Origin of the sequence: Pseudomonas helvetica, from assembly GCF_039908645.1 — a bacterium.
Lineage (GTDB): Bacteria > Pseudomonadota > Gammaproteobacteria > Pseudomonadales > Pseudomonadaceae > Aquipseudomonas > Aquipseudomonas helvetica.
Genome location: NZ_CP150917.1, coordinates 463062 through 520732 on the forward strand (window position 1 = coordinate 463062; position 57671 = coordinate 520732).

Annotated in this window: 44 protein-coding genes and 1 pseudogene (2 of these 45 cut by a window edge); 12 read left to right on the plus strand and 33 right to left on the minus strand. The window is 58.5% G+C overall.

The features are described from left to right. The 9 genes from AABM55_RS02065 to AABM55_RS02105 all read right to left on the minus strand — a co-directional run. Window positions 1–1218 carry the 5' portion of an aromatic amino acid ammonia-lyase gene (locus tag AABM55_RS02065; protein WP_347928692.1) on the minus strand. It extends 327 nt beyond the left edge of the window, so 1218 of the gene's 1545 nt are visible here — the first part of the coding sequence; the start codon lies at window positions 1216–1218; its stop codon lies off the left edge, out of view. Continuing rightward, window positions 1199–2146: a glycosyl transferase gene (locus AABM55_RS02070; protein ID WP_054595262.1), complete on the minus strand. Its 948-nt coding sequence runs from the start codon at window positions 2144–2146 to the stop codon at window positions 1199–1201. The genes AABM55_RS02065 and AABM55_RS02070 overlap by 20 nt, the downstream gene beginning before the upstream one ends. Further along, complete coding sequence (locus tag AABM55_RS02075; RefSeq protein WP_054595263.1) at window positions 2143–2877, minus strand: glycosyltransferase family 2 protein; 735 nt, start codon at window positions 2875–2877, stop codon at window positions 2143–2145. Before AABM55_RS02075 ends, AABM55_RS02070 begins: the two co-directional genes overlap by 4 nt. 179 nt (window positions 2878–3056) lie before the next feature. Next, entirely contained in the window at window positions 3057–4736 is a 1680-nt protein-coding gene (locus AABM55_RS02080; RefSeq protein ID WP_347928693.1) for an AMP-binding protein, read from the minus strand. Continuing rightward, window positions 4733–5278 (minus strand): hypothetical protein, encoded by a 546-nt coding sequence (locus AABM55_RS02085; RefSeq protein WP_054595265.1) that lies wholly within the window; start codon window positions 5276–5278, stop codon window positions 4733–4735. The genes AABM55_RS02080 and AABM55_RS02085 overlap by 4 nt, the downstream gene beginning before the upstream one ends. Continuing rightward, window positions 5275–5529 (minus strand): acyl carrier protein, encoded by a 255-nt coding sequence (locus AABM55_RS02090; RefSeq protein ID WP_216742922.1) that lies wholly within the window; start codon window positions 5527–5529, stop codon window positions 5275–5277. Before AABM55_RS02090 ends, AABM55_RS02085 begins: the two co-directional genes overlap by 4 nt. A 9-nt stretch (window positions 5530–5538) precedes the next feature. Further along, a complete protein-coding gene (locus tag AABM55_RS02095) occupies window positions 5539–5799 on the minus strand; it encodes a phosphopantetheine-binding protein (protein WP_054595267.1) in 261 nt (86 codons plus the stop codon). Beyond that, entirely contained in the window at window positions 5780–6589 is an 810-nt protein-coding gene (locus AABM55_RS02100; RefSeq protein WP_054595268.1) for a 1-acyl-sn-glycerol-3-phosphate acyltransferase, read from the minus strand. The genes AABM55_RS02095 and AABM55_RS02100 overlap by 20 nt, the downstream gene beginning before the upstream one ends. Next, window positions 6565–7284 carry a beta-ketoacyl synthase chain length factor gene (locus AABM55_RS02105; RefSeq protein ID WP_054595269.1) on the minus strand — a complete coding sequence of 240 codons (720 nt, stop codon included), beginning with the start codon at window positions 7282–7284 and terminating at the stop codon, window positions 6565–6567. Before AABM55_RS02105 ends, AABM55_RS02100 begins: the two co-directional genes overlap by 25 nt. Window positions 7285–7643: 359 nt before the next feature. On the opposite strand from AABM55_RS02105, the gene AABM55_RS02110 reads away from it, so the two are divergent. After that, window positions 7644–8414: a ParA family protein gene (locus AABM55_RS02110; RefSeq protein WP_054595270.1), complete on the plus strand. Its 771-nt coding sequence runs from the start codon at window positions 7644–7646 to the stop codon at window positions 8412–8414. 190 nt (window positions 8415–8604) lie between these two features. Here AABM55_RS02110 and trxC read toward each other — a convergent pair whose 3' ends face one another. The 3 genes from trxC to AABM55_RS02125 all read right to left on the minus strand — a co-directional run bounded on the left by trxC (window position 8605) and on the right by AABM55_RS02125 (window position 9679). Then, on the minus strand, window positions 8605–9039 hold the full coding sequence (gene trxC, locus AABM55_RS02115; protein WP_347928694.1) for a thioredoxin TrxC: 435 nt from the start codon (window positions 9037–9039) through the stop codon (window positions 8605–8607). 113 nt (window positions 9040–9152) lie between these two features. Beyond that, the gene (locus AABM55_RS02120; RefSeq protein WP_347930110.1) at window positions 9153–9305 is read right to left on the minus strand and encodes a hypothetical protein; all 153 of its coding nucleotides are present in this window, start codon (window positions 9303–9305) and stop codon (window positions 9153–9155) included. Between the two features lie 47 nt (window positions 9306–9352). Continuing rightward, the gene (locus AABM55_RS02125) at window positions 9353–9679 is read right to left on the minus strand and encodes a DUF6124 family protein (RefSeq protein WP_347928695.1); all 327 of its coding nucleotides are present in this window, start codon (window positions 9677–9679) and stop codon (window positions 9353–9355) included. A 273-nt stretch (window positions 9680–9952) separates the two neighbouring features. Here AABM55_RS02125 and AABM55_RS02130 point away from each other — a divergent pair, with 273 nt between their 5' ends. After that, on the plus strand, window positions 9953–11203 hold the full coding sequence (locus AABM55_RS02130) for an IS256 family transposase (protein ID WP_347927428.1): 1251 nt from the start codon (window positions 9953–9955) through the stop codon (window positions 11201–11203). An 84-nt stretch (window positions 11204–11287) separates the two neighbouring features. Here the strand turns inward: AABM55_RS02130 and AABM55_RS02135 are convergent, their stop codons facing one another. The 8 genes from AABM55_RS02135 to AABM55_RS02170 form a co-directional block, all read right to left on the minus strand. Continuing rightward, the gene (locus AABM55_RS02135) at window positions 11288–12052 is read right to left on the minus strand and encodes a hypothetical protein (protein WP_347928696.1); all 765 of its coding nucleotides are present in this window, start codon (window positions 12050–12052) and stop codon (window positions 11288–11290) included. 387 nt (window positions 12053–12439) lie between these two features. Further along, entirely contained in the window at window positions 12440–13078 is a 639-nt protein-coding gene (locus AABM55_RS02140; RefSeq protein ID WP_347928697.1) for a hypothetical protein, read from the minus strand. Between the two features lie 128 nt (window positions 13079–13206). Continuing rightward, a complete protein-coding gene (locus tag AABM55_RS02145) occupies window positions 13207–13677 on the minus strand; it encodes a hypothetical protein (RefSeq protein ID WP_347928698.1) in 471 nt (156 codons plus the stop codon). Between the two features lie 292 nt (window positions 13678–13969). Further along, window positions 13970–17428, minus strand: coding sequence for a T6SS effector BTH_I2691 family protein (locus tag AABM55_RS02150; protein ID WP_347928699.1), 3459 nt, complete (start codon window positions 17426–17428; stop codon window positions 13970–13972). After that, the gene (locus AABM55_RS02155; protein WP_347928700.1) at window positions 17428–18306 is read right to left on the minus strand and encodes a DUF4123 domain-containing protein; all 879 of its coding nucleotides are present in this window, start codon (window positions 18304–18306) and stop codon (window positions 17428–17430) included. The genes AABM55_RS02150 and AABM55_RS02155 overlap by 1 nt, the downstream gene beginning before the upstream one ends. Beyond that, a complete protein-coding gene (tssI, locus tag AABM55_RS02160; protein ID WP_347928701.1) occupies window positions 18303–20357 on the minus strand; it encodes a type VI secretion system tip protein TssI/VgrG in 2055 nt (684 codons plus the stop codon). The genes AABM55_RS02155 and tssI overlap by 4 nt, the downstream gene beginning before the upstream one ends. Window positions 20358–20490: 133 nt before the next feature. Beyond that, on the minus strand, window positions 20491–21009 hold the full coding sequence (locus AABM55_RS02165; RefSeq protein ID WP_054595278.1) for an Hcp family type VI secretion system effector: 519 nt from the start codon (window positions 21007–21009) through the stop codon (window positions 20491–20493). Window positions 21010–21362: 353 nt separating this feature from the next. Beyond that, window positions 21363–21881, minus strand: coding sequence for an Hcp family type VI secretion system effector (locus AABM55_RS02170; protein WP_054595279.1), 519 nt, complete (start codon window positions 21879–21881; stop codon window positions 21363–21365). A gap of 123 nt (window positions 21882–22004) precedes the next feature. Here AABM55_RS02170 and AABM55_RS02175 point away from each other — a divergent pair, with 123 nt between their 5' ends. Continuing rightward, on the plus strand, window positions 22005–22178 hold the full coding sequence (locus AABM55_RS02175; RefSeq protein WP_347928702.1) for a hypothetical protein: 174 nt from the start codon (window positions 22005–22007) through the stop codon (window positions 22176–22178). Window positions 22179–22231: 53 nt separating this feature from the next. On the opposite strand, the pseudogene AABM55_RS02180 reads toward AABM55_RS02175, so the two are convergent. The 7 genes and pseudogenes from AABM55_RS02180 to AABM55_RS02210 all read right to left on the minus strand — a co-directional run. Beyond that, window positions 22232–22447, minus strand: a pseudogene (locus AABM55_RS02180) (hypothetical protein); the annotation flags it as partial. A 31-nt stretch (window positions 22448–22478) separates the two neighbouring features. Further along, on the minus strand, window positions 22479–23117 hold the full coding sequence (locus AABM55_RS02185) for a hypothetical protein (RefSeq protein WP_146039820.1): 639 nt from the start codon (window positions 23115–23117) through the stop codon (window positions 22479–22481). 335 nt (window positions 23118–23452) lie between these two features. Then, window positions 23453–23812, minus strand: a complete 360-nt coding sequence (locus AABM55_RS02190; RefSeq protein WP_103317200.1) for a hypothetical protein — start codon at window positions 23810–23812, stop codon at window positions 23453–23455. 61 nt (window positions 23813–23873) lie between these two features. After that, window positions 23874–25337 (minus strand): protein adenylyltransferase SelO, encoded by a 1464-nt coding sequence (gene selO / locus AABM55_RS02195; protein WP_347928703.1) that lies wholly within the window; start codon window positions 25335–25337, stop codon window positions 23874–23876. Window positions 25338–25395: 58 nt separating this feature from the next. Beyond that, on the minus strand, window positions 25396–28743 hold the full coding sequence (gene mscK, locus AABM55_RS02200; protein ID WP_347928704.1) for a mechanosensitive channel MscK: 3348 nt from the start codon (window positions 28741–28743) through the stop codon (window positions 25396–25398). A 34-nt stretch (window positions 28744–28777) separates the two neighbouring features. Continuing rightward, on the minus strand, window positions 28778–30520 hold the full coding sequence (locus AABM55_RS02205; protein WP_103317206.1) for a potassium/proton antiporter: 1743 nt from the start codon (window positions 30518–30520) through the stop codon (window positions 28778–28780). 289 nt (window positions 30521–30809) lie between these two features. After that, a complete protein-coding gene (locus AABM55_RS02210) occupies window positions 30810–32435 on the minus strand; it encodes a methyl-accepting chemotaxis protein (RefSeq protein WP_054595285.1) in 1626 nt (541 codons plus the stop codon). A 274-nt stretch (window positions 32436–32709) separates the two neighbouring features. Between AABM55_RS02210 and AABM55_RS02215 the strand changes: the two genes are divergently transcribed. The 3 genes from AABM55_RS02215 (at window position 32710) to AABM55_RS02225 (ending at window position 35276) form a co-directional block, all read left to right on the plus strand. Further along, complete coding sequence (locus tag AABM55_RS02215; protein WP_019691434.1) at window positions 32710–32940, plus strand: hypothetical protein; 231 nt, start codon at window positions 32710–32712, stop codon at window positions 32938–32940. Beyond that, on the plus strand, window positions 32937–33239 hold the full coding sequence (locus AABM55_RS02220) for a cell division protein ZapA (RefSeq protein ID WP_054595286.1): 303 nt from the start codon (window positions 32937–32939) through the stop codon (window positions 33237–33239). The genes AABM55_RS02215 and AABM55_RS02220 overlap by 4 nt, the downstream gene beginning before the upstream one ends. 99 nt (window positions 33240–33338) lie before the next feature. Continuing rightward, the gene (locus tag AABM55_RS02225; RefSeq protein ID WP_347928705.1) at window positions 33339–35276 is read left to right on the plus strand and encodes a methyl-accepting chemotaxis protein; all 1938 of its coding nucleotides are present in this window, start codon (window positions 33339–33341) and stop codon (window positions 35274–35276) included. Between the two features lie 57 nt (window positions 35277–35333). Here AABM55_RS02225 and AABM55_RS02230 read toward each other — a convergent pair whose 3' ends face one another. From AABM55_RS02230 to putA, 3 genes are all read right to left on the minus strand, one after another. After that, window positions 35334–36056, minus strand: coding sequence for a hypothetical protein (locus AABM55_RS02230; protein ID WP_347928706.1), 723 nt, complete (start codon window positions 36054–36056; stop codon window positions 35334–35336). A 175-nt stretch (window positions 36057–36231) separates the two neighbouring features. Next, window positions 36232–38034: an acyl-CoA dehydrogenase gene (locus AABM55_RS02235; protein WP_347928707.1), complete on the minus strand. Its 1803-nt coding sequence runs from the start codon at window positions 38032–38034 to the stop codon at window positions 36232–36234. Between the two features lie 133 nt (window positions 38035–38167). After that, window positions 38168–42121: a trifunctional transcriptional regulator/proline dehydrogenase/L-glutamate gamma-semialdehyde dehydrogenase gene (putA, locus tag AABM55_RS02240; RefSeq protein WP_347928708.1), complete on the minus strand. Its 3954-nt coding sequence runs from the start codon at window positions 42119–42121 to the stop codon at window positions 38168–38170. A 460-nt stretch (window positions 42122–42581) separates the two neighbouring features. Here putA and putP point away from each other — a divergent pair, with 460 nt between their 5' ends. The 6 genes from putP (at window position 42582) to AABM55_RS02270 (ending at window position 53456) form a co-directional block, all read left to right on the plus strand. After that, the gene (putP, locus tag AABM55_RS02245) at window positions 42582–44066 is read left to right on the plus strand and encodes a sodium/proline symporter PutP (protein WP_103320384.1); all 1485 of its coding nucleotides are present in this window, start codon (window positions 42582–42584) and stop codon (window positions 44064–44066) included. A 418-nt stretch (window positions 44067–44484) separates the two neighbouring features. Continuing rightward, window positions 44485–46497: a type VI secretion system tip protein VgrG gene (locus AABM55_RS02250; RefSeq protein ID WP_347928709.1), complete on the plus strand. Its 2013-nt coding sequence runs from the start codon at window positions 44485–44487 to the stop codon at window positions 46495–46497. Then, the gene (locus AABM55_RS02255; RefSeq protein WP_103320379.1) at window positions 46487–47224 is read left to right on the plus strand and encodes a DUF4123 domain-containing protein; all 738 of its coding nucleotides are present in this window, start codon (window positions 46487–46489) and stop codon (window positions 47222–47224) included. Before AABM55_RS02250 ends, AABM55_RS02255 begins: the two co-directional genes overlap by 11 nt. Beyond that, window positions 47224–52008: an RHS repeat-associated core domain-containing protein gene (locus AABM55_RS02260; protein WP_347928710.1), complete on the plus strand. Its 4785-nt coding sequence runs from the start codon at window positions 47224–47226 to the stop codon at window positions 52006–52008. The genes AABM55_RS02255 and AABM55_RS02260 overlap by 1 nt, the downstream gene beginning before the upstream one ends. 2 nt (window positions 52009–52010) lie before the next feature. Continuing rightward, window positions 52011–52367, plus strand: a complete 357-nt coding sequence (locus tag AABM55_RS02265) for a hypothetical protein (protein ID WP_054595294.1) — start codon at window positions 52011–52013, stop codon at window positions 52365–52367. A 252-nt stretch (window positions 52368–52619) separates the two neighbouring features. After that, window positions 52620–53456: a 23S rRNA (adenine(2030)-N(6))-methyltransferase RlmJ gene (locus tag AABM55_RS02270; RefSeq protein ID WP_054595295.1), complete on the plus strand. Its 837-nt coding sequence runs from the start codon at window positions 52620–52622 to the stop codon at window positions 53454–53456. Window positions 53457–53608: 152 nt separating this feature from the next. On the opposite strand, the gene msrA is transcribed toward AABM55_RS02270, so the two are convergent. The 3 genes from msrA to AABM55_RS02285 form a co-directional block, all read right to left on the minus strand. After that, on the minus strand, window positions 53609–54256 hold the full coding sequence (msrA, locus tag AABM55_RS02275) for a peptide-methionine (S)-S-oxide reductase MsrA (protein ID WP_054595296.1): 648 nt from the start codon (window positions 54254–54256) through the stop codon (window positions 53609–53611). A 77-nt stretch (window positions 54257–54333) separates the two neighbouring features. Next, the gene (locus tag AABM55_RS02280) at window positions 54334–57027 is read right to left on the minus strand and encodes a GGDEF and EAL domain-containing protein (RefSeq protein WP_054595297.1); all 2694 of its coding nucleotides are present in this window, start codon (window positions 57025–57027) and stop codon (window positions 54334–54336) included. Between the two features lie 234 nt (window positions 57028–57261). Beyond that, window positions 57262–57671, minus strand: the final stretch of a protein-coding gene (locus tag AABM55_RS02285) for an alkaline phosphatase D family protein (protein ID WP_347928711.1). Its footprint extends 985 nt past the window's final position; only the last 410 of its 1395 coding nucleotides appear in the window; its start codon lies off the right edge, out of view; its stop codon occupies window positions 57262–57264.

The window sequence follows — 57671 nt, forward strand, 5'->3', positions numbered from 1 at the left end:
TTTCAACGCTTCGGCGGTCCAGGCGCTGGTGCCGATCTGCACCGCTTTAAAGCCGTGGTTGAGCATCGCGCGCTCGGCGCTGGCGCCCGACAGGTTGCTCGGCAAACCGTGGTTGTAGCGTTCGTCCACCAGCAGCGCGAGCTGACGGTCGAGCAGGTCGGCAACGTTGGCGACGAGGTTTTTCAGGCTGTCCATGGCGAAGGCAATGTGCCCGCCGTAGAAGTGCCCGCCGTGCAGCACGCGTTCGGCTTCGGCGTCGATGATCGGGTTGTCGTTGGCGCTGTTGAGTTCGATCTCGATGAACGAACGCAGCCAGTTCAGGCTGTCGGCCAACACGCCGAGCACATGCGGCGCGCAACGCAGCGAATAGCGGTCTTGCAGACGATGCAGCGGCGCGGTCGGGGCGTCGATTGCCAGATCCTTGCGCAACCACGCGGCCACTTGCATCTGGCCCGGGTGCGGCTTGGTGGCGAACAGGCGCTCGTCGAAGTGCTCCGGGTTACCTTGCAGGGCAACCACGTTCAGCGCAGTGATGCGCGTCGCCAGTTGCAGCAGGTAGTCGGCACGGGCGTAAGCCAGGCAGGCGAGGCCGGTCATTACCGCCGTGCCGTTCATCAGCGCCAGCGCTTCCTTGGGCCGCAGCACCAGCGGCTCCCAGCCGAGTTCGCGATGGACGTCGGCAGCCTGCCGGCGCTCGCCCTTGAACAGCACTTCGCGCTCGCCGGACAAGGTCGCGGCGACGTATGACAGCGGTGTCAAATCGCCGCTGGCACCCACCGAACCCTCTTCCGGGATCAGCGGCAGAATGTCGTGTTCGAGGAAGGCGTGCAGGCGCTCCAGCAGCTCGATGCGAACCCCGGACACGCCGTGGCACAGCGACTGCAAACGCGCCGCAAGCACCGCGCGGGTCGCCTGGGCGTCGAGCAGTTTACCCAGGCCGCAACCGTGAAAGGTGTACAGATGACGCGGCAGCGCTTCGACATGATGCAGCGGCACCGCGACCACGCAGGAATCGCCGTAACCGGTGGTCACGCCGTAGATCACGCCTTCCTTGTCCAGCAACGAATCGAGAAACCGCGCGCCCTTGGCGATGCGTTCACGGTATTCGCTGTCGTTTTGCAGTTGCACGGGCGCCTGACGGTTGGCCAGGGCCAGCACGTCTTCGATGCGCAAAGGGAGTTCGCCGAAGGTTACCGGCTCAAGCAGATGCGTCGTCATCGGTCTTCCAGAATGGGTAAAAGTTGAACCATTGTTGGGGCGCTTCAAGGCAGCACTGGCCGAGGCGTTCGGCATAGCGCGTGGCCCAGTGGTGAATCACTTGCTCGCGGTCGCTGCGCTTCCATACCACCGCATCGGTGAAGGGCTCGATGATCAGTCGATAGTCACCGGCTGGTTTCTTCAGGCACATCAGAAAATTGACCGGGCACTTCAACAGGCCGGCCAGCAGCCACGGACCTTGGGGGAACGCGGCCGGATGACCGAGGAAGTCCACCGTCACGCTGCGTCCGCCGTGCAGCGGTACGCGGTCGCCGGCAATCGCCAGCCACTCGCCGCGTTCCAGGCGCTGGCTCAGTTGCAGCATGATCACCGGGTCCAGTTCGCTGACCTGGATCAGCCGCAGATTGGTCGCGCCGGCTTCGCCCAGCAGGCGATTGAAACGCTCGGCGTGCTTGGTGTGCACCAGCACGTTCATGGTGACCCTTTCACCGAGTTCGGCGAGGGCTCGGCAGACTTCGAGATTGCCCAGGTGAGCGCCCACCAGCATCTGCCCGCGTGAGCCGCGCAATTGATTGCGCAACAGCGCCGGGTCGATGATTTCGATCTGTTCGATGCTCAACTTGCCGTTCCACACGTCGAGCTTGTCGAGCATGGAGTCGGCGAAGGCCATGAACTGGCCAAACACCCGCCAATGAGACGGGCGCAATTCGCTGCGGCCGCTCCAGTCGGCCAGGTGCTGCTGGTATTGCCAGGCGCTGTGGCGGGCGCTGCGACCGAACAGGAAAAAGTACAAGACGATGCCGTACAGCAGCGGGCTCAACAGCCGACGCCCGAGCACTTTTGCGCAGAGTGCGGTGAATTTCATCAGCCAGAAACTGCCGCGTTCCTTGTGATCGGCCCAGTGCTCGTTGTCTGCATTGATGCTCATGTTCGCCACCGTCGCCAAAGAATGACCGGCGCCCGTAACAGCATGCCGAAGAACAGGCGGGTGTGCATGCTCGTAATCAGCACATTGTCGCGAAACAGACGAAAATGCGAGACGCCATCCAGGGGGTAGTGAACCTTGGTGTGCAGCCAGCGCATCGGCAGATTGCGCCAGGCCAGGCGCACGATGATGTCAGTGTCGAAGTCCATGCGATTGCCGATCTTCACCGAATTGATCAGCGCCAGCGTCGGCGGCAACGGGTAGAGGCGAAAACCGCACATGGAGTCGCGAATCTGCAACGAAAGGGTGTTGATCCAGACCATCACGTGCGTCAGGTAGCGGGCATACAAACGGCCCTTCGGCACACTGGCGTCGTACAGCGGGTAGCCGCAGATCAGTGCGTCGGGATGGGCGCGTGACTGCTCGATGAAGGTCCGAACGTCACTCAAGTCGTGCTGACCATCGGCGTCCACCTGCAAGGCGTGACTGAAGCCCAGGCGCGAAGCTTCGCGAAACCCGCTCATGACCGCGCCGCCCTTGCCCTGATTGACGGCGAGTTTGATCAGGAAAACCTGGTCGCGCCGGGCCAGTTGCTCCAGTACCGCGGCACAGGCCGGACTGCTGGCGTCATCCACCAGAATGCACGGCAGATGGTTGGCGAGCAGCGCGTCGACCACGTTGGTGACGGCGGCTTCGTGGTTGTAGACCGGGATCACGGCGCAGGGGTTATGCATGTGTTGTCCCTTGCTCGGATTCATTGTGGCGAGGGAGCTTGCTCCCGTTCGAGTGCGAAGCGCTCGCAATCAATCCTGCGGACGAAACCTGGCAGGCCGCATTGGAGGGTTTTGGGGCTGTTGCGCCCGAGCGCGGACCGACCCGCGGGAGCAAGCTCCCTCGCCACAGATGCATAACTTTAGACATCTGCGGCCTCCAGTAAAATTCGTCCACTGGAGCAGGTAGCCGTCTCATTGCGATAGGCGAAATACAATTTGCTGCGCAATGGGTCGAAGCGCAGATGCAGCTGGATTTCATCGCCGGGGCGCACCAGTTGCTGGAACTTCAGCACTTCCATGCCGGCAAACTTTATCGGCAGCTCCATCAGCTGCCGACCCAGGTTCAGCGCCCATTCGACTTGCACCACGCCCGGCAATACAGGCGTTTGCGGGAAGTGGCCGCTGAAGTAGGCAAGGTCCGGCGGCACCGCCAGTTGCAGGCTCCACTCGCCATCGGCTTCGACCTGTTCCAATACATGCGGCGCCTTTGGACGGGGCGCCAGCAGCAGGGCTTCAACGTCGGCTTGCGGCAGTTTGCCCTGGGCGTTCAGCGGCAGTTGACGCAACAAGCGCCAGCGGCGCGGCAGGGCCAGGGTTTCGCAATGTTGACTCAAGTGCTGACGCAGTTCCTGGGTCAGGGTACGCCGGCCTTGGTTGCGCAACGCGTGCAGACCCTGTTCGCTCAGCACCAGCAAGGCTCCCAGCGAGGCCCGGTTCTCCTGAACCACGCCGAGGCGCGCTTCGGCGACCCAGTCGTGAGCCATCAGCGCCTGTTCCAGCATCGGCAGCGAGATACGTTTTTCTTCCAGCTTGACGATCCGGTCCAGCCGTCCAAGCAGTTCGAAACGACCGTCGGCGGCGATGTGCGCGGCGTCGGCGGTATGTTCAACGTGGTCGACCGGCAAGTACGGCGAGGCGATGAGCAGGGCCCCGTCACTGTCCTGACTCAGCACGACATCGGCAAAGGGTTGCCAGAGATCGTCGCCCTGACGCCAGGCAATGCCACCGGTTTCCGAGCTGCCGAGAATCTCCGTCGGCCATTGTTGCAGGCGTGCGTGCAAGCGTTGCGCCGCCTCGGCCGGCAACGCGCCACCGGAAGAAAACACTCGGCGGACTGCGCTCAAGGCCGGCCAATCGAGGTTGTCGCCCATGCGCTTGAGCAGCGCCGGGCTGGCAACCCAGGCGAAGGCTGGATGTTCGCGACTGGTGCGCTGCAGGTCTTCCGGGAACGCCAATTGCCGGCGTACGAACGGACGCCCGGCGCACAGCGGCCACAGCACCCGAAACAGCAATCCATAGATGTGCTGGGTGCCGACGCTGCCGATGATGCAGGCGTTGCCCAGGTCCGCGCCCCACAAGTGCTCCAGCGCCTGAACTTCATTGGCCAGTTGCCGCAGGGTTTTCTCGATGCGCTTGGGTTCGCCGCTGGAGCCGGATGTGCACAGGCTCAGGTGGCAGTGATCGAGATCCAGTTCGGCGGCAGCCAGCGGCGCCTGCTGGAAGTCAGTCAGCTGTGCGTCGTCTGCCAGATCGGTCAGCCACAGATCGACCGCCGTCGACCAGCGCAGACGGGTTTGGGGTTGCAGATCGGCAGGCAGCAGCACGCTGACCCCGGCACGCCAGGCGCCGAGCAGGGCAATCGCCAGTTGCGCAGCATCTTCCAGGTGCACGGCAATACGCGTCACACCTTGTGCTTGCAGGCCAGCGGCGAGGCGCAGGGCCTGCTCGCACAGGTCGGCGTGATTGAGCGCCGGATCCGCCGTGACGGCGCGCGCAGGTAGTGCCTTGAGCAACAGTTGCTCAAGTTTTATCCAATTCATGGGTGGCCTCGTACCCGTTGTCGTATGAGCCATTCAATGGCAAACAGCAAACCCATTAACCCGTAGGAGATCAGGCCGGTGTACAACATCCACCAACTCAGCGGCGCCCAAAGGGTCAGGGCGGCGGCGAGCAAACCGTTACAGAGGAAAAACACGCTCCAGGCGATCGTCACCTGGCGGGTATAAACAATGGCCTTGTCCGGCAGATGCGGTTCGCGCAAACGCGCCAGCCGCTCGATCATCGGTTGCCCGAACTTCAGGCTCAGGCCAAACAACGCCAGCATGAAACCGCTCATCAGCACCGGGTACCAGCGCAGCAACACAGGGCTGTCGAACAGCGCCAGCAGCAGGCAAAAAGCAATGGCAACCACCGCCATCCAGACGCTGCCGGGGCGTCGCTCGCCCAGCAGCGCACGGGCCAGCCACAATCCGCCCAGCAACAGACCGAACTGCCACGGGGCAAAATGTTCCATGCCGAAATACACCGCAAAGGGGTACAGCAGGCCCGCCAGCAGCAGGCCGAGGCCGATCAGTCGGCTCATGCGGCCGGTTGAACCAGACGGTAGACCGCCTCGACCACGTCGCTGACGGTACGTACCGACTTGAACTCTTCGGCGGCAATTTTCTTGCCGGTCTGGCGTTTGATGTGATCGATCAGGTCGACGGCATCAATGCTGTCGATTTCCAGGTCCTGATACAGGTTGGCGTCCAGGGTCACGCGTTCGGGTTCCAGCTCAAAGAGTTCGACCAGGGCATCACGCAGGGTGTTGAAGATGTCGTCACGAGTTTGCATGGTCCGGTCTCAAGCTGCCTGTTTTGCAGTGACGAACGCCGCAAGGCTCGCCACGTTGGTGAAGTGACCACGGGTGTCATTGGCATCGGCGTCGATTTTGATGCCGTACTTTTTCTGGATCGCCAGGCCGAGCTCCAGCGCGTCGACCGAGTCCAGGCCCAGGCCTTCGCCGAATAGCGTCTGCTCGTCGCCGATGTCCTGCACGCCGATGTCTTCGAGGCCAAGGGCGTCAATGATCAACAGTTTTATCTCAAGCTTCAGATCGCTCATCTTCGGCGAGCTCCTTAATAAAGTAATGGTGAAAATAATCGTTGAGCTTGCGCGAGGCCTGAGGTGCAGGGCCCAGCGCTGCGAAGGCCTGTGGGTCTATATCGGCCCCGACACGGAAACTGAAGTGCACGCGACGTTTGGGGATCCGATACCAAGGCTCGGCCTTGGTCAGGGTCGTGGGGCTGACCTTGATGACCACCGGGGTGACGATTCTCGCACCGCGCAGGGCGATTGCTGCCGCGCCCCGATGAAAGGCCGGCGGTTGGCCGGGTTGGGTGCGGGTGCCTTCGGGAAAGATGATCAGGGTCTGGTCGCTTTTCAGCGCGTCGGCAGCAGCGTCGAGCATGTCCATGCTGCCGTCGTTGCTGATGTACCCGGTGCGGCGTAGCGGGCCGCGAGTGAAAGGATTTTCCCAGAGGCTTTTCTTGACCACGCAGTTGGCATGGGGCACCAGGCCGATCAGGAACACGACATCGATCAACGAGGGATGATTGGCAATGATCATCTGTCCCGGACGGCCGAGTTTTTCCGCACCCTGGATGTCGTAGGTCAGCACGCCTGTGCGGGCCATGAACCGGACAAAGGAGCGGAATATCCGGCTGACAATATGCCGCGTTCGTTGTCGATGGGCCTGGGCATCGCCCGGCAGGCAGCCGAGCACCGGGAGAATCACCAGCCGCAGGCACAGCCCGCCCAACCCGAAGAGGGTGAAACTCAAGGCAGTGGCCAGCAGGCGCCAGTAATAGGCGTCGCGGTTTTTATCGGTTACTGGTTGCGTTGCCAGGTCCATACACGATTTTTCCAGGCATGTTGGCAGGTGGTCTGCTGGCCGAGCAGGGTACTCAACAGATTCAGCGCATGGGGCCAATGGGGTTTGGACAACGTATCCGAGGTGCTGTTCAGAGACAGCTGCCACTGATTTCCGGGTGTGATCAACAGGCCGACCGCATACGGGAACGGCACATCGTCGATCCAGGTCGAGTAGGCTTGCGGCGGTTGCTCTTCGGTAATCACCAGCAATACCGCCGGCGCGCCTTCCTCAAGCAACGCGGCGGCCTCTAGCATGCCGTGTTCAAGGCCATCGCCGGCCGCCGCGAGGGCGGTCATCTCGCTGGTTTCGCCGCGCATGATCGACCACAGGCCGATGACGGCGTTGTGCACCGACAGACTGAACTGAGTCGGCGACAGCGGCTGATCGGCGGCCAGGTCGTTGAGAATCTCGAAGGTGCGCGGAGTTTCGCCGTGACGAGAAATGAAGACCAACGGTAGCTGTTCGTGACCCTCGGCCAACGGCCAGCCGACACTAAAGGCCATCCGCGCCAGACGGCTGAGTCGCCGACGCTGCATGGCCGGCAAAAACGATACGTCGGGGGCGGCATCGCTGTTCTCGAGCACGACCGGTTGTCGGCTCCAGGCTTGCCAATCGTCCACGCTTTCGAGCCCAGGGGCCCAAGCGCGCCATTGGGCGATATTGAATTTGATCACTGAAAATTCATCCCGCCCCTGCGGGCTTCCTTGACGCGGTGAGTCGATTGACCGGCGACTGACCCGGCATGACGCTACCGCCGAGTGGCGCGCATTATCCCGGTGCGGCGGGCTTTCAGCAAATACTGGCCCCATTTTGTTCGGTGTGCCATGCCGTTTATCCGCGAAAAAGCTGTCGTTTTGCCATTATTCGGTTTTTTACAGACGTGTCTGTCAGTTGATTCATCACTCAAAGGGCGAAGTCGGTCGTTTTTTTGCCGAGATTGCAGCTGACCGTGCAGTCTGACTGCCAACGAGGTAGCGAAGCTGCGGTGTCGACAACTACACTCGGTCATTCTTTGATACACGGAGGTTTTGACATGCGGCGTGTGGTGTTCAATCAGAAAGGTGGCGTGGGCAAATCCAGTATTGCCTGCAATCTGGCGGCGGTCAGCGCCAGCGAAGGCTATCGCACGCTGCTGGTGGATCTCGATGCCCAGGCCAACTCCACTCAGTACCTGACGGGTTTGACCGGCAACGACATCCCGATGGGCATCGCCGACTTCTTCAAGCAGACCCTGTCGTCCGGGCCGTTTTCGAAGAAAAACCAGGTCGATATCTACGAAACCCCGTTCGACAACTTGCACGTGGTCACTGCCACGGCCGAGTTGGCTGACCTGCAGCCCAAGCTTGAGGCAAAACACAAGATCAACAAGCTGCGCAAACTGCTCGACGAACTGGCCGAAGACTACGACCGGATCTACCTCGACACCCCGCCAGCGTTGAACTTCTACGCGGTGTCTGCGTTGATCGCCGCCGATCGCGTGCTGATTCCCTTCGACTGCGACAGCTTCTCCCGTCAGGCGCTGTACGGCCTGCTGGCGGAAATCGAAGAGTTGAAGGAAGACCACAACGAAGAGCTGCAAGTCGAAGGCATCGTGGTCAACCAGTTCCAGGCCCGCGCGAGCCTGCCGCAGCAGATGCTCGACGAACTGATCGCCGAAGGCCTGCCGGTGCTACCGGTGTACCTGGGCAGCTCGGTGCGCATGCGCGAATCCCACCAGGCCAACATGCCACTGATCCACCTCGACCCCCGGCACAAACTGACCCAGCAGTTCGTCGAACTGCACAACCTGCTGGAAAACACCTGACAGCCGCCCACTGAACACGGTCCCCTGTGGCGAGGGAACTTGCTCCCGTTGGGCCGCGAAGCGGCCCTAAAATCTGACATTGCGGTTTGTCTATTAAGTCTCAATCGTCGACGTTACGACTGCTTCGCAGCCGAGCGGGGTCAAGCCCCCTCGCCACAAAGTTCTGAGCTGAGCCTTCTACTTCAGGTCATCAAACTCCCTGACTACGCAACCAGCTCATCAACTGCGGCAGCGGAAACGCCCCGCTCTGACGCGCCACTTCCCGGCCGTTCTTGAACAGAATCAAACTCGGAATCGAACGAATCCCCAACTGCGCCGACAACTGCTGATTCGCCTCGCTGTCGAGCTTGGCCAACCGACACTTGCCCGCCAACTGCCCCGCCGCCTGCTCGAACACCGGCGCAAACGACTTGCACGGCCCACACCAATCCGCCCACACATCCACCAGCAACGGCAGATCACCCTTGATCTGACTGGTGTAATCGCCTTGCGTCAGCTCGAAGGGTTTGTTCAGCAGGACCTCGGCTTTGCAGCGCCCGCACTTGGGATGATCGCCCAGGCGCTCGGCGGGGATGCGGTTGAGGCCGTTGCAATGGGGGCAGGGGATCAACAGGGGTTCAGACATGAAAGGGCTCCTGAAAGTGGGCAATGCAACCAATCTGGAGCCGAGGCCGTGGATTATCAAGGTGTGCAGGCGAGTGCAAAAAAATGGGCGACCCCAAGGTCGCCCGATGACGTTCAGCATGTCGCAGCCATCGCCAGGGCGAATGTTTCCAGCAGTTGGGTGGCGCTGCGGATGCGGAAGGCCACTGTTTCGCGCAGCACGTCGAGCGGGGCTTCGGTGTCGATCAGCGGGGAAGGGACGTTGCAGTCCAGGCCGGTGATAGGCATCTATCGAGACTTGGGGAACTCTCCATTCGATAAAACAGCGCGGCCCGTCAATGGACGGCGGACGGATTGAGCCGGCTGCCCGCCGAATCGGGCAGGTCGAGGTTCTCCAGCGCTCTGTTCACCAGCAACTCGCCCAACACGATCATCTGTTGAATGCCCAGCGCCACGTTGCGGTGCGCGCCTTCAAGCTCAAAGGCCAGGTCGGTGGTCATCGCGTTCAGCGAGGCCAGGATTTCGCTGGTGTGGATTAGCAGGGTTTCGGTGTCGATGTTGGGGGTAACGGTGAAGATGGGGCTGGGACGTTGGGTCGGGTTTGGGCTGTCGAGGGGATCGGTGACGGTGAGGCTGAGTGGTTTGAGGGCGATCTTTTTCATGGTGAAGCTCCCTGAGCTATGGAGCCGCATAGCGGCATTTGCATGCCTTGATACTGTTCAGTCTGTCAAAACTGGCCGCTGAGTTTGTGGCGACTTGTGAAGACTATCCGCGTGGTCGATTTGGGACAAGTTCATCCAAGGCGCTACAGCGTGCGGGAAATGTCCTAGGACGGTTTCTTTTTGGGGGGTGTCCCGAAAATAAATCCGTGGCCCTTTCTTGTGGGGGTGTCAGAAATTTTGTGTTCGGGCATAACATGAGCAAGAGGTGCATGTATGCCAACCAAAAAGAAACCTGCGTTGCGAGAGCTGCCGAAAATCCCGAAAGAGCTGCTCGAGCAATTCACCGATGGACCGATGACCGCTGAAGCCATCGAGGACGCGTCTGCGGCGTTCAAGAAGGCTTTGATCGAGCGAGCCCTGAGTGCTGAGCTCGGGCATCACTTGGGCTATCCGCCGGGCGCGCAGCGTCCAGAGGATGAAACCAATCAGCGCAACGGCAAAAGCGGCAAGACGGTTCTAACCGGCGACGGCCCGCTCCGACTGGATATTCCTCGCGACCGGGACGGCAGTTTTTCCCCTATCCTGATTCCCAAACACGAGCGCCGCTACACCGGGTTCGATGACAAGATCATCGCCATGTATGCCCGTGGAATGACTGTCAGAGAGATCCGTGCGTTTCTTTCAGAGCAGTACGGTACTGACGTTTCTCCCGACTTCATCAGCTCGGTAACCGACGAGGTCATGGCAGAGATCGGTGCATGGCAACAGCGGCCTTTGGAGCCGATGTACCCGGTGATTTTTTTCGATGCTCTACGGGTCAAAATCCGCGAAGAGGGGCTGGTTCGCAACAAGGCGATCTACTTGGCCCTAGGTGTTTTGCCTGACGGAACACGCGATATTCTCGGCATTTGGATAGAAAATACCGAGGGCGCCAAATTCTGGATGAAGGTGTTCAACGACCTCAAGACACGCGGCGTCGAAGACGTGTTGATTGCTGTGACCGATGGCCTTAAAGGCATGCCAGAAGCGCTCAACGCCGTATTTCCAGACACGACACTGCAAACATGCGTTGTCCATCTGATCCGCAACAGTCTTGATTACGCAGCCTGGGATAAACGCCGCGAACTGGCCAAGGCGCTCAAACCGATCTATCAGGCAGTCACCGCCGAAGCGGCTGAGCAGGCGCTGGATGCGTTTGAAAACGGGCCATGGGGCAAGCAGTATCCGACGGTAGTGGCGGCTTGGCGCCGCGCTTGGGATCGTGTGATTCCATTTTTCGTGTTCCCGCCGGCGATCCGAAAAGTGATCTACACGACTAACGCCATTGAGAGCATCAACGCTCAGCTGCGCAAGATCATCAAGACCCGCGGCCACTTCCCGACCGACGATGCGGCAACGAAACTGATCTGGCTTGGGCTACGCAATATCACCGCAAACTGGGGCTCAGCGGCACATGACTGGAAAAGCGCGATGAATCAATTTGCGATTCTGTACGGAGATCGATTTATCAGGCCGACCTGGTAAAAGCACGGCCTGCCTGACGGCAGGCCGTTACCGGCCCGCACACAAAATATCTGACAGTCCCTTTCTTGTCCCTGATGAGTGAATCTAAAAACTCATGTCAGCTTCAATGTTCTCTTCATAAGTAGAGAGCAATTTCATAATGCTTTCGTTGCCGGAATATTTCTCTTTCAACTGCTTCAGTTTTTGGTCTGTGCCCTTGCAGTATTTATTGATATCGCTGATGACACGGTTGAGGTTGCCTGGGTCGGCGGGGTCCGGCTCAGGGATGTCGCCGCGTAGAGAGTCACAGTTATCTCTACTTTCGATGTAGCTGGATACGTCGGTCGGTACGGAGCGGTGCTTTTCCGTTTCGCAAGAATTAGAATTTGGCTCTATGCCGTATCCAAGGTTTAAGTATAAGTGACCGTTCAATATTCCATTTTTTCTTGAGAAAAGATGGATGCCTTCTTGGCTTAAACAGGTGCTGATTATTGTACGTTGACCCTTAACCTCAACCGCTGTGGCGCCATTTTCATTTGCGTTTTTGCCAGCTACAGCTATGCCGATAAAAGGTTCTTTATATTGAATGTCGAGCCCGTAGACGTGCATGTTGGACTCGTTGAGCAGGTCGGTTACATCGCCCGGTTGCCGTTTTTCTCCATTTGACTTTGTTAACTTGCAGCAAGCAGCGGTTCCGTTGGTTTTAGGGAACTGGACTGAAATGGCTTCGCCGATTGCAATTTTCTGAGTGGTATATAAATAGGTCTTCCTGTCCGGATCATTTTTAATGAATCCAAACCCGATATTTTGGGCAGGTGCTGATGTTGAAAAAATGCTTAAAATGATGAGTAGAACGTGTTTAATGTCCATCTGGTGACCAATGTGGTGGGTCGGAAAAAGTTTTTAACTCCATAATGTAGCACCTATGGGGTTTAAGTCGCTTAAGTTTTTAATAAAAATAGAGGGGCCAGAAGCATCTATGATTGTTTTTCACGGAAAAAGTGGGGGGCGGATTTATTTTAATTGGATTTATTTTAGTTGGGTGTCCCGAAAATAAATCCGTGGCGCCCCTTTCTTGGGGTGATTTGCGCGAGGCGGTTGGCGGTAGCAAAAGTGGTTGTATGCACCGCACATACCAAACGTTAGTCAGTGCTAAGTGGTACATTAACTTTGGCTTTGGTAAACGGTACGCTCGGAGACAAATAAGGTTTTATGAGTTTGGCTATGTTTTCTTTTTGCTTGCGCTTGCAAAAAACATTAAGGCTCCAGTTGGTTATATAGTCTTTCACCCTCTAGGGTGATGCTGTATTTTAAATCGACTACTTCTCTATTGGTAGCAATGGCGAGCTGTGTGAGTTCTGCCCACTTGAATGCATAGTGATGGTATTCAGTTTGCATTTCCTGGTAGCTTTTTGAGTTCGCCATCGAGAGATACATCAATCCCATCCCTCCCGGGCCTATCAGCGCGCCGATCAGGAATGCCGGATCAATGGTCGCCAGGAAGATAAAAATAATCGCCGTTATACCGGCAAACCATTTTAGAAACGTCAATGCCCATTTGGGGAAATCTTTCCACTTGCAATACTCCACTCCGGACTGAGTAAAGCGATAGGCGAAATTCATTCGCTGGTGGGTCATGCCCGAAATCGTAAATGACATGAGTACATAAAAAAATACGCACGACAAGGTCCGCCAAGGTTGATTCAGGTCGTGGTATGCGGAATACAAAAACATAGAAAGGCCAAATAACACTAAGGACATAAATGCAAACATGCAATTAGCTACAAGCGTATTGTAATTGCGCGCCCGAATCGTCCATCCCAACAGTTCTGGTTCGCCGGCATACTTCCATTGGAGTTGCGGCGGCAGCTCAAGTGCTTTGTCAAAATTGAACATCGTAGGGCTCATTGATTCATTCAGTTAGGGACGGCCTGCTTCAAGGTCAGAAAAGCAGAAAAGGGGATTATTTGCGCGAGGCGGTTGGCGGTAACAAAAGCTGTTGTATGCACCGCACATACCAAACGCTAGTCAGTGCTAAGTGGTACATTGACTTTGGCTTTGATAAACGGTGCACTCGGAGATAAATAAGGTTTGATGAGTTTGGCTACGTTTTCTTTTTGCTTGCGCTTGCAAAAAATATTCTGACTCCAAGTTACAATTCCGTTGTCATACATGGTGTACTTTAAGTCCACAACATCTCTATTGGTTGCAATGGCCAGCTGTGTGAAATCCTTCCATTCGTATGTCAGATGATGGTATTGGGTCTGCATTTTTTGGTAGCTCCTCGAGTTCGCCATCGAGAGATACATCAAGCCTATTCCGCCCGGACCTATCAGTGCACCAATCAGGAATGCTGGATCAATGGTTGCCAGGAAGACGAAAATAATCGCCGTAATCCCGGCAAGCCACTTCAAAAACGTCAATGCCCATTTAGGGAAATCTTTCCACTCGCAGCACTCCACTCCGGATTGAGTAAAGCGATAGGCGAAATTCATTCGCTGGTGGGTCATGGAGAAAGTTGTAAATAACATGAGCGTGTAAAAAAAACGCAAGACAGTGTGCGCCAAGGTTGACTCATGCCCTCATATACCGAGTACATGATGAATGAGCCTCCCAGTATTAGTGCGGCCATAAATGTAAACATGCAATTAGCCACAAACGTATTGTAATTGCGTGCCCGAATCGTCCACCCCAACAACTCTGATTCGGCGGCATACTTCCATTGGAGCTGCGGCGGCAGCTCAAGTACTTTGTCAAAATTGAACATCGTAGGGCTCATTGATTCATTCAGTTAGGGACGGCCAGCTTCAATAGCTGGGTGCTTTTTTTGGCCAGTACGATGTCGTCCTTTAGCTCACCGCTAAAGGCATTGTTGGCTCGGTCAGCTTCACTCGCAGCCCACTCAAGCGCCAATCGAAACATATAGCCGCGTCCGTCAGTGCGCTGAAGCACCCCGGCCGGATACTTGACCTCCAATTCAAGGATCGGACTGTCTGTCGAGGTGTCGATCCACACTTGCCAAAGACGGTGCTGCTCGGTGCTGGTGTAACTGAAGTCAGCCGGGCTGGTTTTACTGCCGGCGCCGTTGGGCAACTGTCCGAGCAGCTTCGGATCTACCCAGTTACCGTTGAGAAACTGGTCGTAAAAGCTGCTTTTTGTGGTTTGCAGTTCATCTTTAGAAAAATAGTTCTTTTCGATCATCGCCGGTTGCAAGGTCACTTCTTTGCCCGCCAACCCGTTAGGTACTTGGACCTGCACCCAGAAGCCCAAGCATTTTCTCGGGGTACTACCGCCGCCGTAATGCAGGGCTCTGCCCACGACGCTCGGTCGTTGCAGGGTCTCCAGCAGGGCCTGCATCTGTTTTGTATGGCCCTCATCACCTAGCCATTCAGGTGTTGCCCCGCGTCCCCAGCTGCAACGGTACAGCCATAGACGCAGTCCCTCGCGCTTGTAGCGGTTGGCGGCCATGGTGATCATCAAATAGGCGATTCCGAGGACTGCCACAATGATCGTCACCGGAGTGGACATCACCCAGGCAAAGCTAAACCAACGGCCGAGGACTGCGCCAACTAGTTGGGCCGTGGCAACAAAAGACATCCCGAAAACCACACCAAACTTCATCCACAGCAGCGTTTTTTCTTCCTCACTGGTGGCGCCGCCGGCGTCTTGGGAAATCTGCCAAGCCTCAAGCCCGGTCGCAGTGACTCCCAATACTGCCCACGTCACAGTGCGCAATATCAGGCCTTTCGAAGCCGCTGCAAACTCGTTAGCAATTGCTGATTCGCCAGTCTTTCTCGAAGTAATAGCAGCAGACCATTCGGTGTATCCCGCTTGCGCAAGGGTTAGTGTCCTCCTACCTAGCTGCGTAGACATCTCTCCCGCACGACTCCACGCCGGCCCGACCCACAGCGCCGCAATAGCATTGGCAGCGTAGGCGGCGTTAGCACCCACAGTGCGCCATTCATCGGCAGAAAACTTACCGTCGTTTTGCGCTTGTTTGGCACTGCTATAGACATTCCACAGGTTCAAACCGACCACCAGGGCGGGCAGGGCATTGCCCAGGTTCTGGCCCATCCAGGCTTTGGTGCGTGTCAGATACTCCTGGGTGCCTGCAATTTTCAGTTGCGCCATCACCTCGGTTTGTCCCAGGTCGGCGAGCCAACTGTTGATTTGCGGTATGCCGACACGCAGACGAGTGCTGCCAGACGCTTTGGCGACGATCTGATTGGGACGTTTCAAGAGCAGGTTTTTCAAATGCTCTTCATGGGATTGCAGAGAGAGGCGCGCTGAGCGTTGATCGTAAGCCGCACCGGGACGGCGCAACACTCCTTTGTCACCCGTTATTTTATTCTTCACGGTTACGACCTCCAGCAGCCAGGCCTGGTAGTCGCGCTGGTAGGTCGGGTTGAAGGTCAGTTGGGTGGCGCTGGAAATTTCGGTGGAAATCAACACCTGGGGCGCGGCGAGGGTCAGCGCCGCTTGTTGTTTCATCGCCGGTAACAGCAGAGTGCTCAGCCCATGCCAGGCGTCCCTGGCCTGGTTGTTGGCGACCTTGACCAGGGTGGTCATGGCTTGCTTGGCGGCACTGCTCATGGCCTTGTAGAGCTTGCTGTTCTGGACGACCTCCAGGTCGAAGACCGCTTTGATTTCACCGGTACGGGTGCCAATGTTCGTGGCATCACCCGAGGAGGTCGGAGCCAGCGCGGGTGAGCTGCCGTCGCCTTCACTGCCCTGGTCATCAAGCTTGCCGGTAGTGCTGAAGTTGTGCGTCACCTTCTTTATCAAAGTGGCGACTTCCGGGTTGAAGTTGAACAGCGCCAAGCTGAACAGTGTGCTCGGTTGCCTGGCCTGTTTGCACAACCACTTTTGCCCGTTCTCCCCATTGCCCAGTGCCGTGTAAATAGCGTGGGCGGTCTCCAGAAGCTGACTGGCTTGGTCTTCATTGCAGGTATCGTGGTAGACCGCCTCAGCGCTGGGGCTGAGTTGGTCAAGCCAGGTGATCAGATCACGCTCGCTGCGTTGACAATGGTCGTGGAGCCGTTGTGCCTCGGTGGTGGTCTGGCTCAGGTACTTCTGTGCTTCGTCAAAGCGCACGTCCTCGCGCCAAAAACGTTTGGCGTTCCATTCTTCAAGGGCTTTTTTCCATTTGTTTTGATCGGGCAGTTGCCCCCATTTAGCCTTGAATGGGGTTTCGGCGGCAGCGACTGTCGATGTGGCTCCCATCTCCACCATTCCAGCTTGATCGGCAGGTACCAGGTCTTTGCCCCGTTCGACTTCATCATTGGTTTTCAGAAGTGTGTACAGGTCATCGGTATAGGCTTGCCGCTGAATCGGGTCTTTGATCGAGGGCGGAATAAAAGGATCGGCATCGAACCCACACAAATTCTGCACGGCAAACGCACTTTGCAGTTTGTGTTGATGCAGGGCTTCGAATTGACTTTGTTCCATGAGCCGACCGATCAGGTTCATGTTCAGGTCATCGACCATCGCCAGTGGATCATCCAAAGCGACGAAGAGGGCAGTATCCTGTGCTGGAACTTTGCCGCGTACCAGGGCTTCTTCAAAGGCCGGCTTGAACGGAGCGCCAGTGTCTGTTGCTTTGGTCGGCAAAAGGGTGCTGGTGAAGGTCGAGGCTTTTTTGCCCGAAACCAGAATATCCGCGACACTTTTACCAAGCTCTGTGATCGCGTCACCGTGGGCGACTTTCCCGCTGCCGCAAAACGCTGGCAGATCAATCTTACGCATCCATTGGGTTTGTTCGGTGGCACTGTTGCGCATCAACTCGCACATGCGCCAGGTCCATTGCACAGGCGAGTAAGCGATACGCAATTGGCTACGTCGCGGATAGAGCAGGTACGGGTGCGTCTCGCCCGGGTTGTTGCGCACGTCCTTGTTCAGCTGGCTGTCGGTCCATTTGTGACGAGTGAACTGTTCGGCTTTTATCTGGTACTCATGAAAGGTCTTGTCGATACTGTTCCACACATAGAGCCAACCGTCGCGCAATTGGCGCAGGGTATAACTGCGTGTTTTCAGCTCTGGCGGTTTGCTTGACCAGTTTTTTGGCAGTGGATGTGGCCCTTGGCTGCTGCCCTTTTTTATCGGGGACTCGTCCAAAGCATAACGCACCGGAAATATAGCCACTTCCCCCTGCATCAGTGGACATTGGCCTTTCCCCATGGGGGTGTTGGTAAACTCTTGGTTACGTCTAGCCTGTTTCAGTTGGGCTTCTGTTGCGGGCTGAGTCATCACACTTCCTTGATCATTTCGACGTCCAGGCAATCGTCATCCATCTGCTGGATACGCAACTCGGGTGAAAGCTTCAGCGCCTTGGGTGTACGGGCCAACCAGTGCTGGTAGGGGGTGTTGGGGTGTAGCGTAAATCCTTCGCCCCAACGCAAAGTGTATTCGACCCAGATCGCGAGGCTGCGTTCGCTCGACAGCCCCCAGGCATCGGCTTCATCCAACCGCTTATTGAACCACTGAGTCCGGGTACTGGTATCCAGTTGTGCCAGGAGCTGAGGATGGCGCCGCTCGAAACTCTGGTTTAGCCGTTCCATGAAGCGCCAACGGGCAGCCTGGTCCAGCGCACTCAGCTGTATTTCTCCCAATTGAGCGTAGGCATCAACCCACTCAGGGGGAGATGCTGCACGAAAAATGCTTCGCCATTCGGATGACCCCGCAAGCTCCCAGGAGTGCTGGTTTTCGGGCACGTGCCAGGCTTCTATCGGGCCAAGCATTGCATCCAAGTGCGCACCTTGATAGCTACCTAACCAATAACGTGCCACCAATGGGTCGGCAAAACGCAGCAGAGCGTTGCTGCCAAGTACATCCGGCGGAGCAATGAAGCGCCGCAAATGGCCCGCTACGATATTCATCGGCGCGAGACTGTACAAAAGGCTGGAGTCTGCCGGTTGAATAGCGTTTTGGAGCGTCTCGCTGATCAAGTCGGATGAGCCTCGAAGCGATACCAATATCGGACCCAGGTCATGCAGCTCTTGCCATCGCGTTCCGATGTACAGCGGCTCAATCTCCAACGGTTCACTGCGCTGGTAGAGATGGGTAATCGCGTCGGGCCGTAATACACCATCAATCAGCAAGAAATTGGCCTGGGAAACATTGTTCACGTAGCGTTCTCCTTCGCCGCTGGCTCCTTGGCCGCTTGCTCACAGATCTCACAGCGTGGGGTGCCGCGCATCAGCGCCTGCCGTTGCGCCGGCACCAGCAACTGCCCAGCCTTGTCCGCATCCGCCTGCTTCAACGGCCCCGGCAATATCGGCGCAGCTCCCGTCCCACTGCCCGGACTGCCGCCGCTGTTCATATTGATCGCCGGCCCGCTGAGGGTCACGCCGCCGGCGTCGATCTTGATGAAGCTGCCGCCGCCCTTGAGGGTCAGTTCGCTGCCGGCTTCGAGCACCACTTTCAGGCCGCTGCTGAGGTGGATTTCCTGACCGGCTTCGATGAACTGGCCGGTGCCGATTTTGATGTGCTGGTTCACGCCGACGGTCAGGTGGTCATTGGCGCGGGTTTCGACTTTGCGGTCTTTGTGGACGGTGTGGTGTTCTTCGGCCTTGAACTCGCTATAGCTGTTGGCCTCGACGGTGTCGTGGCGTTCGTTGCCGACGCGGATTTTCTGGTCGTGCTCGATGTTTTCATCCCAGTCGCGCTGGGCGTGCAGGAAGATCTGTTCCTGGCCTTTCTTGTCTTCGATGCGCAGCTCGTTGTAGCCACCGCCACCGGGTGAGCTGAGGCTCTTGAAAGTACTGCGGGTTTTGTTCGCTGGCAGGTCGTAGGGGACGACGTTTTCCTTGTGGTACAGGCAGCCGCTGATCAGCGGCTGGTCGGGGTCGCCTTCGAGGAAAGTGACCAGCACTTCCATGCCGATCCGCGGGATGGCGATGCCGCCGTAGTGGGCGCCGGCCCAGGCGGACGAGACGCGCAGCCAGCAGCTGGTCTTGTCGTCGGCCGCACCGATGCGGTCCCAGTGAAATTGCACTTTCACCCGACCGTACTGGTCGCAGTGGATTTCTTCACCTTTGGGGCCGGTGACCACCGCGCTCTGGCTGCCAAGGATGCGCGGTTTCGGGTGCATCAGCGGCGGACGGTTGGGCACGTCCCACGGCGTGGCCTGAAAGCGGTTTCGGTAGCCCTGGTGGAAGTCGTCCTTGAGGTCGGTGGTGTCGCTGGTCACCGACTCTTCGAGCACCTGTGGCTGCTTGCCTTCGTGAAGGATTTCAGTGAGCAGCCAGAGATCGTTCCATTTGGCTTTGGGGTGCTGACTCAGGGCGAGGAAATGCCCGCTGACCAGCAGCGGCTGATCGCTTTTGCCTTCGGCCAGTTGGTAGTCGCTGCGGTGCCGTTCAAGGTTTCGCTTGGCCAGGTGCTTGCCACGTTCGCGGTCGATAAAGCGGCCTGGATAGTCGTAGTCTTCGAGGTCCGGTTTGGCGTCGCCACGGGACTCGCTTTCGAGGGTGATGCGCGGCTTTTCGAAGTCGTAGTCGCGGCGCGTGGTACGGCTGGTGCGGGTTTCCAGGCGCAGGTCGAAGCGCTTGATCACCGGGTCGTTGGCGAGCATGCCGGAGTCTTGCTGGTAGGCCACGGGCGCGAGTTTCGGGAACACCGTCTGGTCATCGCCGAACACCAGCTTGTGGGCGGTGGTGCTGTGCTGGAAGTGGTAGTGGATACCTTCTTCCTCGCACAGGCGCTGGATGAAATGCAGGTCCGATTCATCGTACTGAACGCAATACACGCGCTCGGGATAAATCGCCCCGACTTTGAATTCGTAGGCATTGCTTTGGATGCCGTGCTCTTCGAGGACCTGGCCGATGATTTTCGGCACGCTGAGGTTCTGGAAGATGCGTTGGTTGATGCGGTGCGCAAGGTAAGACAGCTGGGGGCGCAGGGTCACCGAGTAGCGGGTCAGGCGTTTACCGGTATCGCCTTGGGCCACGCGATAGATCTGCCCATGAATGCCCGTGCCGTTTTGCGAGAGCTGCAAAAACGCCGGTTTATGCAACAGGCTTTCGAGGTCCAGGGACGGGTTTTCGCTGACCAGTTCGACGTCGAACTGAAATGGCTGACTGATGGCTTCTCGACCAGTGAGGGCAAGTACCTGGAGATCGTTCGCCAGACCTTCTACGGTCAGGGCGAAGTGAGTCTGGTTGGCCGGCGCGAACATCCGATGTTCCTCGTGCAGTGCTGCAGCATCCATCAAGCCCTGAGTGGGCGATCAACGAAGGCAAGAATTCTTGGGTGGCACAAACAACATCGACCAGCAGCGCTGGCCGATGTTTTGTAACGGTCGGCCAGACTTAGCCAGCGACCGGGGAACGCCAGTCATCGGAACCCGAAGTACCGGAGACTTCGTGGGTCCAGGTGATTTTGCGGTAGGTGAACTCTACGTCTTCCAGGTGAGTGAAGTGCGAGTTCGCCGGGTCTTGGCAGTTGTGCATGTAGTCTTTGATGTCGACGATGATCGCGTCTTCAAGCTTGGTGGTGAAGTAGTGTTCCTGGGTGCCGGCAGCCGAAGTGCGGTACCACTGGATGGTGATTTCGGTCAGGCGCTCGCCGGAAGTCAGCGCAGCCAGCAGCAGTGGCGAGGACTTGTCGAAAACCTTGGTGATTTTCACTGGCTTGTGCACGCGCTGGCCGGTGGGTTGGCCGGACTGCGGGTCACGCGGGATGATCACTTCGTGGTTGAAACCCTGAACCATGACCTGGTCTTCGTGACCTTCCTGGTAGGTGTTGCCAACCGAATCAGCGGTGAATGCACCGGCAGTGATAAGGCCTTGTTTGGTGCCAGTGATGGACATATACGCTGGTGTAGCCATGGATGCTCTCCTTGCTGAATAAATGAGGGTGCCCGGGAGGCGAGATCGCCCGGTGGGTACTCCTTACAGATCAAGCTTCGTGCCATGTAGTACATTTCGTATATAAATCAATGATATATGCGTTGTCAGTGTCGGGCTTGTCCGGTTTTTCTGTAGGAAGAGTCGCTAATGTGCGCAAGAAGTTGCGCAGTGCTGCGCAACTTCTTGCGCACTTGGCTACAGGCCTTGTGCGGCTGGGCCTGGAGCAGGATGGGGTGGTGTTTTTCAGAAGGTGAGTGCGCAACTTCTTGCGCACTTGTGTTTTTGGATGCCATTAGCAACGCTGGCCGCTGCAACGAATCGGTGGTGCAGCCTTAGCCTGCGATTGGAACACGCCAGTCATCAGAACCGGATGTATTGGAGATGACATGCTCCCATGTGATTTTGCGGTAGCTGAAGTACACATCTTCCAGGTGAGTGAAGTGCGCGTTGCCAGGATCCTGGCAATTGGGCATGTGCGACTGGATCTCTACGATGATGGCGTCTTCGAGGGTGGTGGTGAAGTAGAGTTCCTGAGTGCCGAGAGTTGAGGTTCGGTACCACTCGATGTGGCATTCGGTCATTTGCTCGCCGCTGGTCAGGGCCGCGAAAAGCAGTGGTGAGGACCTGTCGAAGATTTTGGTGATCATCAGGGGTTTGTGAACGCGTTGACCGGTTGGCTGTCCGGACTGCGGGTCGCGAGGGATGATGACCTGGTGACTGAATGCTTGAACCAGAATCTGATCTTGATGGGCGTCCTGATAGACATTCCCTACCGAGTCTCGAGTGAGGTTGCCCTCAGTGATGAATCCTTGCGTGGCGCCTGATAGGGACAGATATGCGGGTGTTGGCATGAATGCTTTCCTTGCCTGATCAATCGAAGGTATCCGGGAGAGGAAAATCGCCCGATGCACACCTGATAGTGATCAAGCTTCATGCCACATAAATTTAATCTATAAAAATCAATAAGCTATAGTTTGTCTAAAGCTGATATCGATAAATTTTCAAGAAAAGTGCGCAAGTTCTTGCGCACCACAGCGCAAGAACTTGCGCAGTGCCTTGAAAGCCATACAGGCGATGCTGCGAGCCTGATCAAAAGCTGGTTATCCACAGGCATGCTGCGCAAGTTCTTGCGCATCATGGCCATGTGACTGCCTGTAGTGCCGGCTTCAGAACGGCGATAGAAACCTTTATCTGACCGCCCTCAAGACGAACAGCTGATCTCCAGATGCTTGCCCCACTCAGGCGGGCGCTCGGCCCAGGCATCGAAACCCTTGATGTCGACGAAGTCGTCGCGCAAGCGGGTGACGGCAAGTTCGGCGGCTTGATCGCCCAAACGGCGGTAAAACGGGCTGTAGTCGACGCTGCTGTTTTGCATCAGTTGCAGCAGGTTTTCGACCAGTTGCTGGTCGTCTTCTTCGCCAGTGGCGCTGTCAGGATCGCGCGCGGAGTTAGTGAGCCTGCTCGAACAGGGCATTGCTTGGCAGTAACGAACTCAGTGTCTTCAGGTAGCTCTCCAGCAGGTGTTCTGGCAGATAAACCTCGAACATGTCATTGCGGTCAGCCTGATAGGCGATAACCCGGTTATTTTGGCGGTCGATTAGCACGCGTTGACAGGTGCTCCAGGGTGCCGAGATTTTCGAGCGCGTGTTGAGGTCCAATCCCAACCAAGAGCGTGGACCTATCAGGGTCACTGCGACGGGCAGTGCGAGCAACCAGGTCAGTGGCGGGTTGTCGAGTATCAGAACAAAACTCAGTAGAGGGACGCCGATCTGCAGCAGTTCAAGGATCCGGCCTGCATGGTTCGGGACGGCCAAATGCTGCAGGCACCAACCATTACCGGTGTGGATGCTGTAGTGATAGGTGATTTTGCGGTGAACCACCATGGTCCACAGGTAACCGGTGATGAACAGCCAGGCCGCGCCAAAGCCAGTGCTGAACAGCACGGACTTTGCCTCACCGCCGGGTGCGCTGAAGTGCTCTTCATAGAGGCCGTATGTCAGGGAGATGACTCCGAACAGCACCAACAACGCCATCGTGATATCCCATGCACCGGTCGGCCGTGTTTGAACGTTGATCGACCAGCTCATGAGCGCGGGCTCAGTCGAGTCCGATTCTTGTGCAAGGAAGTCGTTTTTGCCGCCATTGCTCATCACTCCGATACCTCGTCTTGGTTAGAAAGGGGCATCGTTGCAGCAATGGGCGTTTGAGCGTCTTCGGCATGAGGCCGACGTTGGCGAATCCGCCGTAACATGTTGATGCCGTAAGCAATGCATAGCCCGCCACTGGCGTAAGCCACGAAACCACTTGAATTTGAAGCGATACGCCCAAATGCTGCCAATGAAAATCGCCAGTGACAGCACTTGGAGCAGCATGATGCCGATAGACAGCAATCCTTGCACGGGAACGTCCTTGTCGCGTGTTGTTACGGGGTGGCAGGAGGGGGGCAGTAAAAACTCATGAAGCAATCGTGCTCGGCGTAATACCTGATCGCCTTGAGCAACTCGACGTCTGTTACCGAGGGTTTGTGCTGCAGTGCACTCATCACCACATCTTCGAGCAAGTCGTCACTGAACCAGAACTCAAGACCCTGGCGGATGACAAAGTCCGGATAGATTTCTTCGTCGTTGTCGGTGATTTGCGGAAAGGCTTCGATCACGCACACGGTTTGCAAGGTGATGGTGCTGGAATCCTGAGTGCCATAGACACAGAAATGCAGGGTTTTTTCCTGTTGTCTGAGAAGCCCGATCAGTTCTCCGATGCTGAGATGCTGTTGGTAATGCATGGAACGTCCCTGTTCATTTTTCGAGTAAACATTTAACTGGCCGGTCGGTACTTGACGGGTTTCAAGACGAACAACTGATTTCCAAATGCTTGCCCCACTCCGGCGGCCGCTCTGCATAACTTTCCATCCCAGGTTGTTCCTCGAACGGTTTGCTCAGTACCGCGTGCAGACGGCGGACCTCGGCATAGTCGCCACTCTCCGCCGCATCGATGGCTTTCTGCGCCAGGTAATTGCGCAGGATGTAGAGCGGATTGACCGCGTGCATGCGGGCGCGGCGCTGTGCTTGATCGCTGTTACCGTCGCGGGCGACGCGTGCGCAGTAGCGCTCGGCCCAGGCATCGAAGCCCTTGATGTCGACGAAGTCGTCGCGCAAGCGGGCGACGGCAAGCTCGGCGGCTTGATCGCCCAGACGGCGGAAAAACAGGCTGTAGTCGACGCTGCTGTTTTGCATCAGTTGCAGCAGGTTTTCGACCAGTTGCTGGTCGCCTTCTTCGCCAGTGGTCAAGCCAAGGCGACGGCGCATCAGGTCCAGGTAATGAGCCTGATACAGCGGGAAGTACAGGCCGAGGGTTTCGCGCAGGGCTTCGACGCTGATGAACGGTGTCAGGGCCTGGGCCAGTGCGCTGAGGTTCCATTGGCCGATCGGCACTTGATTGCTGAACGAGTAGCGACCCTGATCATCGGAATGGTTACAGATGAAGTTGGCGTCAAAATCGTCGAGGAAGGCAAACGGACCGAAGTCGAAGGTGACGCCGAGGATCGACATATTGTCGGTGTTCATCACCCCGTGGCAGAAGCCATAGGCCTGCCATTTGGCGATCAGCTCGGCGTTGCGCTCGACGACTTCGCGGAACATCGCCAGGTACGGTTCCGGCTGTTCCAGGCACTCGGGGAAATGCATCGCCAACACGTGTTCGCCGAGGGCTTTCTGCTGTTCGGGCCGTTTGGTGTAGTAGAAATATTCGAAATGCCCGAAGCGCACATGGCTCGCTGCCAGGCGCAGGACCATGGCCGCGCGTTCCTGTTTCTCGCGCCAGACCGGGGTGTTCGAACCAATGACGCACAGTGCGCGGGTGGTCGGGATGCCCAGTGCGTGCAACGCTTCAGACGCCAGGAACTCACGAATCGATGAACGCAGCACCGCCCGGCCGTCGCCCATGCGCGAGTACGGCGTTTGCCCGGCACCCTTGAGGTGCAAGTCCCAGTGTTCGCCGGCCTCGTTGTAGACCTCGCCCAGCAGCAGCCCGCGACCATCGCCCAATTGTGGGTTGTAGGAACCGAACTGGTGCCCGGAATAGACCATCGCCCGCGGCTCGGCTTCTGCCCACAGCTTGTGACCACCGAACAGTTCGGCGAACACTGGCGTTTCGGCAACACTCGGGTCGAGGTCGAGCAGGGCCATGGCCGCCGGGCTGGCAACCACCAGTCGTGGTTCGCCGATGGGCTCAGGCAGTACATGAGTTGAGAGCGCGTCGCCCAGGCGGGCGAAGCGGTTGTCGAAGGTCAGTTCGTCGAGGGCTTTCAACGGCCATCTCCAGCAGAATGTCCGAGCATTCTGCTGGGGAATGGCGCGTGGCGTCCAGTCAGTCGAGTTGTACCGATGGCGGCTCGGGTGGGGTCTTGCCTGTATTTGGAGCCTTGGCGGGTTTGACTGCATCGCTGGTCAGCAACAGCTGTTCCTGGCCTGTCAGGTTTTTCAGGTGGATATCTACCTGACGGAAAGCGATGTTGATGTCGTGCTTCTTGAACTCGCTGTTGATGAACCGGTTGATTTCATCGAGTGCCGGGTTACGGTCGCCGAGGTCGCGCACGTGAATACGCAGCTCGTGATCCAGGGTGCTTTCACCAAAGTTCAGGAAGTACACCGAGGGCGCAGGGTCCTTCAGCACGCGCGGGTTTTCCATGGCCGCTCTGAGCAGCAGGGTACGTACCAGCTCCAGATCCGAATCGTAGCCGACGCCCAGCTTGAGGGTGACCCGGGTCACGGTGTCGGTCAGCGACCAGTTGATCAGTTGCCCGGTGATGAACGTCTTGTTCGGGACAATGATGTCCTTGCGGTCGAAGTCGGTGATGGTGGTGGCGCGGATGCGAATTTTGCTCACCGTGCCTGACAGGTTGCCGATGGTGATCGTGTCGCCGATCCGCACCGGGCGTTCGAACAGGATCATGATCCCGGAGATGAAGTTGGCGAAAATCTCCTGCATACCGAAACCCAGGCCGACCGAGAGTGCGGCCACCAGCCATTGCAGTTTGTCCCAGCTCACGCCGAGGGTCGACAGGGTGGAAACGAAACCCACACCGGCAATCACATAGGTCAGCAGGGTGGTCGTGGCGTAGGCACTGCCCTGGGCCAGATCGAGCTTGGACAGCACCAGCACCTCGAGCAACCCCGGCAGGTTTCGCGCGAGGGCTACGGTAATACCGATGATGATCAACGCCCCAAGCATGTCGCCGATGCTGATCGGCACCATGCTCATGTTGGCGCCGACGCCGCTGGTGTATTCGTACAACGTGATGTTGTCGAGGTATGAGAACACCGAGATCAGGTCTTTCCAGACCCAATACAATGCAGCGATGAAGCCGCCGAGCAAGGCCAGGCGGATCAGGCGCAGGGACTGTTCGTTGACTTTCTCGATGTCCAGTGTCGGTTCTTCGACGACCGCTTCACCGTCGCCGGCTTCTTTGGCGGCCTGGCGTTTGGTCAGGGCGCGCTGGTAGGCCAGGCGCCGCGCCGCGACGGCCAGACCGCGCACAAAGGTGGCTTCGATGATCAGCCAGAACATCAGCAGGTACAGGGTGTTGATCAACCGGTCGCTGAGTTTCAGTGCGGTGTAGAAGTAGCCAAAGCACACGGCGATAAACAAGGCGATCGGCAGCACAGTGAATAGAACGCCGACAGCTTTGCGAAACAGGGAGGCGCTGTTATGGGTCGGACTGTTGATCAGCAGGCGGCTGAGCAGCCAGGCCATCAAGGCGTAGCAGGTCAGCACCACGGCGATGCCGATTACGTCGTCCGTCAGGGCCGCCGGTTGTAATTCGGCCACCGCCACCACGGCGACCAGCGCCAGTACGACCAGGCCAAGACGACGGATCCAGCCGCGGAGGAATTCCACCTGCGGTCTTTCCCAGCGAAAGTGCAGTTCTGCCACGCCACCCGGCGCAAGTATCCGGTACGCGGTATAGAACAGCAGCCACGCCTGGGCAATTTGCAACAGGGCGGCGCCGAGGTTGGCGTTTTGCCCGCGGGCGTCGATCTGCAAGGCGAAACCGCACAGCGCCAGGGCCAGTGACACCGGCATTGCCAGCAGCACGTTGATCAGGATCGCCTGTGGTGTGTGCCATTGACTGTCACGTTTGAAGTGACCGATGTCCTGGTGCACCTTGTTCAGTCGCGCATAGAGGTACTTGCGCCGCCAGACCAGGAAGCCGATCAGCAGCACCAGCGGCAGAAACAGCAGTGGTCGCTGGGTCAGGCCGTCGGCCAGCTCGCTCAGGCTCGAAGCCCACGGCAGAGTGACGACCTGTTTCTCCAGGCGGTCCGGCACGCCGCGCATCCATTCGAAATCCAGCGGCTTGTTGCTGGGAATCCAGAACATCTGTTCGTCGAGGGTCGCGCGCAGGTTCTGAGCGGTAGTGAGCAACTGTTTCTGGTTCAGTTGCAGGGTGATGGATTCGTTGAGCAGCGCACTCAGTTCGCGGCTCAGGCGCTCCAGCAGGTCGGCGCGGGTGACAGCCAGGTCCAACAGGTTCTTGCGCAGTTGCGGGGTGACCTGATCGGGTGGCTGGCTCGCCAGCAAGTTATCCACATAGGCGCCGGGCGTGCTGATCAGTTCGCGTTGTTGATTGACCTCGAACTGGTACAGGCGAATGTCGGCGATGTCATTGGCCAGGTCCCGATCAAGCTTGAGGCGGGGCAAGGCCTGCTTTTGTTTGTAGAGGATCTTGGACAGCAACAGACTGCCCTTGAGCACGCTGATCTGCTCGTCCAGCGCGGCGTCGCTTTGGGTCACGCTGTCGAGTTGTTGCTTGGTCTGCAGGTTCTGCTGGGTCAGTTCGTTGAGACGGTCGGTGCTTTTGAGCAGGTAGTCGGAGAGCTTGAGATTGGCGGCGCTTTCGGTGGCCAGCAGATTGCTGCCGCCAGCCTTTTGCGCTTCGATCGATTGTTGGGTCACCGTCTGTTGAGACTGGGCCAGGCGCTTTTGGTTGATCAGGGTTTGCAGGTCCTGGATCTCCCGCTCCATCCGTGCGGTTTTTTCCAGCAGCAAGTCATGTTGGCTGCTGCCCAGGTCCTGCAGTTGACTGTTGCCAGCCAGTTCCTGACGACGCAGCGGGATTAGCGCATTCAACGCTGCCAGCTCGGCGTTGAGGGTGTCGCGTTGTTCATTCGTCAGGGCTTTGCCGTTGTCTCTGCCCAGCTTGAGGATGCTGTTGATTTGCAGGATGCGTGTCTGGCTGGTGCTGATCTCGGCCTGGGCGCGCTCGGGGCGGGTCTGGGCGGTGATGATCAGGCTGTTGGCATCGGCCAGGGCTTTTTGCAGATCGCTTTGCTGGGTGCTGCGTTCAGTCAGCATCTGCTCGAGTTGTGGCACCGACAGGTTGGCGTAACGTTGCTCGACCGGTACGGCTTTGCTGGCCTTGAGGCGCTCCAGCTCACGCTGGTTTTCGATGTTCTGCTTGGGGGCCGTGCTCAGTTGCTGCTTGAGGTTGTCCAGACGCTTTTCATAATCGTCGCGATTGGACAACTGGGTCAGCGTCTGTTGCAGCACCAGTTGCAGGGCTTTTTGATCGGCCTCGGGCAGCTTGCGCTCGGCGATCTTGTCCAGGCTCTTCTGGACAGACTCGGCGGACGGTGGTTCGGCCGCTTGCAGGGTGCCGACGGAGAGACTCAGCCCTAGCAGGGCAATAGCTAAAAATGTGCGCAAAGTTGGCATAGAGACCGATCGAAAACGTAACGAAAAAAGGAGTTTAGAGGAACAATCCGGGGCCCGGGCGACTTCCTTCGGGAAATCTGACGCCCACTTTGGCGATCTTGTTCCCATCCATGACTGCGACAGTCCAAATGGTGTTATTCCATTCCACCTGGTCGCCGACCACCGGGGCACCGCCGACTTTCTGGGTGATGAAACGACCCAGCGGCATGTCCGGATCGACCCCTTCGAGTTGCAGCCCGTACAGCGCTGAAACCGCGCCCAGCTGGGCGTCGCCTTCCAGAACGAAGTCGCCGAAGAAGCGCAAATCGAGACCTCGTTGGGGGGCCTGGCTGAAGAGTTTTCCGAGTGCCGGCAGGTTGTGTTCATGGCCGATTACGCAGAGCAAATCGCCGACTTCGAGTACCGTACTACCCGACGGATGGAGCAGTTGCTGGCCACGAAACAGCGCCGCGATACGCGTGCCTTCGGGCATTTTCAGCTCGCGAAGCGCGGCGCCGATGCACCATTTCTCCGCGCCAAGGCGATAAACGAACAACTCCCACTCGCTGGTGACATGCACTTCGAGAGCAGCCCGGGAGATTGGCGCGGGTTCTGGCGGGACAGTCACCTTCAGCAGCTTGGCGACCCACGGCAGGCTGGTGCCCTGCACCAGCAGCGAAACCAGCACGATGAAGAACGCGAGGTTGAAATACAGCTGGGCATTCGGCAGCCCGGCCATCAACGGGAACACCGCCAGAATGATCGGTACCGCACCGCGCAGGCCAACCCAGGAGATAAAGGCCTTTTCGCGCCCATGGAAAGCCTTGAACGGCAGCAGGCCGACCAGCACCGACAGCGGACGCGCAAACAGAATCATCCACAGCGCCAGGCCGAGGGCGGGCAGGGCGATGGGCAACAAGTCGTGAGGTGTCACCAGCAACCCCAGCACCAGGAACATACCAATTTGTGCCAGCCAGGCCATGCCGTCGAGCATGTGCAGAATGCCGTGGCGGCTGCGCACCGGACGGTTGCCGATCACCAGGCCGCACAGGTACACCGCAAGAAAGCCACTGCCGTGCAAGGCGTTGGTCAGGGCGAACACCACCAGACCGCCAGCGATCACCAGAATCGGGTACAAGCCGGCAGCCAGGTGGATTCGATTGACCATTTGCAGCATCAGCCAGCCACCGCTCAGACCGATGATCGCGCCGATACCGAACTCGCGGACCAGGTGCCCGAGCAGGCTCCAGTGCAGACCTGTCTGGCCGCTGGCGAGCATGTCGATCAGGGTCACGGTGAGAAACACCGCCATCGGGTCGTTGCTGCCGGATTCGATTTCCAGGCTGGCGGTCACCCGCTCGTTCAGGCCTTTGCCACCCAGCAGCGAGAACACCGCCGCGGCGTCGGTGGAGCCGACAATGGCACCGATCAGCAGGCCCTGGATCAGGTTCAGGTTGAACAACCAGGCGGCGGCCATGCCGGTCAGCACGGTGGTGATCAGCACCCCGACGGTGGCCAGCGACAACGCCGGCCACAATGCCACGCGGAAACTCGCGACCCGGGTGCGCAACCCGCCGTCGAGCAGGATCACGGCCAGCGCGAGGTTGCCGACCAGATAAGCGGTGGGGTAGTTATCGAAGATGATGCCGCCGCCGTCGACGCCGGCAGCCATGCCCACGGCCAGGATGATTACCAGAATCGGGATCCCGAGGCGGGACGAAAGTGAGCTCACCAGAATGCTCGCACCTACCAGCAACGCGCCGATCAAGAACAGGCTGTTGATGGTCGTCGCATTCAATGGCAGTACTCCAGAAAGCTAAAGGCGGGCGCAAACTGACCATGCAGTCTGCGTGCCAGCGATTCTAACCTGTTGAAATGTGATGCTGTCAAAAAGCTTTTGACGGCGCTCAACCACAGCCCCTTGGGTCGGGCGCGATCATTGTGGCGAGGGAGCTTGCTCCCGCTGGGGCGCGCAGCGGCCCGAAAACAGACGCTGCGGTCTTCCAGAAAAAACTCATCAGCAATTTTACGGCTGCTGCGCACCCCAGCGGGAGCAAGCTCCCTCGCCACAGGGTATTCAGTGACCGTTAAAGGCTAAACCGCCCAACCATATTGTTCAGGTCCAGCGCCAGGCGCGACAGCTCGTTGCTGGCGGCGCTGGTCTGGTTGGCGCCAGTGGCCGACTGCACCGACAGGTCGCGGATGTTTACCAGGTTGCGGTCGACTTCGCGGGCCACCTGGGCCTGCTCTTCGGCGGCGCTGGCGATCACCAGGTTGCGCTCGTTGATTTCGACGATGGCGCTGTTGATGGTGTCCAGCGACAGTCCTGCACCACGGGCGATGTTCAGGGTCGATTCGGCGCGTTCGGTGCTGTTGCGCATCGAATCAACGGCGTGTTCGGTACCGCTCTGGATGCTGCCGATCATGCGTTCGATTTCGCTGGTCGATTGCTGCGTGCGATGCGCCAGGGCGCGAACTTCGTCGGCCACCACCGCAAAACCGCGACCGGCTTCACCGGCGCGCGCAGCCTCGATGGCGGCGTTCAGCGCCAGCAGGTTGGTCTGGTCAGCCAGGCCGCGAATCACGTCCAGCACCTTGCCGATGTCACGCGACTCGTTGGCCAGATCGCCGATCAGCGTGGCAGTGCTCTGTACATCGGCGCTCATGCGTTCGATGGCACTGACGGTTTCCTGCACCAGGTCACGGCCGTCACCGGCAGAAGTGGTGGCGTTTTTCGAGGCTTCGGAGGTGCTCACTGCGTTGCGCGCAACTTCTTCCACGGCGCTGGTCATTTCGTTGACGGCCGTTGCGGCTTGCTCGATTTCGTTGTTCTGCTGAGTCAGGCCGCGGGCGCTTTCGTCGGTGACGCTGTTCAGCTCTTCGGCGGCGGAGGCCAGCTGAGTCGCCGAACCCGAGATCCGCTGCAGGGTGTCGCGCAGTTTTTCCTGCATCTTCAACATGGCCTGCAACAAGCGGCCAGCTTCGTCGCTACCGTCGACGATGATCGGTCGGGTCAGATTGCCCTCGGCGATTTCTTCAGCCGCGCTCAGTGCCTTGGCGATGGGCTGCGTGATGCTGTTGGTCAGCAGCCAGGCAAACAGCAGGGTCAAACCCGTGGCGATCACCAGCAGGGTCACTACCAGATTGAAGGCGGAGGAATATTGGTCGGCGGCTTTCTGGTTGAAGTCGGCGGCTTGATCGTTGTTGATCTCCACCAGGCGGTTCAGAGTGGTGTTAATCGCATCGGAGTTGGTCAGCAATTCGGTATTCAGAAGCGTGCGCAGTTCGTCGAGTTGGTTATTACGCGACAGCGTCTTCATCCGGTCCTCAATCTGGCGGTACTGACCCATCAATTGCACGTACTGGTCGTAGGTCGTGCGTTCCAGAGGGCTGCTGATCAGTTTTTCATAGGCGGTCTGCGCCGCACGGATCTGCTGGCTGCGGGTGTCGAGCAACTCCATGGTTTTTTGCTGGATATCCGGTTCGCGGTTGACCAGCAGGCGATAGGCCAGAGTGCGCTGGCGCAGGCCGAGTTGAGTGAACTCGTCCAGGGCCTTGATGCTCGGCACGCTGTTCTGAACGATGTCTTCGCCGGCAGCGCGAATCTTGCTCATCTGGTTCAAGGCGAACACACCCAGAATCAACATCAGTGCGCCAATCAGGGTGAAACCTGCGAACGCCCTGGGGGCGATATTCATATTGCGAAGGGACATGGTGTTCACCGTAAAGCGCGCATTGGCACGAGTCTGAGACGAGGTATGTATGACTTATCGGTCATACGACTAAAGTCTTGAGCCGCTGTGCGCTTTTGCCGCAGATTGGTCGCACTGACGAGCTGTCAGGAACCAGAGCGGACAATCGCAGTCTTTAAAACTCGCAAGCAAGGTTGCCGCCAGGCAAATCAAGGCTTTACGCCTGAATAACCCTGGCGCCAGTGGTGACTTTTCTTTATCGTACGCGCCCTTTGAAAATGCTCGGAAAATCAAAATGTTGGAAGCATCCCTAAGCCAATTGGAACAACTGGTCAGCGATCTGGTGCAACAGAACCAGGAGCTGCTCGGCACGAACGCAACCCTGAGCGCAGAACTGGCCCAGGCCAAGGATGAAAACGAAAGCCTGCAACTGAGCCTGATGGAACAGGAAGAAAAGCAGGGCGCCACCGTCGCGCGCATTCAGGCGCTGGTTGAGCGCGTGAGCGCAGGTCCTGTGAACGCATGAGACATGGTGCCGACGGGATAAAAGTCGTCTCGATTCTTGGGGAAGACTATTCGATCAAGGCGCCGGCCGGGGAAGAGCAGACCCTGCTGGACGCCGCATTAATGTTGAAAGCGGTGCTGGCCGAGACCAAAAAGAAATACCCGACCCTGATCGGGGACAAACTGCTGGTGCTGACGGCAATGAACCTGTGCTCGCAGCAACTCGAAATGCAGAAACGTCATCAGCGGGAACTCGACCGTTACCAAGAGCAAGTCAGCGCCACGGTTGAAGTGATTTCGAAGACGATCAATCAGGCTTGATCAGCTTGCGCACAACCAAAGAGTAGATTGTCGATTGAGTTGTATACAATCGGCACAGCTGTTGCAGTAGTTTTGCCTCTTACTCTTTGGGGGTGCTTCATGCAGTTCTGGCGACGCAGTATTCAATGGCAGTTGATCCTGAGTATGGGCACCGCCCTGCTGGTCAGTATTCTGATCGTGGTCGGCATTTATACCCTGGTGGTCAACCGCCTTGCCCAGCGCTATCTGGTCGAGCAAGCGCTGCCGTCGAGCATCGAAGCGATGCGCAACGACATCGAGCGGATTCTGGTCCAGCCGCTCACCGCGGCCAAGGACATCGCCAGCAACAGCATGGTGCGCGAGTGGTTGGCCGAAGGAGAAAACGCCGACCGGGCCAGCGGCTTCGTCAGCTACCTGGAAGATATCCGCGCCGAGCATAAAGCCTTTACCGCGCTGATCGCAGGCACTGCGTCGGGCCACTACTTCACCGAAAAAGGGCTTGATCGGACCCTCAGTCGATCCAATCCCGCAGACGCCTGGTTCTACGCCTTCCTCGACGGCAACCAGCCGCGCACCCTTAATATCGACAAAGACACGGCGACCGGCGAATTGGCCTTGTTCATTGACCTCAAGGTCTCGCAGGGCGGCAAAGTCGTGGGTGTTGCCGGGCTGGGCCTGAGCATGAAGGAACTCTCGGAGCTGATTCACAACTTCAGCTTCGGCGAGCGCGGGAAGGTCTATCTGGTGCGTTCCGACGGGTTGATCCAGGTCCATCCCGAGGCCGGACTCAGCAACAAACGCCAGTTGGCCGAACAGATCGGCGACTCGGCTGCGCAAGCGGTGATGGGCCATCAAGGCCCGACCAGCAGCGGCTTTGTGCGCGATGGTGAGGACTACCTGGCCCTGAGCCTGCCATTACGCGATCTGGGCTGGACGCTGGTGGCCGAAGTGCCGCAATCGCAAATTTACGCCGAGGCCCGACAGGCGATGTGGCTGACCAGTGCCATCGGTCTGGGCGTTGCACTGGTGTGCCTGTTATTGGTGGTGTTGCTGGCTCGTGGCCTGGTGCGGCCGATCCGGCAGGTAACAGCGGCACTGGTAGCGATTGGTAGCGGTGGTGGCGATTTGACCCACAGGTTAGATTCCAGTCGTGCCGATGAGCTGGGTGATCTGGCTCGCGGCTTCAACCGGTTCCTTGAAAATCAACGCAACATGATCGGCGAAGTGCTGGCCACCAGCGAGCGTTTGCGCACGGCTGTCGGGCAGGTTGCGCGAGTGGTGGAGAACACTGCCGAGCGTTCCGGTCGGCAGCAGGAAATGACCGACATGGTCGCCACTGCCGTGCACGAGATGGGCCTCACCGTGCAGGAAATTGCACAGAACGCCGGCAACGCGGCGGTCGCCTCACAAACCGCCCGCGATGAAGCCTTGCAGGCGCGTGAAGTGGTCGGCGGTTCCATTCGGCATATCGAAAGCATGTCCGATGAAATCGGTATTGCGGCCAGTGCTGTCGGCGAGCTGGCGACGCAGGTTGCGTCCATTGATCAGGTGCTGGCGGTGATTCGCGGGATCTCCGAGCAGACCAATTTGCTCGCATTGAACGCAGCCATTGAAGCCGCGCGGGCCGGAGACATGGGCCGCGGCTTTGCAGTGGTGGCGGATGAAGTGCGGACACTGGCACGCCGTACGCAATCGTCCACCGATGAAATCCAGCAGATGATCGGCAGCCTCAAGCAGGGTGCGGAGAATGCCGTGTCGTCGATGCACTCAGGGCAAGCGGCGACCGGAACCGGCGTGGAGTCGAGCCAGCGCACCGGGGCGTCGTTGACGGCGATTACCGGGCAGGTCGAGCGCATCAGCGACATGAACCATCAAGTGGCGACGGCCACCGAAGAACAGTCGGCGGTGACTGAAGAGATCAACCGCAACGTGCAGGGGATTTCCGATCTGGCGCGGGCTACGGCGGGTGAGGTGAGGGCGTGTCGGGAGGATTGCCAGACGTTGCAGCGGTTGGCGGATGATTTGGCGCGGCAGATGGGTGGGTTTCGGTTGAGTTGAACCTGATCGTTTCGGTCTTGCAGACGCGCCGATAAGAGCGCGTCTGCAAGACCGCAACTACACCTTTATCAACAAGATCTCCCGCCCATAAAAATCGACCCCGCTCATTGTCAGCAAGTAAAAAACCCACTTTACCTTAACTCGCCATTCTGCTGCTTGTTCATCAATGTAGATATCGTCTGCAGCCAGCGTTCTGAACATGTCGTCTTGTGTGATCGATACATTGTTACTATAACGTTTGGTCGGAGTTATAATTTCATTGATGTAAGTGTTGTTGTCTGCCTTTATGTGTCTCTTTTCAGTGATTCGTACGTTACCTTGATCCTTCACGGCATCGTTGACCCTGGCCGACAAGAAAAATTGATTGTCAGTGAGCTTTACATAAGGGTCTATTTTTATTTCTGGCGTTTCCTTGCGTAATGGGGTGCCATAAACCGTTGCATTCCATTGATTGGGCCCGATGTACGTAAACTCTTTGTAAGTGACACGATGGGTGCTTAGATAGTGGTCGTCCGCCGAAGTGACTTCGAACATCGCCGTCGCTGATGTTTTTACACTGGATTCAGCATTGTCGGGAGTCGATGTAATGCTTATCTGCGTTTCTTCATCAGAAATCCGGTTATGGTTTTTGGTGATCACTGTGGAAAGAGTTGAGTTTTCATTCGTCCAGACAGTTCCGTTTCGCAACGGCGTATTTGAGATCGATGCGAGGATGCAGTAATCCTTTGTTATAAGTCCTGAAAGCTTTATGGATCGCTCTTCGAAAGTTTGGTTGTTCATGGTGATTCGCTCGTTTAGAGGTAAGAGGTGGACCTTGAGTCCATACTTGCCGGGCAAACTGGATGTCCCGCGAAAATACCTTATCCTGCATCCTTAACGTGCACACCTGTCATATATGACAGGTGTGCACGTACTGACATACGACGTTGGCTACCCGCTCAGTTACTGTCAGGGATCAGAACCACTCTTCCTGCATGTTCAGGCAAACATCATCCCGCGCCTCAAGAATCGCCAGTTCATGATGGCAAGCCGGCGCTTCCCACGTCAGGAAATACCGCGCCGCTTGCAGCTTGCCTTTATAGAAGCCGACATCCGCCGCATTGCCCTTGGCCAACCCTTCTTCTGCGCAGATCGCCTGTTCCAGCCAGCGCCAGCCGATCACCGTGTGGCCAAAAACTTTCAGATACAGCGCCGAGTTCGCCAGACTGCTGTTGACCTTGCCTTGGCCCAGATCCGTCAGCAGGCCGATGGTCACGGTTTGCAGGCGTGCCACCAGTTTTTCCAGCGGCTCACGCAGTGGCGTTAATGATTCGTACGCATGGGCGCGTTTGGCGGTATTGGCGATCAGTCGGATCAATTGCTTGAGCCCGGCGCCGCCGTTTTGCGCCAGTTTGCGACCCAGCAGGTCCAGCGACTGAATGCCGTGAGTCCCTTCATGAATCGGGTTCAGGCGGTTGTCGCGGTAGTACTGTTCCACCGGGTATTCGCGGGTGTAGCCGTGGCCACCGAGGATCTGGATCGCCAGTTCGTTGGCCTTCAGGCAGAACTCCGATGGCCAGGATTTGACGATCGGCGTCAGCAGGTCGAGCAATTCATGGGCCTGTTTACGCTCGGCTTCGGTCTCCAGCGTGGTGGTGTCGTCGAACAGTCGCGCGGCATACAAACAGAGGTCGAAGGCGCCTTCGACGTAAGCCTTTTGGGTCAGCAGCATGCGTTTGACGTCGGCGTGCTGAATGATCGAGACCGGCGCAGTGTTCGGGTCCTTGCTGTCCGGCAGGCGACCTTGCGGGCGTTCGCGGGCATATTCCAGCGAGTACAGGTAACCGGCGTAACCGAGCATCACCGCGCCCATGCCGACGCCGATTCGCGCTTCGTTCATCATCTGGAACATGCAGCTCAGACCTTGGTGCGGCTTGCCCACCAGGTAGCCGACACACTCGCCGTTATCGCCGAAATTCAGCGCGGTGGAGGTGGTGCCGCGCCAGCCCATCTTGTGAAACAGCCCGGCCAGCAGCACGTCGTTGCGCTTGCCCAGGCTGCCGTCATCGTTGACCAGGAATTTAGGCACGATAAACAGCGAAATGCCTTTCACCCCGGCCGGTGCATCCGGCAGTTTGGCCAGCACCATGTGCACGATGTTTTCCGACAGCGGGTGGTCGCCGCCGGAGATGAATATCTTGTTGCCCTTGAGTCGGTATGTGCCATCGGCGGCCGGTTCGGCGCGAGTGCGGATGTCCGACAGCGAGGAGCCGGCGTGAGGTTCGGTCAGGGCCATGGTGCCGAAGAAGCGGCCGTCGATCATCGGTTGCAGGAAGCGCCGTTTCTGCTCATCGGTGCCGAAGCTTTCAATCAGGTTGGCCGCGCCCATGGTCAGGAACGGGTAGGAGGTCGTCGCGGCGTTGGCGGACTGGAAGTGCGCGAAGCAAGCTTGCGACAGCAGCGTCGGCAACTGCATGCCGCCGGCCTCGAAACTGCGTGCGGCGTTGAGAAAGCCGGCTTCGAGGAATGCATCCACCGCAGGTTTCACTTCCGGAATCAGGATCGCCTTGCCGTCTTCGTAGCGCGGTTCGTGCTCGTCACCCTTGCGGTTGTGCGGGGCAAAGAACTTCTCGGCAAGGCTGCGCGCCGTACCAATGGCGGCGTCGAACGTCTCGCGATTGTGCTCGGCGAAACGCTCGCGCAGGGTCAGGCCCTCGGCATCAAGGACTTCATACAGCTCGAAAGCCAGATTGCGGGAACTGAGCAACGTCTCGGACATGGCGGCCTACCTATATTGGAATGGACCGAGTCTAGGTGCGGGGAGGGTGGGCTGAACAGGATGATTGATGCGGGTGATGGAGGGGCAAAAGATCAACCGGGCGCCCATTGCAGGCACCCGGTCGTATTGCGGTTTAACCGATAGTCATCAAGCTGGCATTACCACCCGCTGCAGCGGTGTTGACGCTCAGCGCACGCTCGATCACCAGGCGTTCCAGCGCAATGTTGGTTTCGCCCTGCGACAGGCCCTGAACCCCAATGATCGCGCCGGCACGCTTGGCCACTTGCTGGCAGACCGCACGCAACTGGTCGGAGTGGCCGTGATGCAGAACTGCATCGAACACCACTTCGTCCTTGTTCCAGTCGGCGACCAGCTTGATGCGCGCTTGCACGTCTTTCGGCAGACGAGCCAACAACGCTTTGCTCAGTTCACCTTCCGGCCACACCGCCGAGCCACCTACGGCCAGTACTGCAGCCAGTTGACTCAACAGATCGCTTTCGACTTCCGCCAGGCACAGCACGTGTTCACGCGGCAGGATTGCGTAGCTGTTGCGCTCGCCTGTCGGGCCGTTCAGCGTACGGGTGATACCGCTTTGCGATTGTGTGGCGAACTGCGTGCACAACGCGCTCAGTTCGGTCAGCTTGTGGCTGTCGGCCCAGGTTTTCAGGGCGGTCAGCGGTTTGCTCATGGCGTCACGCAGACGCACATCCGGCGCGCTCAGGGTATCGCCGCGAGCGAAGGATTGTTCGATTGCGTCGGTAGGACGCGTCGACAGCAAGCGGTACAGGTACAACGGACCACCGGCTTTCGGACCAGTACCCGACAGGCCTTCGCCACCGAACGGTTGCACACCGACCACGGCACCGACGATGTTGCGGTTGACGTAGACGTTACCGGCGTTGACGTTGTCGATCACCTTGGCGATGGTCTCGTCGATACGCGTGTGCACGCCCAGTGTCAGGCCGTAGCCGGAAGCGTTGATCTGCCCGATCAGTTGATCGATGTCTTTGCGCTTGTAGCGCACCACGTGTAGCACCGGGCCGAAGATCTCCCGCTGCAACTCGTCGAAGCTTTCCAGCTCGATCAGGGTTGGCATGACGAACGTGCCGCGTTTGCATTCTTCCATGTCGGCGATGGCGACCTGATAGACGTTGCGACCTTTGTCACGCATGGCCTGGATGTGTTTCTCGATGCCTGCTTTCGCTTCGGCATCGATCACCGGGCCAATGTCCACGGACAGGCGCTCAGGGTTGCCGAGGCGGCATTCAGCCATGGCGCCCTTGAGCATTTCGATCACGCGGTCGGCGGAATCTTCCTGCAAACACAGTACGCGCAGGGCCGAGCAGCGTTGGCCGGCACTGTCGAACGCCGAGGACACCACGTCAATGACCACTTGTTCGGTCAGTGCCGAAGAGTCGACGATCATCGCGTTCTGGCCACCGGTTTCGGCGATCAGCGGAATCGGACGGCCCTGGGCATCCAGGCGACCGGCGACGTTGCGTTGCAGCAAGCGCGCAACTTCGGTAGAACCCGTGAACATCACGCCTTTGACCCGGTCGTCGCCGACCAGACGGGCACCGACGGTTTCGCCACGGCCCGGCAGCAGTTGCAGCACGCCTTCCGGAATCCCGGCTTCGAGCAGTATGCGTACGGCTTGAGCGGCCACCAGCGGCGTTTGTTCCGCAGGCTTGGCCAGGACCGGGTTGCCGGCGGCCAGTGCGGCGGCGACTTGACCGCTGAAAATGGCCAGCGGGAAGTTCCACGGGCTGATGCACACCACCGGACCCAATGGGCGGTGGGCGTCGTTGGTGAAATCGTTGCGTGCCTGCACCGCGTAGTAACGCAGGAAGTCCACGGCTTCACGCACTTCGGCAATGGCGTTGGCGAAGGTCTTGCCGGCTTCACGAGCCAATAGGCCCATCAGCGGTTGAATCTCGCTTTCCATCAAATCGGCGGCACGTTCGAGAATTGCGGCGCGCTCGGCGGGCGGGGTGGCCTGCCAGATCGGAGCAGCGTTCAGTGCGCACTGGATGGCGTTGTCAGCGTCGGTGACGGTGGCTTCTTGCACATGACCGACCACATCGCGCAGGTCCGATGGGTTCAACACCGGTACCGGGGCTTCAGCGCTGGCGGCGCAGCCCAGCATCGGCGCGGCTTTCCAGTTGTTGTGCGCGGTGGCCAACAGGGCGCAGGACAGCGATGCCAGGCGATGTTCGTTGGCCAGGTCGATGCCGCTGGAGTTGGCGCGCTCGCTGCCATAGAGGTCGCGCGGCAGCGGGATACGCGGGTGCGGCAGACCGAAGCCGCCTTCCAGCGTGGCCATCTGCTCGATGCTGCTCACCGGATCGGCTACCAGCTCCTGAATCGAGATCGATTGGTCGGCGATACGGTTGACGAACGAAGTGTTCGCGCCGTTTTCCAGCAGGCGACGTACCAGGTACGCCAGCAGTGTTTCGTGAGTGCCGACCGGTGCGTACACGCGGCACGGACGGTTCAGCTTACCTTCGGAAACCTTGCCTACAACCTGTTCGTACAGCGGTTCGCCCATGCCGTGCAGGCACTGGAACTCGTACTGGCCGGGGTAATAGTTCTGACCGGCAATGTGATAAATCGCCGACAGGGTGTGGGCGTTGTGCGTGGCGAACTGCGGGTAGATGACTTCCGGCACCGAGAGCAGTTTGCGTGCGCAGGCGATGTAGGAAACGTCGGTGTACACCTTGCGGGTATAGACCGGATAGCCTTCCAGGCCTTCGACTTGGGCGCGTTTGATTTCGCTGTCCCAGTAGGCGCCTTTCACCAGGCGAATCATCAGGCGATGACGGCTGCGGCGAGCCAGGTCGATCACGTAGTCGATCACATACGGGCAACGCTTCTGGTAGGCCTGGATCACGAAACCAATGCCGTTCCAGCCGGTCAGTTGCGGCTCGAAGCACAGGCGCTCGAGCAGATCCAGCGACAGCTCGAGGCGGTCGGCTTCTTCGGCGTCGATGTTCAGGCCGATGTCATATTGCTTGGCCAACAGGGTCAGCGACAGCAAGCGCGGGTACAGCTCGTCCATCACGCGCTCGTACTGGGCGCGGCTGTAACGCGGGTGCAGGGCCGAGAGCTTGATCGAGATGCCCGGGCCTTCATAAATGCCACGACCGTGGGAAGCCTTGCCGATCGAGTGGATGGCTTGCTCGTAGGACGCGAGGTATTTCTGCGCGTCATGTTCGGTCAGTGCGGCTTCACCGAGCATGTCGTAGGAATAGCGGAAGCCTTTGGCTTCGAACTTGCTGGCGTTGGCCAGGGCTTCGGCGATGGTTTCGCCGGTGACGAACTGCTCGCCCATCAGGCGCATGGCCATGTCGACGCCCTTGCGAATCATCGGCTCGCCGCTTTTGCCGATGATCCGGCTCAGGGACGAAGTCAGGCCGGCTTCGTTGTGGGTGGCGACCAGTTTGCCGGTCAGCAACAGGCCCCAGGTGGCGGCGTTGACGAACAGCGACGGGCTATTGCCCAGGTGCGGCTGCCAGTTGCCGGTGCTGATCTTGTCGCGGATCAGTGCATCGCGAGTGCCTTTGTCCGGGATACGCAGCAGCGCTTCGGCCAGGCACATCAGCGCCACGCCTTCCTGGGATGACAGGGAAAATTCCTGCAACAGGCCCTGAACAATACCTGCACGGCCGCCGGCGCTCTTCTGATTGCGCAGTTTTTCCGCAATCGAGGCGGCAAGCTTGTTGGTGGCGTCGCACATTGGGGCTGGCAGGCGCGCCTGCTCGATCAGCATCGGCACCACTTCCGGCTCCGGACGACGGTAGGCGGCGGTGATCGAGGCGCGCAGTACCGATTGCGGAAGGATGCTTTCAGCGAATTCGAGGAAGCACTGATGGGCGTGATCGACGTGGACCTCGGCGCCTTCATCGGCTTCGGAGCGGGTCAAGCCGCTCAGCTCGGTCAGGGTTGCACCACCCTCGAGTTTTTCCAGGTAATTGAAAATCGCCTGTTTGATCAGCCAATGCGGCGTGCGATCAATCGAGGTCGCGGCAGCTTTGAGGCGCTCGCGGGTCGGGTCATCGAGTTTGACCCCAAGGGTGGTGGTAGCCATATTTTTATCCTCATGTTTGCCACGACTGCGTGGCATCAGCTGGCGGCAAGATTAGCCGTGCGCCGAAAGAGGTGCAACCGGGTGCAACCCTTTTTTTGTCGGAATAATCGGCAGCTTGTCAGGAAATAAATTCTGGTTCGTGGCCTCTGCTCTTGCTTGGTGCTTTTTGCAGCAGTTAGCGAAGGTTCTTGCTCCGAAAAGGAGCAAAAACCGCTGTTTAAAAGAAATTTTGTATTAGGTGCAACTTATTCCCAAAAACTGGTTGCACCTCATTTGCTTTGTTGAATAGCATTCGCGCACCAAGGTGCAACCGCTGTTGATGCGGTTCATCGGCTGATGGCTTTCCTGGGGAAACATCAGTCATAAATGCGCGGATGCCCTGATCGTCTCTCAAACGTCATTGTTTGGCGGCGGTTCAGCAGACCGCCGCTACATAAAAACAAAGCCAGGGCGTAACTCAATGAGTGCAAGCAATCCAACCTTGATCACGTTCGTGATCTACATCGCGGCAATGGTGCTGATCGGCTTCATGGCCTATCGCTCCACCAACAACCTTTCTGACTACATTCTGGGTGGCCGTAGCCTGGGCAGCGTCGTGACTGCGCTTTCCGCAGGTGCCTCCGACATGAGTGGCTGGTTGTTGATGGGCCTGCCGGGCGCCATCTACATGTCGGGTCTGTCGGAAAGCTGGATCGCCATCGGCCTGATCGTCGGTGCGTACCTGAACTGGCTGTTCGTGGCCGGCCGGCTGCGCGTGCAGACTGAACACAACGGCGATGCGCTGACGCTTCCGGATTACTTCTCCAGCCGTTTTGAAGACAAGAGCGGTTTGCTGCGGATCATCTCTGCTGTGGTGATCCTGGTGTTCTTCACCATTTATTGCGCCTCCGGCATCGTGGCCGGTGCCCGTCTGTTTGAAAGCACTTTCGGCATGTCCTACGAGACTGCATTGTGGGCCGGCGCTGCGGCGACGATTGCCTACACCTTTGTCGGTGGTTTCCTGGCGGTGAGCTGGACTGACACCGTACAAGCCACGCTGATGATCTTCGCCCTGTTGCTGACACCGATCATCGTGTTGCTGGCTACCGGCGGCATCGACACCACCTTCCTGGCCATCGAAGCGCAAGATCCAGGCAACTTCGACATGCTGAAAAACACCAGCTTCATCGGCATCATTTCGCTGATGGGCTGGGGGCTGGGCTACTTCGGTCAGCCGCACATCCTGGCGCGCTTCATGGCGGCGGATTCGGTCAAGTCGATTGCCAACGCCCGTCGCATCTCCATGACCTGGATGATCCTGTGCCTGGGCGGCACCGTGGCGGTTGGCTTCTTTGGTATCGCTTACTTCTCGGCGAACCCGGCCGTGGCAATGCCGGTAAGTGAAAACCACGAGCGCGTGTTCATCGAACTGGCCAAGATCCTGTTTAACCCATGGATCGCCGGCGTGCTGCTGTCGGCCATTCTGGCTGCCGTGATGAGTACCCTGAGCTGCCAGTTGCTGGTGTGCTCGAGTGCCCTGACCGAAGACTTCTACAAATCCTTCCTGCGTAAAAACGCTTCCCAGGTTGAACTGGTCTGGGTTGGTCGCGCGATGGTTCTGGCCGTTGCACTGATCGCCATCGCATTGGCTGCCAACCCGGAAAACCGTGTGCTGGGTCTGGTCAGCTACGCCTGGGCCGGCTTCGGTGCTGCGTTTGGTCCGGTGGTATTGATCTCGGTACTGTGGAAAGGCATGACCCGTAACGGCGCACTGGCCGGTATCGTGGTGGGTGCGCTCACCGTGATCGTCTGGAAGCACTTCAACCTGCTGGGTCTGTACGAAATCATCCCGGGCTTCATCTTCGCCAGCCTCGCTATTTTGCTGGTCAGCAAAATGGGTGAGCCGTCGGCCGGTATGCTGCAGCGTTTCGCCGCGGCGGAAAAAGATTTCCACCTGAACAAGTGATCGGATGAGCTGATGCTCTAATCCTTCGCTGAATAAAAACGGCTCGCAGCCTTATGGATGCGGGCCGTTTTTTCGTCCGCCGGTTTAAGCCATCGCGCGATCCCTGTAGCAGCCTGCGTCCGGCTGCGCAGCAGTCGTAAAACCATTCACCGCATTTCTTCAGGTAAACCGCAGAGGATGGTTTTACGACCGCTACGCGCTCGAACGCAGGCTGCGCCAGCTGCTACAGGGATCGTGTTGTGGCTCAAGAAGGCGTCGATACAGCCCGTCCGACAGGAATGTCTGTAGTGGTTCATCCCGATATCTGAAGGAAAATTCTCTAAAAAATCAGGGCAAATCTGATTTTTCTGACCCTCGATCTCCCCCCCTTGTCGCTCATGCAGAATCGCCCGCCTTCATTCTGCTTCAGAGGCATCGGATGCTCACGTCTGCCCATCAACCGCATTTCACGTTGACCCTCGACGGCGTCCAGAATGAGCTCAAAGTGCTTGAGTTCACGGGCAAGGAAGCCATCAGCCAACCCTTTCGTTTCGACCTGGAACTGGTCAGTGAGCGCCCGGACCTCGACCTCGATAGCCTGCTGTATCGTCAGGCTTTTCTCGGTTTTGACGCGCAAGGCGCTGGTGTTCACGGTCAGGTTTATCGCATCGCCCAAGGCGATTCGGGCACGCGCCTGACTCGTTATCAGATCAGTCTGGTGCCGCGCCTGGCCTATCTTGGTCAACGCATCAACCAGAGAATCTTCCAGCATAAAAGCGTTCCCGAGATCATTGCTCTGGTGCTCAAGGATCACGGCATCTTGGGTGATGCATTCGAGTTACAGCTTGGCAGCCAATACCCCAAGCGCGAGTACTGCGTGCAATTCGCCGAAAGCGATCTGGAATTTATTCAGCGGTTGTGCGCCGAGATCGGCATTCACTACCACTTCCAGCACAGCCCGCACGGCCATCTGCTGGTGTTCGGTGACGACCAGACAGTTTTCCGCAAGCCGGCGCAGCCGACCCTTTACTTGCCAGGCAGCGGAATGGCCGCCGACCAGCCTGCGATCAAGCGCTTCAACGTCCGCCTGGAAACCCGCACCACTGCAGTCACCCGTCGCGACTATGACTTCCACAAACCCGGCCTGTTGCTGCAAAGCGCTGTCGACAGCGAGCAGCGTACGGTGCTGGAGGATTACCGCTATCCCGGTCAGTTCACCGATCGCGACCACGGCAAACACCTGGCGCAACGGGCGCTGGAGCGCCATGGCGCGGATTTCCGTCAGGCCGAAGGTCGCAGTGATCAATCGGCGTTGCTCACCGGCCATTTTCTGAAGATCGCCGAACACCCGCGCACAGAGTGGAATGACCTGTGGCTACTGACAGAAATTCAGCACCACGGCCGGCAACCGCAAGTGCTGGAAGAGTCCGCTGACAGCGGTGATTTTCAGGGGTATCGCAATACCTTTCTGGCGACGCCGTGGGACGTACCGTTTCGTCCGCCTTTGGCCGAAAACAAGCCGCGGGTTCCGGGCTATCAGAACGCGGTCGTCACTGGGCCGACCGATAGCGAAATCCATTGCGACGAGTTTGGGCGGGTCAAGGTGCAATTTGCCTGGGACCGCGAAGGCCAGCGCAACGAACATTCCAGTTGTTGGCTGCGAGTCGCCAGTGGCTGGACTCATGACGGTTACGGCAGTGCGCTGATCCCGCGGGTTGGAATGGAAGTGTTGGTGGGGTTTGTCGATGCCGACCCGGACAAACCCTTGGTCATGGCGTGCTTGGCAAATGGGGCCAATTCGGTGCCGCTCGATCTGCCGGCAGACAAGACCCGCAGCATTTTTCGCAGCCAGAGCAGTCCCGGTGGCGGTGGTTACAACGAACTGCGCATTGAAGACCGCAAGGGCGCCGAGGAAATCTATCTGCGGGCCCAGCGCGACTGGACACAACACGTATTGCACGACTTGCACACGCAAGTGGGCAACCAGCGAAGTGTGGTGGTCGCGGGTCTCGATCGCCATGAACTGAAGGCTGACGAACAGCGCATCACCCACGGTCAGCGCCAAACCGAAGTGAAGCAGGACGATCATCTGGTAGTGGTTGGCGATCGGCACATTCGGGTGACCAGTCAGGCGCTCAATGCCAGTCAGCAATTCCATGTCAGCGCCGGCCAGCAAGTGGTCATCGACGGTGGTGCCAGCGCGACCATTCAGGCGGGCGGGCAGTGGATCAACATCAGCGCTGCCGGGATCTTCAGCAGTGTGCCGATTCAGCTGGGTGGCGCGCCGATGGTGGCGATGGTTACGGCTGCGCCGAAGTCGCTGGACGTTCCATTGAAACTCGCCATAACTCCAATTGCGCTGCTGAGCGCCGCACAGATTCTGAGCCTGAAAAGCGACGCGCCGTTCTGCGAAGAGTGCGAGCGCTGCAAGGAGGGTGTCTGTGCAGCCTGATGCCTTGTCACCTCGTGCCTGGCTGGAGCGCCATCCGCTGAAACCTTCCGAGCAGTTGTTCGCGGTGTTCGGCAATGCGAGCTCTGCCGAGCCCCTTAAAGCCTGGCAACGCTCGATCACTACGCAAGCACCGAGCGCCATCTGGGCCGACAGCGCATACGCCGAGTGGATGTCGGTGATGCCCTATGTCGGCATCGTCGCTGCGGACAGTGAGTTTCTGGAGTGGGTCGCCACTACCGAGTCTCGCGACTGGGGTTGGCTGGCGGTGTCTTCTGCTCCTCAAGAGGCTTTGGTCGACCATCTGCGCAGCCTTACGCAAGCCCTGTTGCCCAACGGCAACGCAGTATTTTTCCGTTTCTGGGACGGACGTTATTTGCTGCCGATTCTTCAGTCTGCACAGGTTGATGTCGCGCAACTGATGCCGCCGATCGGGCGCTGCCTGATCAATGGGCAGGCCCTGGAAATCGGTGGCTGTGCGCTGAAAACATCGAAGGTTTTTCCATGGTGGGAGATTCCCGGCGCGCTATTGGAACAGCTCGCGGTGCAGTCTGCCGCCACCCGAATCAACAACCTGCTGACGTGGCTGAGCGACGATCGCCCGGACCTGTACGAAGCCTTTTCCGAAAGCGTTTTACGGCACAAGGTCGCGATCTTTCTTGACGCACCTGACCTGCCTCAAGCACCGAAAACTGCCTTGGTGGAGTTCCTGATGGCGGAGCTGAACTGATGGAGCAGATCGTACGTATCGAGCAGGAATTCGACAGCTTTAAAGACACCCTCAGCCTCTACCGCGAACAACTCAACCACTGGTTCATCAAGGCCGCCGACAAGGTTAGCCACGCTACTGACATGTCGTCGCTGATGGGCATGGAACGGCTGATCAAGTTCGGCAGCACGACCACTGCGGTGGGCAGCGGCGATGACGATTTCATCTCCAGTGTGGCGCAGTGTCCGGCCGGCGGCCTGTTGCAGATCGAGAGCAAGTTCGAATCGGTCTACGACATTCCGCTGGGGAATATTCAGGTCGATGTGATTGCCGTGGAGGGCGGTGAAAAGACGCCGGTCCTGCTGGATGAAAACGGCAAAGGGACGTTTAAGGGGACCGCCGGGAAGTTCTATCGGGTTCATGTCCAGAGCGAAGTGACGCCGGAGCAAGTCGATGAGCTTTTTGACGCTTACGACGGATTGACCGATGAGCTGGAAACCTGGCTGCGCAGCGAGTGGGAAGGGTTCAAGCCGCAGTGGTCGCAGCAGTCGGCGTCGGCATCGCTGGCGGCGGTGGGCAATGGAATGCTCGCCGGCAGTTGGGCGGCGATTCAGGGTGTCTGGGATGGGATTGGCGAGCTGAGCGACATCTTGAAGAATCCCGAAGCCTTTGTCGAAAAGCTTGGGGACAGCGCCGGGCAACTGGCTGATCTGGCCGAAAGCGCTCCGGACTTGATGGAAAAAGCCATGCTGCTGGCCAGTGATGAAGCGGCGCTGTGTTTGTTGATGCGCACCGCAGCACTGTGGCTGGAAATGTTGCCACCGACGCAACTGGCCGGCACCTCGGCCGAGGCCATTTCCAAGGTGGTGGTTGGTTTGATCATCGACCTGCTGATTGGCTTGGTGCTGAGCGTGGTCGGCATCGGTGTTGCCTGGTTGACGGTGCGCCTGGCCAGGTACGGCCCGCAGATTTTTCAGGCAGCCATGGGTTTCGTGAGGTCGATGATCACGATCATCAACAACTTCATGACCTACGTTGACCGCTACAAAAAAGTCGCCGCACGGGGTGTCGTAGCGGGCCTGAAAAAAGGTCGGATGCAACTGCGCTGGAATGGCCGCAAAAATTCCACGCTGAATAAACACGAACCTCACGTCGACGTCCCGGCGCAGGCGAAAAACCCCAACGGCGACAGCGCCGATTCGGCAGATAAAACCGCCACCAACAAATGCCCGGTGTCGATGGTCACTGGCGAAGAACTGCTGACCCTGGTCGATGGTTCGCTCGACGGGATTCTGCCGTTCGACTTCACCCGGCTCTATCGCACCAGCGCCGCCGAGATCGATAGCGGACTGGGCTTTGGCTGGAGCCATTCGCTGGCGCACCGCCTGGAAATCGATGGCGACAACGTCATCTGGATCGACCACGAAAACCGTCGTACGGCATTGCCGTTACCGAACGTCGAGCGCCCGGCGATCCATAACAGTCTCGCGCGGGCGGCGATTTATCTGGGTGATGAGCCCGAGGAACTGATCCTCGCCCAGGCCGGCGACGACGCGCGTTTTTATCACTTTCATAACGGCCGGCTGACGACCGTCAGCGACGCTTACAACAACCGATTGCGCATCACCCGCGACCGTCAGGAACGCATCAAGCGCCTCGATAACGGCGTGGGCCGCGCCTTGCTGTTGCGCTATGACCGCAGACATTTGATCGCCGTCGATTACCAGCGTTTTGTCCCGGCTCCAACCCTCGACGAGGCGTGGCACACCGAGCAGACGCTGGTCAATTATCGCTACGACGAACGCGATCAACTGATCGAAGCGACCAACGCCGCAGGCGAAAGCGAGCGCTACGACTACGACGATCAGCAGGTCATTTTGCAGCGGCAATTGGCCGGTGGCGCGAGCTTTTTCTGGGAGTGGGAAAGGTCCGGCAAGGCTGCCAGATGCATTCGGCACTGGGCGTCGTTTTCGCAGATGGACGCGCAGTACGTCTGGGATGACCAAGGCGGTGTCACTGTCCTGAATATCGATGGCAGCGAAGAGGTTTACGTCCATGACGATCGGGCGCGGCTAGTGCGCAAGGTCGACCTGGAAGGTGGCGAACATCTCAAGGCCTACGATGACAAAGGTCGGCTGATTGCCGAGCAGGATCCGCTGGGGGCCGTCACTGAGTACCGTTACGACGAGGTTGGACGGCTTGTCGCGCTGATTCCACCAGAAGACGAACCGACGGCCTACGAATACCGCGACGGTTTCCTGCATGCGCGGTATCGCGGTAAAGCCGTGTGGAAGTATCAGCGCAATGCTCAGGGTGATGTCACTGAAGCGACTGATCCTGACGGGCATGTCACGCATTACCACTACGACCCTCAGGGGCGGCTGCTGTCGATCCGTTATCCAGACACCAGTCGGCATGTGTTCGTCTGGAGCGGCTTGGGGCAACTGCTCGAAGAAACGTTGCCCGACGGCGGCCAACGTCGGTTTTCCTACGATGCTTTGGGGCGGCAGATTACCCGGCAGGACGAACACGGTGCCGTCACCCACTACCAATGGGATGCCGTCGGAAGGCTGATTCAGACAACACTTCCCAGCGGTGCCAGCCGCGCCTTGAGCTACAACGCCTACGGAAAAATCATCGCCGAACGCGATGAGCAGGGCCAGGTCACGCGCTATGAATACGCCGACGACTTGCACCTGGTCAGCCGTCGAATCAATGCCGACGGCACACAACTGCGTTATCGCTACGACAACGCGCGGTTGTTGCTGACAGAAATCGAGAACGAGTCCGGCGAAAAGTATCAGCTGGACTACACACCCAATGGCCTGATCCGACAGGAAACCGGTTTCGACGGCCGCCGCACCGCCTATGCCTACGACCTCAACGGCCATCTGCTGGAGAAAACCGAGTTCGGCGATGACGGCTCAACGCTGATCACCACCTACCAGCGGGACTCGGCAGGACGACTGCTGGTCAAGACGCTGCCCGATGGCGTCAACGTCGAGTATGGCTACGACGGTCTCGGCCGACTGGTCAGCGTCGATGACGGCCACGACCACCCGTTGGAGTTCGAGTACGACCAGCAGGACCGCCTGATCACCGAGCATCAGGGTTGGGGCACCTTGCGTTATGGCTACGACGCCTGCGGCCAGCTCAATCGCCTGCGCTTACCGGACAACAGCACACTCGATTATCACCACGCCAAGGGCGGCGCGCTCAGCGCTATCGACCTCAACGGCACACGGCTGACCACGCACGTCTTTAAAGCAGGGCGTGAGCGACAACGCCAGCAAGGCCAACTGCTTAGCCAGTACCACCATGACGAACAGGGCCGGTTGCAATCCCACGCGGTCAACCAGTCAGACCGCCCGCTGTACATGCGCCACTACAGTTATGCGGTCAATGGCAACCTGGCTGCCATCGCTGACAGTCGCCACGGTCAGCGCAGCTATTACTACGACGCGCTCAACCGCCTGACCCGCGTACGCCATGCCCGCGGCGAACCCGCGCAAAGCTTTGAGCACGACCCGGCCGGCAACCTGCAAATGCACGATCGCCCGGGCCTGGCGACGATCAAAGGCAACCGCCTGCTGCTGCAAGGCGACCGCCATTACGACTACGACGCCTTCGGCAACCTGATCTTTGAGCGCCGCGGCACCGCGCAGAAACTCGTTACCGAATACCGCTACGACTGCCAACACCGGTTGATCGGCGTCACGCTGCCGGATGGCAAAACTGCCAGCTACCGCTATGACGCCTTCGGTCGGCGCATCGCCAAAACCGTCGATGGCCACACCACCGAGTTCTTCTGGCAAGGCGACAACCTCGTCGCCGAACGCGGCAAAGAACACTACCGCAGCTACGTCTACGAACCCGGCAGCTTCCGCCCCCTGGCCATGCTCGACGGCTTCGGTCCGCGCAAGGCCTGTCCGTTCTACTACCAACTCGACCACCTCGGCACCCCGCAGGAACTGACGGATTACAGCGGCGAGATCGTCTGGTCGGCGACCTACAAGGCCTACGGAAAACTCGCCAGCCTGAAGCACTTCGGTGAAGAACAACTCGAGCAGCCATTGCGCTTTCAGGGGCAGTACTTCGATGCCGAAAGCGGCCTGCACTACAACCGCCATCGCTACTACAATCCAGACATCGGCCGCTACCTGACACCCGACCCGATCAAATTGGCGGGCGGGCTGAACGGCTACCAGTACACCCCGAATCCAACGGGGTGGATTGACCCGCTGGGGTTGAACGGAAATTGTCCGCCACCGAACAAGCCAGATTGTAAGGCGCCGGATGATGTGGGTGGCGCGGCGGTTGATGAGGGTGAGCCGCCACTGCCGAAGCTGACGGGTGAGCAGCGGCGGGAGAGGATTGATGAGTTGGCAGAAGGCGTTGCTTTTCGGCGCTTGGAAGAAATGGAGAGATCCATTAGAGGTGCCCACTTTTTGCAAAAGCATGGTAAGCAAACGACATTAGAAGCTCAGCGCGAACGGGCGATAACGGGAAGAAATCCAACAACAGGTATCGTTGAAACGTACGATAATGGCAGGAAGGCGGGGCTGCCAAAAATACCAAGTGCTGCGACTAGGTTTACAAGCTATGGAGATCAGCTAAATGCAATATATCGTGCACAGCTAATTCTTAAGCGTAACGATCTGGCGGCTTCCAAAGAGCCGATGAATATGGGTAAGCAGATTGGAGAAGGCTATAAGCGCGGGGGAGTGGAGTACGGGAGGCAAACTAACGCCGTAGTCATTTTGAACAGAAATGGTGATCCAATAACTTCTTATACGGATTTTTGATTATGAAACGTGCGCCTAAACTGTCTATCTTGCGGGGCTTACTGTTCCTCTTTGATATTGATAATGTTGACGATCCTGAAAGAGAGGAGGTCATAGTTTCGAAGAATGTGAATGATAGGGTTGAGCTTGCTCAGTTGTTTGATTTGCTGATGAGGTCGGAATTTATTTCCTTTAGTGATGGTGATCGAGAGTGGTATATCGACACATTGAAATACTACCTGGGTACCGATGAGAACTTTGACTCCATCTTCACCAAAATAACGACTTATTTTGATGAAGATGTTGAAGATCAACGTCAATTTATGCAGGTGCTTTTGGAGTGTTTGATGCGCTATCAGTCCGAACTATTGCAACGGTAATAGGTGCATGAGCATTTGGCGGAATGAGATTGTAGATTTACGACCGCTTCGCGCTCGATCGCCGGCAGGCCATGGGTATCTACATATTTTTCAGTTCTGCTCAGATCACTTGTAGGAGCTGCCGCAGGCTGCGATCTTTTGATCCGGCGTTCTTGCAGACGCCAAAAGATCGCAGCCTTCGGCAGCTCCTACAGGCGGTCCTGACGTTCGGCGCGGTACAAGGTAAACTTCGCCTCCTTCGCAGGAGCAGCCATGAATTATCGTCACGCCTTCCACGCCGGCAATCACGCCGATGTGTTCAAACACCTGACCTTGACCCGCCTCATCGCCTTGATGTCGCGCAAGGAGCAGCCGTTTGCCTATCTCGACACCCACGCCGGCATTGGTCTGTATGACCTGCAGGGCGATCAGGCGAGCCGTACCGGTGAATACCTGGAAGGCATCGCACGCTTGTGGGGCGAGCAGGATCTGCCGCCGCTGACCGCCGATTACATGCGCGTCTTGCATGAGATGAACCCGGATGGCGAGTTGCGCTACTACCCTGGCTCGCCGGAGTTGGCGCGGCGTTTGACCCGTCCGCAGGACCGGGTGTTGCTCAACGAGAAGCACCCGGAAGACGGGCTGTTGCTCAAGGACAACATGAAAGGCGATCGCCGGGTCAAAGTGCACTTGGGCGAAGGCTGGCACGTGCCACGGGCTTTGTTGCCGGTGCCGGAGAAGCGTGGGTTGATGCTGATTGATCCGCCGTTCGAGAAGCTCGACGAGATGCAGCGTTGTGCCGCGTCGCTGAAAGAAGCGATTGGCCGGATGCGTCAAACCGTGGCGGCGATCTGGTACCCGGTGAAGGACCAGCGCATGTTGCGTCGGTTCTACCAGGACCTGGCGGGCACCGGTGCGCCGAAGTTGTTGCGCGTGGAGTTGTTGGTGCATCCGCTGGATACGCCAAACAGCCTGAACGGTTCCGGGCTGGCGATTGCCAATCCGCCGTGGGGGCTGGAGGAAGAGTTGCGCGAGTTGCTGCCGTGGCTGTCGAAGAAGCTCGGCCAGACCCAGGGCGGGTGGCAGATGGATTGGTTGATCGCGGAGTAATGTGTGGCGAGGGAGCTTGCTCCCGCTCGGCTGCGAAGCAGTCGTAAAATCGGTATATAGGTTCTATCTGAAAGAACGTTGTCACTGATTTCAGGGCCGCTTCGCGCCCCAGCGGGAGCAAGCTCCCTCGCCACAGGTACTGCGTTCACCCATCAAATCGGGCAGGTCACGCCCGTGCCGCCAATCCCGCAATACCCTTCCGGGTTCTTCGCCAGGTATTGCTGGTGATAGGCCTCGGCGTAGTAAAACGTCGGGGCTTCTTCGATTTCAGTGGTGATGGTGCCGAGGCCGGCCTTGGTCAGTTCAGCCTGGAACACTTCCTTGCTGGCCTTGGCCGCTGCCAGTTGGCTTGGGTTGGTGGCGTAGATCACCGAGCGGTACTGAGTGCCGATGTCGTTGCCCTGGCGCATACCCTGCGTCGGGTTGTGCAGTTCCCAGAACATCGCCAGCAATTGTTCGTAGCTGACCTTTTCCGGCTCGTAGACCACGAGCACGACTTCGCTGTGGCCCGTCAGGCCCGAGCAGACTTCTTCGTAGGTCGGGTTCGGTGTGAAGCCACCGGCGTAACCCACCGACGTGCTGTACACACCTTCGCGCTGCCAGAAGCGCCGCTCGGCGCCCCAGAAGCAACCCAGGCCGAAGATCGCGAAATCCACGTTGCCCGGGAACGGGCCCAGCAGTGGATGGCCGTTGACGAAGTGTTCGTCCGGCACTTTTATCGGAGTTTCGCGGCCAGGCAGAGCTTGTTCTTTAGTTGGGAGCACGTTTTTGTTCACCAGAATTTCCGAGCGCAGAACCATGATCAGTCCTCTCAGTCAGGTTGGGATGAGCGATATACGCAATAAGACCCACAGTGTGCCCGAGTGTTACAGCGCTGTCAGGCGATTGGGCCACGCGGATAGCGTTTCAGCTTCTCGATCAGCTCGGCGCCCGGAATCGGCCGGTCGAACAGGTAACCCTGGCCGACATCGCAACGGTGGCGACGGAGGAACGCCAGTTGTTCGGCGGTTTCGATGCCTTCGGCGACCACTTTGAGCTTGAGATTATGGGCCATGGCGATCACGGCCGAGGTGATTTCCATGTCGTCCTGGTTGTCCGGGATTTCATGGATGAAGCTGCGATCGATCTTGATGATGTCGATCGGGAATTTTTTCAGGTAGCTGAGCGATGAGTAACCGGTGCCGAAGTCGTCCATGGCCAGGGTCAGGCCCAGACGCTTGAGTTGGTCGAGCTGCAAGTGCGTATCTTCGGTGGCTTCCAACAGCAGGCCTTCGGTCAGTTCCAGCTCCAGCAAGCGCGCGGGCAGCTGTTCTTCCTTGAGGATGTTGGCAATCGAGGACACCAGGTCCGGATCGGAAAACTGCTTGGGCGACAGGTTGATCGCCACCTGCAAATTGCCCAGCCCGGCGGCGGTCAGCTCTTTGCTCATGCGACATGCCTGGCGGGCAATCCATTTGCCAATGGGAATGATCAGGCCGGTTTCTTCGGCGACGCTGATGAACTGATCCGGGCGGATCATGCCCTTTTCCGGATGGTTCCAGCGCAGTAACGCTTCCATCCCCAGCAAGCGCCCGGAGCGCAGGCACAGCTTGGGCTGGTAGAACACGTCCAGCTCGTTCTGGGTCAGGGCGCGGCGCAGGTTATTTTCCACAAACAGCTTATAGCTGGCCTCGGCGTTCAGCGCTTCGGTAAACACCTGAACCTGATGTTTGCCGTTGGCCTTGGCCTTGTGCAGCGCGAGCCCTGCGTTACGCATCAGGGTTTGCGGATCGCGGCCGTGCAGCGGTGCGCAAGCCAGCCCCACGGAACCCGTGACGCTGATCAACTGGTTGTCGACGAACATCGGTTTATCCAGCGTCATCAACAATTGGCTGGCGATCTGTTGGCCGGCTTTAAGGCTGGTGTCGTCGAGCAGCACCGCGAACTCGTTACTGGCGAAACGCGCCAGGCTGCCGCTCGGGCTCAGGCTGTTGCGCAGTCGCCGGGCCAGGCTGATCAACAGTTTGTCGCCGGTCTGGTGGCCGAGGCTGTCATTGATCCGCTTGAAGTTGTCGATGTCCACTAGCAGCAGGCAGATCGGGCTGTCGCTGTCGCGGGCGAAACGCTCGTCGAGGTTGCGGATGAACGCCGGACGGTTGCCCAGGTTGGTCAGGTTGTCGGTGTAGGCCAGGCGCTCGATACGTTGCTGGGCGAGCTTGGTCTGGGTGATGTCTTCGTAGATGCCGATGTAGTGGGTCAGCTCACGGTTGTCGCCGTAGACCTTGGAGATCGACAACTGGCCCCAGTAGGGTTCGAGGTTTTTGCGCCGGCTCTTGAACTCGCCCTGCCAGCTGTTGCTCTTGGCCAGGCTTGAGGGCGCGTCGAACAGTAATTCGCTGAGGTTCTCCAGCGCCGGCAGTTCCGACAGCCGATGGCCGTGGACTTCTTCGGTGCTGTACTGGGTGATCGCCGTGAAGCTCGGGTTGACGTACTCGACCACACCGTCGCAATTGACCAGCAAAAAGGCGTTGGCACTTTGCTCGACCGCGCGCTGGAACAGGTGCAGGGCGCTGGTGGCAGTGCGGCGGTTGTGGTTGTTGATGACCTGGGCGAATTGGTCGGCCAGCTCGCCGGCAAAGGCGATTTCGTCCGACTGCCAGGCGCGGGTCATGCCGGTTTGCTCCAGGCACAGCACGCCGACTACCTGACCATCGACACGGATGCTGGCGTCGAGCATGGCATTGATGTCACGCGGGCGCAGGCTCTCGGCCATGCTTCGGGTGCGCGGGTCGCGCATGGCATTGTGGGCGTCGATTGCGCGGCTGGTGTGCAAGGCTTCCAGGTAATCCGGGAAGTTGCTGGCGTCAATCACGTCCGGTAACCAGTGCTCTTGAGAGTCGCGGTGGTAGGCGGAAATCGGCACCAGCTTCTGGCCTTCGAGGTTCCACAGGCTCGCGCAGTCGATTTCATAGATGTCGCAGGCGCTACGGGTGATCAGTTCGGCGGCTTCTTGCAAGGAGTTGCCGGTGCTGTAGCGCTGGCGGGCGAGCAGCAGGATCAGGTCTTGCTGGGCGCGAACGCGATCCAGGTGCAGCAGTTGTTCCTGCTGGGCGCGCTGGTTCAGTTCCAGGGCAATCTGCAGGCGCGAGTTCTGGGTTTCCAGGTCCAGCGCCGGTAGCAGCGGATCATCGGTAAACAAACCGTCGACCACCAGCAGATAGCCGCGTAGCAGGTGGCGATTGTGTTGTTTATAGGCTTCGCCCAATTCAAGCAGGCTGAGGGAGCCTTGGGCGGTGTGCAGCGTGTAGCGGACCAGGTAATGCGGGCTTGCGGTCAATTGCTGCTGGATCGCATCGTGCAACTGATAGCGCGCTTCGGGCTCCATCAGGCTCGCATAGGGTGAGCCGACCAGAGCGCACAGCTCGACAGCGGGCAAACCGAACTGGCGTTCGCAGTTTGGGTCAAGGAACAGCAGCGCCCAGCTTGGTTCATTCAGCCGTTCGAAACGCAGCATGCCGAGCCGCGAGGGCACGGGCAACTGCGTCACTACCTCGGCCACCATACGGCTGGCGGCATCGGGATGGCTTTTCATGGAAGAAACTCGCTTCGAAAATGCTGATCGCGCCGGGCTCGCGCCCTCTTTACTGTTGCCTGCGGCAAGGTTGCATCATGCTGCACTGACTGACAAGTAAGGATGAAGGCTAAGTGCTATAAGACTGTATCGGCGAGGGCGGGGGTTTCTCCAGCCGGGGGCTGAAAGTAATGTGGTAGTGCGAAAAGATCGCCGCCTTGGGGGAGCTGCCGAAGGCTGCGATATTTTCCAGGCTTAACGCAATTTAATGTTTGTCGATTGCAGAGGGTTGCCCTCCCGGTCGTGATAACCGACGCGAATCTGCTGTGCGTCGACCACCAGGTGCGCAAAGTTATCCTGGCTGACCACGTTACTGGTCAGTTGGTGGTGATAGTCGCCCGCGGCAGTCCGCACCAGTGGCTGGTCGAGTACGAAGGTCGAGGCTTTGGCGTAGGGCAGCAGTGCGCTGTTGCACAGAGGCGACGAGACGATGGTGTGAACCTCGAAGTCCGGGTCTTCGCTGTGACTCAGGCGGCTGGTGAGCGAACCATGAACATCACCGGAAACGATGATGACGTTCTTGATCTTGTGGGTCCGGATGGTTTCCAGCAGGCGCAGGCGCTGCTCGGGAAAGGCTTGCCAGGCGTCGTCGCCATAGTGCTTGC

Excerpts from the sequence above, each read along its gene's own strand:
- AABM55_RS02110 (WP_054595270.1), top strand. The coding sequence starts at position 7,644 with ATGCGGCGTGTGGTGTTCAATCAGAAAGGTGGCGTGGGCAAATCCAGT.
- tssI (WP_347928701.1), bottom strand. The coding sequence starts at position 20,357 with ATGTTCGCGCCGGCCAACCAGACTCACTTCGCCCTGACCGTAGAAGGT.
- trxC (WP_347928694.1), bottom strand. The coding sequence starts at position 9,039 with ATGTCTGAACCCCTGTTGATCCCCTGCCCCCATTGCAACGGCCTCAAC.
- AABM55_RS02080 (WP_347928693.1), bottom strand. The coding sequence starts at position 4,736 with ATGAATTGGATAAAACTTGAGCAACTGTTGCTCAAGGCACTACCTGCG.
- putP (WP_103320384.1), top strand. The coding sequence starts at position 42,582 with ATGAGTGCAAGCAATCCAACCTTGATCACGTTCGTGATCTACATCGCG.
- AABM55_RS02145 (WP_347928698.1), bottom strand. The coding sequence starts at position 13,677 with ATGAATTTCGCCTATCGCTTTACTCAATCCGGAGTGGAGTGCTGCGAG.
- AABM55_RS02220 (WP_054595286.1), top strand. The coding sequence starts at position 32,937 with ATGAGACATGGTGCCGACGGGATAAAAGTCGTCTCGATTCTTGGGGAA.
- AABM55_RS02070 (WP_054595262.1), bottom strand. The coding sequence starts at position 2,146 with ATGAGCATCAATGCAGACAACGAGCACTGGGCCGATCACAAGGAACGC.
- AABM55_RS02235 (WP_347928707.1), bottom strand. The coding sequence starts at position 38,034 with ATGTCCGAGACGTTGCTCAGTTCCCGCAATCTGGCTTTCGAGCTGTAT.
- AABM55_RS02280 (WP_054595297.1), bottom strand. The coding sequence starts at position 57,027 with ATGAAAAGCCATCCCGATGCCGCCAGCCGTATGGTGGCCGAGGTAGTG.
- AABM55_RS02185 (WP_146039820.1), bottom strand. The coding sequence starts at position 23,117 with ATGAGCTGGTCGATCAACGTTCAAACACGGCCGACCGGTGCATGGGAT.
- AABM55_RS02075 (WP_054595263.1), bottom strand. The coding sequence starts at position 2,877 with ATGCATAACCCCTGCGCCGTGATCCCGGTCTACAACCACGAAGCCGCC.
- AABM55_RS02085 (WP_054595265.1), bottom strand. The coding sequence starts at position 5,278 with ATGAGCCGACTGATCGGCCTCGGCCTGCTGCTGGCGGGCCTGCTGTAC.
- AABM55_RS02135 (WP_347928696.1), bottom strand. The coding sequence starts at position 12,052 with ATGGACATTAAACACGTTCTACTCATCATTTTAAGCATTTTTTCAACA.
- AABM55_RS02210 (WP_054595285.1), bottom strand. The coding sequence starts at position 32,435 with ATGTCCCTTCGCAATATGAATATCGCCCCCAGGGCGTTCGCAGGTTTC.
- AABM55_RS02100 (WP_054595268.1), bottom strand. The coding sequence starts at position 6,589 with ATGGACCTGGCAACGCAACCAGTAACCGATAAAAACCGCGACGCCTAT.
- putA (WP_347928708.1), bottom strand. The coding sequence starts at position 42,121 with ATGGCTACCACCACCCTTGGGGTCAAACTCGATGACCCGACCCGCGAG.
- AABM55_RS02265 (WP_054595294.1), top strand. The coding sequence starts at position 52,011 with ATGAAACGTGCGCCTAAACTGTCTATCTTGCGGGGCTTACTGTTCCTC.
- AABM55_RS02170 (WP_054595279.1), bottom strand. The coding sequence starts at position 21,881 with ATGCCAACACCCGCATATCTGTCCCTATCAGGCGCCACGCAAGGATTC.
- AABM55_RS02270 (WP_054595295.1), top strand. The coding sequence starts at position 52,620 with ATGAATTATCGTCACGCCTTCCACGCCGGCAATCACGCCGATGTGTTC.
- mscK (WP_347928704.1), bottom strand. The coding sequence starts at position 28,743 with ATGCCAACTTTGCGCACATTTTTAGCTATTGCCCTGCTAGGGCTGAGT.
- AABM55_RS02140 (WP_347928697.1), bottom strand. The coding sequence starts at position 13,078 with ATGTTCAATTTTGACAAAGCACTTGAGCTGCCGCCGCAACTCCAATGG.
- AABM55_RS02120 (WP_347930110.1), bottom strand. The coding sequence starts at position 9,305 with ATGCCTATCACCGGCCTGGACTGCAACGTCCCTTCCCCGCTGATCGAC.
- AABM55_RS02225 (WP_347928705.1), top strand. The coding sequence starts at position 33,339 with ATGCAGTTCTGGCGACGCAGTATTCAATGGCAGTTGATCCTGAGTATG.
- AABM55_RS02230 (WP_347928706.1), bottom strand. The coding sequence starts at position 36,056 with ATGAACAACCAAACTTTCGAAGAGCGATCCATAAAGCTTTCAGGACTT.
- AABM55_RS02250 (WP_347928709.1), top strand. The coding sequence starts at position 44,485 with ATGCTCACGTCTGCCCATCAACCGCATTTCACGTTGACCCTCGACGGC.
- AABM55_RS02125 (WP_347928695.1), bottom strand. The coding sequence starts at position 9,679 with ATGAAAAAGATCGCCCTCAAACCACTCAGCCTCACCGTCACCGATCCC.
- AABM55_RS02165 (WP_054595278.1), bottom strand. The coding sequence starts at position 21,009 with ATGGCTACACCAGCGTATATGTCCATCACTGGCACCAAACAAGGCCTT.
- AABM55_RS02090 (WP_216742922.1), bottom strand. The coding sequence starts at position 5,529 with ATGCAAACTCGTGACGACATCTTCAACACCCTGCGTGATGCCCTGGTC.
- AABM55_RS02260 (WP_347928710.1), top strand. The coding sequence starts at position 47,224 with ATGGAGCAGATCGTACGTATCGAGCAGGAATTCGACAGCTTTAAAGAC.
- msrA (WP_054595296.1), bottom strand. The coding sequence starts at position 54,256 with ATGGTTCTGCGCTCGGAAATTCTGGTGAACAAAAACGTGCTCCCAACT.
- AABM55_RS02150 (WP_347928699.1), bottom strand. The coding sequence starts at position 17,428 with ATGACTCAGCCCGCAACAGAAGCCCAACTGAAACAGGCTAGACGTAAC.
- AABM55_RS02130 (WP_347927428.1), top strand. The coding sequence starts at position 9,953 with ATGCCAACCAAAAAGAAACCTGCGTTGCGAGAGCTGCCGAAAATCCCG.
- AABM55_RS02095 (WP_054595267.1), bottom strand. The coding sequence starts at position 5,799 with ATGAGCGATCTGAAGCTTGAGATAAAACTGTTGATCATTGACGCCCTT.
- AABM55_RS02215 (WP_019691434.1), top strand. The coding sequence starts at position 32,710 with ATGTTGGAAGCATCCCTAAGCCAATTGGAACAACTGGTCAGCGATCTG.
- AABM55_RS02190 (WP_103317200.1), bottom strand. The coding sequence starts at position 23,812 with ATGCATTACCAACAGCATCTCAGCATCGGAGAACTGATCGGGCTTCTC.